The organism is Borborobacter arsenicus (assembly GCF_003934165.1).
Taxonomy (GTDB): Bacteria; Pseudomonadota; Alphaproteobacteria; order Rhizobiales; family Rhizobiaceae; genus Pseudaminobacter; species Pseudaminobacter arsenicus.
The window spans coordinates 56,364-100,781 of sequence record NZ_RKST01000020.1 but is presented as its reverse complement, the minus strand read 5'-3'; the positions used below and the strand labels follow the sequence as shown (position 1 = coordinate 100,781).

The 44,418-nt window shown below is 59.1% G+C and carries 42 protein-coding genes and 3 pseudogenes (1 of these 45 cut by a window edge); 22 read left to right on the top strand and 23 right to left on the bottom strand.

Annotation, left to right across the window (positions count from 1 at the left end; genetic code table 11):
• Nucleotides 1-51 precede the first annotated feature (51 nt).
• From EET67_RS25695 to EET67_RS20415, 5 genes are read right to left on the bottom strand one after another with little or no spacing between them, the layout of a single operon-like run.
• Nucleotides 52-204: a ParB N-terminal domain-containing protein gene (locus EET67_RS25695; protein WP_165899974.1), complete on the bottom strand. Its 153-nt coding sequence runs from the start codon at nt 202-204 to the stop codon at nt 52-54.
• Nucleotides 201-1,019 (bottom strand): recombinase family protein, encoded by an 819-nt coding sequence (locus EET67_RS26530; protein ID WP_342634677.1) that lies wholly within the window; start codon nt 1,017-1,019, stop codon nt 201-203. The genes EET67_RS25695 and EET67_RS26530 overlap by 4 nt, the downstream gene beginning before the upstream one ends.
• A gap of 42 nt (nt 1,020-1,061) precedes the next feature.
• A complete protein-coding gene (locus tag EET67_RS26525) occupies nt 1,062-1,685 on the bottom strand; it encodes a recombinase family protein (protein WP_342634676.1) in 624 nt (207 codons plus the stop codon).
• A 20-nt stretch (nt 1,686-1,705) separates the two neighbouring features.
• Nucleotides 1,706-2,086, bottom strand: coding sequence for a hypothetical protein (locus EET67_RS20420; protein WP_128628059.1), 381 nt, complete (start codon nt 2,084-2,086; stop codon nt 1,706-1,708).
• A gap of 9 nt (nt 2,087-2,095) precedes the next feature.
• Nucleotides 2,096-3,097 carry an SH3 domain-containing protein gene (locus tag EET67_RS20415; RefSeq protein WP_128628058.1) on the bottom strand — a complete coding sequence of 334 codons (1,002 nt, stop codon included), beginning with the start codon at nt 3,095-3,097 and terminating at the stop codon, nt 2,096-2,098.
• 444 nt (nt 3,098-3,541) lie between these two features.
• Between EET67_RS20415 and EET67_RS20410 the strand changes: the two are divergent.
• The 5 genes and pseudogenes from EET67_RS20410 to EET67_RS20390 all read left to right on the top strand — a co-directional run.
• A pseudogene (locus EET67_RS20410) lies at nt 3,542-4,126 on the top strand (DUF1419 domain-containing protein); the annotation flags it as partial.
• A gap of 263 nt (nt 4,127-4,389) precedes the next feature.
• Nucleotides 4,390-4,749 (top strand): hypothetical protein, encoded by a 360-nt coding sequence (locus EET67_RS20405; RefSeq protein WP_128628056.1) that lies wholly within the window; start codon nt 4,390-4,392, stop codon nt 4,747-4,749.
• A gap of 214 nt (nt 4,750-4,963) precedes the next feature.
• Nucleotides 4,964-5,905 (top strand): type 1 periplasmic-binding domain-containing protein, encoded by a 942-nt coding sequence (locus EET67_RS20400; RefSeq protein ID WP_128628055.1) that lies wholly within the window; start codon nt 4,964-4,966, stop codon nt 5,903-5,905.
• Nucleotides 5,906-6,124: 219 nt separating this feature from the next.
• Complete coding sequence (locus EET67_RS20395) at nt 6,125-7,342, top strand: TadE/TadG family type IV pilus assembly protein (protein ID WP_245451091.1); 1,218 nt, start codon at nt 6,125-6,127, stop codon at nt 7,340-7,342.
• A gap of 318 nt (nt 7,343-7,660) precedes the next feature.
• Nucleotides 7,661-8,194, top strand: coding sequence for a hypothetical protein (locus EET67_RS20390; protein ID WP_128628053.1), 534 nt, complete (start codon nt 7,661-7,663; stop codon nt 8,192-8,194).
• Between the two features lie 96 nt (nt 8,195-8,290).
• Here the strand turns inward: EET67_RS20390 and EET67_RS20385 are convergent, their stop codons facing one another.
• The 10 genes from EET67_RS20385 to EET67_RS20340 all read right to left on the bottom strand — a co-directional run bounded on the left by EET67_RS20385 (nt 8,291) and on the right by EET67_RS20340 (nt 16,475).
• Nucleotides 8,291-8,884, bottom strand: a complete 594-nt coding sequence (locus EET67_RS20385; RefSeq protein WP_128628052.1) for a hypothetical protein — start codon at nt 8,882-8,884, stop codon at nt 8,291-8,293.
• Nucleotides 8,885-8,898: 14 nt separating this feature from the next.
• On the bottom strand, nt 8,899-9,471 hold the full coding sequence (locus tag EET67_RS20380) for a L,D-transpeptidase (RefSeq protein ID WP_128628051.1): 573 nt from the start codon (nt 9,469-9,471) through the stop codon (nt 8,899-8,901).
• 79 nt (nt 9,472-9,550) lie between these two features.
• Entirely contained in the window at nt 9,551-10,654 is a 1,104-nt protein-coding gene (locus EET67_RS20375; protein WP_245451089.1) for a CpaE/TadZ family protein, read from the bottom strand.
• Nucleotides 10,655-10,710: 56 nt separating this feature from the next.
• Nucleotides 10,711-11,310 (bottom strand): TadE/TadG family type IV pilus assembly protein, encoded by a 600-nt coding sequence (locus tag EET67_RS20370; RefSeq protein ID WP_245451087.1) that lies wholly within the window; start codon nt 11,308-11,310, stop codon nt 10,711-10,713.
• A gap of 42 nt (nt 11,311-11,352) precedes the next feature.
• Nucleotides 11,353-11,886: a TadE/TadG family type IV pilus assembly protein gene (locus EET67_RS20365; RefSeq protein ID WP_128628048.1), complete on the bottom strand. Its 534-nt coding sequence runs from the start codon at nt 11,884-11,886 to the stop codon at nt 11,353-11,355.
• A 5-nt stretch (nt 11,887-11,891) separates the two neighbouring features.
• Complete coding sequence (locus EET67_RS20360; RefSeq protein WP_128628047.1) at nt 11,892-13,412, bottom strand: TadE/TadG family type IV pilus assembly protein; 1,521 nt, start codon at nt 13,410-13,412, stop codon at nt 11,892-11,894.
• A 91-nt stretch (nt 13,413-13,503) separates the two neighbouring features.
• Entirely contained in the window at nt 13,504-13,794 is a 291-nt protein-coding gene (locus EET67_RS20355; protein ID WP_128628046.1) for a hypothetical protein, read from the bottom strand.
• Nucleotides 13,781-15,181, bottom strand: coding sequence for a type II and III secretion system protein family protein (locus EET67_RS20350; protein ID WP_245451086.1), 1,401 nt, complete (start codon nt 15,179-15,181; stop codon nt 13,781-13,783). The genes EET67_RS20355 and EET67_RS20350 overlap by 14 nt, the downstream gene beginning before the upstream one ends.
• A gap of 126 nt (nt 15,182-15,307) precedes the next feature.
• Nucleotides 15,308-16,222: a Flp pilus assembly protein CpaB gene (gene cpaB, locus EET67_RS20345; protein ID WP_128628044.1), complete on the bottom strand. Its 915-nt coding sequence runs from the start codon at nt 16,220-16,222 to the stop codon at nt 15,308-15,310.
• A gap of 70 nt (nt 16,223-16,292) precedes the next feature.
• Nucleotides 16,293-16,475, bottom strand: a complete 183-nt coding sequence (locus EET67_RS20340) for a Flp family type IVb pilin (RefSeq protein ID WP_128628043.1) — start codon at nt 16,473-16,475, stop codon at nt 16,293-16,295.
• 490 nt (nt 16,476-16,965) lie between these two features.
• Between EET67_RS20340 and EET67_RS20335 the strand changes: the two genes are divergently transcribed.
• The 6 genes from EET67_RS20335 to EET67_RS20310 all read left to right on the top strand — a co-directional run bounded on the left by EET67_RS20335 (nt 16,966) and on the right by EET67_RS20310 (nt 22,496).
• Nucleotides 16,966-17,928 (top strand): phosphatase PAP2 family protein, encoded by a 963-nt coding sequence (locus EET67_RS20335; RefSeq protein ID WP_165899978.1) that lies wholly within the window; start codon nt 16,966-16,968, stop codon nt 17,926-17,928.
• A 124-nt stretch (nt 17,929-18,052) separates the two neighbouring features.
• Complete coding sequence (locus EET67_RS20330; protein WP_128628041.1) at nt 18,053-19,447, top strand: TadA family conjugal transfer-associated ATPase; 1,395 nt, start codon at nt 18,053-18,055, stop codon at nt 19,445-19,447.
• Nucleotides 19,447-20,418, top strand: a complete 972-nt coding sequence (locus EET67_RS20325; protein WP_128628040.1) for a type II secretion system F family protein — start codon at nt 19,447-19,449, stop codon at nt 20,416-20,418. The genes EET67_RS20330 and EET67_RS20325 overlap by 1 nt, the downstream gene beginning before the upstream one ends.
• 1 nt (nt 20,419) lies before the next feature.
• Nucleotides 20,420-21,379 carry a type II secretion system F family protein gene (locus tag EET67_RS20320; protein WP_128628039.1) on the top strand — a complete coding sequence of 320 codons (960 nt, stop codon included), beginning with the start codon at nt 20,420-20,422 and terminating at the stop codon, nt 21,377-21,379.
• Nucleotides 21,380-21,463: 84 nt separating this feature from the next.
• A complete protein-coding gene (locus EET67_RS20315; RefSeq protein ID WP_245451084.1) occupies nt 21,464-21,988 on the top strand; it encodes a tetratricopeptide repeat protein in 525 nt (174 codons plus the stop codon).
• Nucleotide 21,989: 1 nt separating this feature from the next.
• Nucleotides 21,990-22,496 carry a prepilin peptidase gene (locus tag EET67_RS20310; RefSeq protein ID WP_128628038.1) on the top strand — a complete coding sequence of 169 codons (507 nt, stop codon included), beginning with the start codon at nt 21,990-21,992 and terminating at the stop codon, nt 22,494-22,496.
• A 122-nt stretch (nt 22,497-22,618) separates the two neighbouring features.
• Here EET67_RS20310 and EET67_RS20305 read toward each other — a convergent pair whose 3' ends face one another.
• The 6 genes and pseudogenes from EET67_RS20305 to tnpA all read right to left on the bottom strand — a co-directional run bounded on the left by EET67_RS20305 (nt 22,619) and on the right by tnpA (nt 27,038).
• Entirely contained in the window at nt 22,619-23,092 is a 474-nt protein-coding gene (locus EET67_RS20305) for a cytochrome C (RefSeq protein ID WP_128628037.1), read from the bottom strand.
• Nucleotides 23,093-23,672: 580 nt separating this feature from the next.
• Entirely contained in the window at nt 23,673-23,918 is a 246-nt protein-coding gene (locus EET67_RS20300) for a hypothetical protein (protein WP_128628036.1), read from the bottom strand.
• Nucleotides 23,919-25,861: 1,943 nt separating this feature from the next.
• Nucleotides 25,862-25,999, bottom strand: a complete 138-nt coding sequence (locus tag EET67_RS25690) for a hypothetical protein (RefSeq protein ID WP_165899977.1) — start codon at nt 25,997-25,999, stop codon at nt 25,862-25,864.
• 288 nt (nt 26,000-26,287) lie between these two features.
• Nucleotides 26,288-26,425 (bottom strand): annotated as a pseudogene (locus tag EET67_RS26135) (transposase domain-containing protein); the annotation flags it as partial.
• Nucleotides 26,426-26,434: 9 nt separating this feature from the next.
• Nucleotides 26,435-26,584: pseudogene (gene tnpB / locus EET67_RS26130) on the bottom strand (IS66 family insertion sequence element accessory protein TnpB); the annotation flags it as partial.
• Nucleotides 26,565-27,038 carry an IS66-like element accessory protein TnpA gene (tnpA, locus tag EET67_RS20290; RefSeq protein WP_133308883.1) on the bottom strand — a complete coding sequence of 158 codons (474 nt, stop codon included), beginning with the start codon at nt 27,036-27,038 and terminating at the stop codon, nt 26,565-26,567. The pseudogene tnpB and the gene tnpA, both read right to left, overlap by 20 nt.
• A 763-nt stretch (nt 27,039-27,801) precedes the next feature.
• Between tnpA and EET67_RS20285 the strand changes: the two genes are divergently transcribed.
• The 6 genes from EET67_RS20285 (at nt 27,802) to EET67_RS20255 (ending at nt 33,753) form a co-directional block, all read left to right on the top strand.
• Nucleotides 27,802-27,966 (top strand): hypothetical protein, encoded by a 165-nt coding sequence (locus tag EET67_RS20285; RefSeq protein WP_165899976.1) that lies wholly within the window; start codon nt 27,802-27,804, stop codon nt 27,964-27,966.
• A 1,054-nt stretch (nt 27,967-29,020) separates the two neighbouring features.
• The gene (locus EET67_RS20275; protein ID WP_128628031.1) at nt 29,021-30,292 is read left to right on the top strand and encodes an ABC transporter substrate-binding protein; all 1,272 of its coding nucleotides are present in this window, start codon (nt 29,021-29,023) and stop codon (nt 30,290-30,292) included.
• 121 nt (nt 30,293-30,413) lie between these two features.
• The gene (locus tag EET67_RS20270) at nt 30,414-31,286 is read left to right on the top strand and encodes a branched-chain amino acid ABC transporter permease (RefSeq protein ID WP_128628030.1); all 873 of its coding nucleotides are present in this window, start codon (nt 30,414-30,416) and stop codon (nt 31,284-31,286) included.
• A gap of 15 nt (nt 31,287-31,301) precedes the next feature.
• Nucleotides 31,302-32,288 (top strand): branched-chain amino acid ABC transporter permease, encoded by a 987-nt coding sequence (locus EET67_RS20265; RefSeq protein ID WP_128628029.1) that lies wholly within the window; start codon nt 31,302-31,304, stop codon nt 32,286-32,288.
• Nucleotides 32,285-33,043: an ABC transporter ATP-binding protein gene (locus tag EET67_RS20260; RefSeq protein ID WP_165899973.1), complete on the top strand. Its 759-nt coding sequence runs from the start codon at nt 32,285-32,287 to the stop codon at nt 33,041-33,043. Before EET67_RS20265 ends, EET67_RS20260 begins: the two co-directional genes overlap by 4 nt.
• Nucleotides 33,040-33,753 (top strand): ABC transporter ATP-binding protein, encoded by a 714-nt coding sequence (locus EET67_RS20255; protein WP_128628027.1) that lies wholly within the window; start codon nt 33,040-33,042, stop codon nt 33,751-33,753. The genes EET67_RS20260 and EET67_RS20255 overlap by 4 nt, the downstream gene beginning before the upstream one ends.
• 569 nt (nt 33,754-34,322) lie before the next feature.
• Here the strand turns inward: EET67_RS20255 and EET67_RS20245 are convergent.
• Nucleotides 34,323-34,676, bottom strand: a complete 354-nt coding sequence (locus EET67_RS20245) for a pyrroline-5-carboxylate reductase dimerization domain-containing protein (RefSeq protein ID WP_128628025.1) — start codon at nt 34,674-34,676, stop codon at nt 34,323-34,325.
• Nucleotides 34,677-34,946: 270 nt separating this feature from the next.
• Here EET67_RS20245 and EET67_RS20240 point away from each other — a divergent pair, with 270 nt between their 5' ends.
• From EET67_RS20240 to EET67_RS20230, 3 genes are all read left to right on the top strand, one after another.
• The gene (locus tag EET67_RS20240; protein ID WP_128628024.1) at nt 34,947-36,386 is read left to right on the top strand and encodes an FAD-binding oxidoreductase; all 1,440 of its coding nucleotides are present in this window, start codon (nt 34,947-34,949) and stop codon (nt 36,384-36,386) included.
• Nucleotides 36,387-36,920: 534 nt separating this feature from the next.
• Nucleotides 36,921-39,062: a ParB/RepB/Spo0J family partition protein gene (locus EET67_RS20235; protein ID WP_128628023.1), complete on the top strand. Its 2,142-nt coding sequence runs from the start codon at nt 36,921-36,923 to the stop codon at nt 39,060-39,062.
• A gap of 114 nt (nt 39,063-39,176) precedes the next feature.
• Nucleotides 39,177-40,370: a DUF932 domain-containing protein gene (locus tag EET67_RS20230; protein ID WP_128628022.1), complete on the top strand. Its 1,194-nt coding sequence runs from the start codon at nt 39,177-39,179 to the stop codon at nt 40,368-40,370.
• A gap of 177 nt (nt 40,371-40,547) precedes the next feature.
• Here EET67_RS20230 and EET67_RS20225 read toward each other — a convergent pair whose 3' ends face one another.
• Complete coding sequence (locus EET67_RS20225; RefSeq protein WP_165899980.1) at nt 40,548-41,738, bottom strand: DUF1173 domain-containing protein; 1,191 nt, start codon at nt 41,736-41,738, stop codon at nt 40,548-40,550.
• 482 nt (nt 41,739-42,220) lie between these two features.
• Between EET67_RS20225 and EET67_RS20220 the strand changes: the two genes are divergently transcribed.
• Entirely contained in the window at nt 42,221-43,258 is a 1,038-nt protein-coding gene (locus EET67_RS20220) for a DUF7146 domain-containing protein (protein WP_128628020.1), read from the top strand.
• 319 nt (nt 43,259-43,577) lie between these two features.
• A protein-coding gene (locus tag EET67_RS20215) for a DUF2493 domain-containing protein (RefSeq protein WP_128628019.1) crosses the window boundary here: on the top strand, nt 43,578-44,418 show its 5' portion. Its footprint extends 101 nt past the window's final position; only the first 841 of its 942 coding nucleotides appear in the window; the start codon lies at nt 43,578-43,580; the stop codon falls past the right edge of the window.

Genomic DNA, 44,418 nt, shown 5'->3' with positions numbered 1-44,418 from the left:
TGCAACCCCGACCAGCTTCGCCTGATCGGGCGCTCACCGCCGTGCCCTTCATCAACCCAAGCAGGGGGTCCCTTTTACGCGAAAATACGGGGTCCCGATTCCATGGTCATTGACAGCGAATATCTTCTTGTTGCGCGCGCGAGGGTTCAGGACGACGATGCGATCGACGGGGATGCTTTGAATCTCCGGTGCAGTCTGGCTCATGCCGCTCTCCTGATGTTTGAACGTGTGGTGAGGTTCAGGAACGGGTCGAGACTGTCGACCCGGTATGCATCAAGATGAAGACCGTTCTCTTCCTGCATGCGGATGCGGTCCGCGGGAAAATCCAGGTGCGGCAGCAGGTAATAGTCCATAACGGATCGGTTCTCGGCATCCATCCTGATTGCGATCGTGATATCTGGATGAAGACCGGTATCGAAACGCACTTTCCATCGCAGCGAACCTGTTGGGGTTTGCAGGCAACGCGCGACCACGATCGATGTGATGAACTCACCATTGATAACAAGAAGGTCCGTGGCTGGATCGCGTACGACAGATGCGCCGACGCCTTCAATGGGCTGAACTGTTTCGGAGACTAGATCCGCGTGCAGTTCGCGCAGGAACCGGTTGATCTCGACGTAGCGATAGTCCCGCTGGGGGGTATAGCCGATCAGCTTGTAGGCCCGCAGCAGACTCCCGAAACGTGTGCGATAGGCAGAACTCGAAGGTAGATTATCGTGCTCGTCGATCATCAAAGCCGACAGGTGACCGTGCATATCCCGCAATGCTTTCAGACCGTCGAGCATCTCCGCCTCGGTGAAGCGGCGATTTCGTTCCACGATCATCGCAGCGGCACGGAAGAACAGATCGGGCGGAACGATGGCCTCAAACGCCCCAGCGGCACGTACCAGCATGTCAGGAGGATTGCGGACGCGGCGCTTCTTCAGTTTGAAGGAGACGCGGTTGAAGACATTGTTGCCGACGTATTTTTCGTTGGTGAGAATTTGGTGGACCGTGCCTCTCGTCCACGGTCGGCCGATGATTTAATATGGCAGCGATTTCGCGTTCGCTTCGGCCCTCCTTCACATGCGGCGGACGGTTTGGATCTCCTCCATCGGGCCTGGAACCAGGATCACACGATCCGTCTGCAGGCTCTTGTGCTCGCCGGTCCGCAGATCCGCTTTTGGCTGGCGACGTTCGTCGACCAACCTGCAGCGCAGGCCATATCCAGCCATTCCCCCTTGCCGAAATCCCAATGAGATCAGCCGGCATTGACCGGCAAATACCTTCGCCGATAACTCCCGGCTGTACTCACCGGCCATCGCACGCTTCATGCTCTTGATGATGGTAGCAGTGAGGCTGCCGTCGTTCTCAAACTGCTCGGCGCAGTAGTGAACAGCGATACCAGCGCGTGTGCAGATATATTCCAGGTAAGCGGACTCGTCCGCGTTCTGGAACCTGCCCCAGCAACTGACATCATAAACGAGGATAATGCTGAAATCCGCGCAGCCGGACTCAACATCCTCGATCATTCTCTGCAATGCTTCGCGGCCATCGAGCTTAAGGCCACTCTTACCTTCGTCGGCATATGTCTTGACGATGGAAATGCCGCGCTGGGCTGCATGCCGAGCGATGGTGTCCGACTGGTTCTCAGTCGAATATTTCTGATGCTCGGTCGACATCCGGACGTATTGGGCCGCGCGCACAATATTGTGCTCGCCTACGCCTAAAGCCTCGGCTCGCCCGTCACATCGAACAGGGCGAGAATGGCCAGCCCGACGACATGCCTGCCGCGGCCGAAATCCAGCAGCAAGGCTATCCGGTCATTTCCATCCGAGCGCACCCACACGGCAGTAAGCAGCAGTGCTGCCATCGACTCCGGTTCCAGATTCTCGACGGCCTCGCTGCCGATCTCCCTGACGTCGATCGTCTCGTTGCAGGCGGTCCCTGGTACGACGAGTCGAACGAGATCGGCGAAGGTCACGTCCTCCCGGCCTCCGACAGGATCCGCGAGATCGGGACGCAAGGCCGGCTCGGCGAACGCCGGTATCGCGGGCATTGAGACGATTGCCAATCCGGCCAGCGCCGCGCGCAAGGCGACTTTCATGACGGCCCCTCATGGGCATGTCGTCACCTGGCTTGCGCAAATGTCCATGATCCATCCGCGCGGCTTTTCGTTACCACGCCGCCCCTCGACCTCGACCCACGGACCTTCGCAGGCGTACAGGGTATCGAGCTGGAAATCGTCGGTGGTGCTGCTCGATGTGCTTACAGTGAAGGCAACCGGAGCGTCCTTGGACGGCTGCGACAGGAGGGAGGGAGATTCCAACCACACCCGCAGCATGTTGCCGGGTAGCCATCCTTCGCCGGAGAAGGCGATCACCGGGTCCGTGGGCCAGCCGCCATAGAGTTCGGTGATGACCTCGGAAATCCGGAACCAGCCGTCGCGGGAGCCGGTAATCGTCACCTGCGGGAAATAGATTTCCTCTCCGTCGGTATAGGGTCGGGGAATGGTGGCGAGCGCCGCATGTTCCGGCCCCGGTCCCGAGCGGACAGCCAGATCGGCCGGGGCGCCCTTCTTGACCCAGGCGGCAAGATCGCATTGCGTGGTCTCACTGAAGGTAACACTGGAGGCCTTGCCGGTGCAGGTTTCGATCAGCGCCGCCGCGGCCTCCCGCGCGCCGTCGAGCGGGTATTCCTCGGCCCCATCCTCGACAAACACGCTTAACGTGCCGCGCGAGGTCAGGAGATCGGTGAGACGGGCATCGAGCATCGTTCGGCCTTCGAGTATGAGACTGTCGTCCATCTCGATCCGCGCCCCTGTGGTGGCGATCGGCACCGAGATGTCGCCAGCCTCAAGAAGAACCTCAACCTTGACGCCATCGACCGCACTGATCGGCGCGAACGCAAAGACGAACGTAAGCTCGTCGCTACTCTGCGCGCAGGAGAAGGAGAGCGGAGCATGGTTCGTCTCCGGAATGCCGTAGAACAGCGACGCTCCGTCCTCGCTCTTCTGGCCGTGCCATCCGAGGTTTTCTTCAGCGGTGGCCATTGCTGGGAGGCAGCACCACAGCGCCGCAAGCCGCAGCGCGGCACTTAGTCGATCCCTGATCCCCATGTTTACCCTCCTTCCCCATCAAACTCCGCACGGTGGCGACGCGGCACTATAACCCGGCTCTCCAGTCCGACATCTCCACATAGATCGCCGCACGGGCCTCGATGCCGGCCTGGTCATCGGCGTCGAAGCCTGCGAGGCTGCCGGCGTCACCTTCATCGGACCGAAGCCGGAGACGATGCGGCGGCTTGGCAACAAGGTTGCCGCCCGCAACCTGGCCATGGAGGTCGGCGTGCCGGTGGTGCCGGCGACCGAGCCGCTGAGAAGGAAGGAGGACTGCCGCATGCCTCCGGCCGCGTCAAGGGTGAAGCTACGCCCGGTTTTGCCGGCCCTTGACCCGCCCGGTCGGAGAGGCGGCCGCGGGGGAGGGGTCCGGAAGGGCTGAAGATGATGGTGATCCGCAAGGGATGAACCGCGCTCCGGCCCGCAAACGGCCAGGAGCCTCCCATGCCCCTTCATTCCTCGATCCGAAAAATCTACTTCGGTGTTGCCGATCGTCGGCAGATGTTTCGCTTGTTCGACCGCCATGCCCAGCGGCCCAATCGCTTTGAGGGTAACAGCGATCATCTCTATGCTGGCGAGTATTTCGAGATCGGGCGCGTCGAGCATGACTATATGCTTGACGTCCTGTCGCCGCTCTGGATGCGCGGCGAGATGTTCGCCATGCGCGAATTCCTCACCGAAACCGTCACCAGCGTCTTCTATACGCTTCGGATCGACGGCAAGGTCCGCTATTTCCACGCTTATTGCGACCTGACTGACACGCGCTCGCCGGTGGAAATGCGCGACGCCATCGTCGAGCGCGAATCCTGGCCGGTGAAGGCCATTTCCCATGAGGAACGCCTTGAGCACATCTGGAGCGCCACCCATGACGAGTATCGCGGCTATGCCGGTGAGCGCTGGCTTCCGGAGCATTACGGCAAGCGCACGGTCCTGTTCTATGGGCGGCGCGGCGGCACGAAGCTAAAACTCCTGGAAGCGCTCACTGAGGATGAGATTCAGGCCAAGCTGCCGGTGCATCTGCGGTATCTGCTCGAGCGGCATGCGGGGCAAATCACTTCGGTGGGAAAGGTAGGAACTGGTAACGCGGCGGACTTTGTCACCGTTCCCTATCTGAACACCAATCCGGCGTTCAAATCCTCTATCACGACGATGATCAAGGGGGAGCGCAAGCGCCGATCGCGTGAGTTTTCAACCCACATCCGGCCGACTTCTTGCCGGTCGGTTGTTGAATTGGTACGCGGGCTGTTGTAGCTAGAGATAGTGCCCGGTAGGCAGGATGGGGGATAACCAGAATGACGTCAGCGCTTAAAATATTCGCCGTGGCGGCCTTGGTTGCTTTTTGCGCGCCAGTTCAGGCCGCTGATCTCAGTGAAGGCTACAATCAGTGTCGTTTGGCGACTGGATCGGCCCTGCTTAGCCAGACCAGTAACGCGGCACTTAGTGACGATGTCGTCAAGCTGATGAACGAGGCCGTTAGTGTGGCTGACGATAGTCAGTGGATCAATTCACGTCGACCGGCCTTCACCTGGGCATCCGAGGCCAAGGTTGCCTGCGGCAAGGCCTATGGCTATCTCAGGGCCGATTACCGTGATGAGGATTCGATCAACAAGTGTGAGTGCTTCCACTCACGCATGGTCCAGTACATGAACTGACGCTAGGTTCTGACCGTAGATGGGCCGATCTTTTTACGCCCACCGTTTCCTTCTTGGTCTCGGCATCGCGGTTGCGACTCTGCTTGGTGGCTGCCAATCATCCACCGGACCCGAGGCCCTGACGAGCGTCGATTCCAAAGAGGCTAGCAGCTCAGTCGGGTCTTCACCGACCATGGCGATGCAAACATTTGGCGATGGCCCGACGCGGGTGGATATGTTTATCGATGCATCCGTTGCCAATTATGCCGATGACTATCGAGACGGTGCCGCGCTTGCGACGAAGGAACTTGGTGCGGGACAAATCACACTTACTGTGCGCGATCTGCGGGTAGAGACTGCAGAGCCAGCCAGCCAGGTCAAGCAGTCAACCGACGACGGGGCAAAGCTCCTTATCGGGCCGTCATCTCTGGCCAAGGCCTTCGATAGACCAGCCAAGCCGGCCACCCTATTCCTGGAGGGGCAACCGACTGCGTCAACCGTCGCCATCGCCTCTGATGAAATTAGCGGTGCAATAGAAGTCGCCTCTTATGCGGTAGGTGCCGGCCGTTCCAAAATCATGGTCGTATCGACGCGCGTGCTTGCGCCGTCCGAAATGCAGCGCCTGCACACCGGCCTGAAAAATGCCGGTGCGGAACTGATAAACGTCGTCACGGATCCTACATCGGCAGACGGCATGGCCAAGCTGGCCAGGCTTGGGGAGGCGCAAGCAGTTTTGCTGATTGGCGCCGATGCGCCCAAGGTCGCTGCTCCCGCACTGCGTCAGCGCGGTGGGCTTGACCCCAGTGTGCCTTTTCTTGGCACATTCGCCTGGCCGAATACCGCCTATGGCGAGCCGGCGCTGGAAGGCTCCCTGCTTGCCCTCATCGATCAGAATGCCCTGAAGCGGATTTCCGAGCGGTTCCGAACCGCTTATGGACGCTCGTTGTCTCTGGAGGCTGCCTATGGCTTCGACGCGCTGGCAGTCGCTTCGGGGATTGTGCGCGCCAAGGGAAGTGATGGCCTCGACTCTCAGGCCCTGCGCTCAGGTTCGGGCTTCGCAGGGGCAACCGGCGTTTTCCGTTTTGGCGCTGACGGCCGGATCGAGCGGCGCCTGGCCATCTACCGCTTGTCCCGTGGTAAACTGGCGCTTCAGGACGAAGCACCTTCAGGTTTCTGAGCGTAGGCCGTCGTTAGGCCATAGCCTTGGACTGAGCGGTTTAGCGCATGTGCTGTCTATGCAAAATTCTCACGGCCGGCGAACAAAGGGGGAGGACTTGCTGCGCCTTCCGCGGACCTTTGCACGCACTGCTTCGTTAAGAATCTAATAGTTCTCTGCAGCAAGTCTTAAGCTGTCATGTGGTATGTATCGGCACCAGTATTACCGGTGGGGGTATGTATGCTGCGTAAGTTCTGGAGGTGCGAACAGGGCAACTACACCATCATCACGGCAATCGCCCTCGTCCCGATTATGACAGGCATCGCCGGGGTTGTTGACTTTGTCAGTACCTCAAACCAAGCATCAAATCTGCAGAGCGCATTGGATGCGACAGCACTAGCCATCGGCACTGAATATTTTGACGGCATGACAAAGGCCGAACTGGAAGACTTCGGTTACAAGATATTCCAGACGAACCTCAGCCTTCTCGATGAGCAGACTACAGAATTGGCCTATGAAGACACAAGGGGCAAGTTTGACGCAAGCGCATCTGGATCGAATACCGACCATCTGATCACTGTTTCGTCCAGCATCGAGCATCCCGGTTTCATCGGTGCGATGCATTGGGGTGCCTCCCGCACATCCGTCGCCAAGATATCACAGGGCCAGGAAGCCTGCGTCCTGGCACTTAACAGCAAGGCCCCGAGAGCCATCGAAATCCAGGGCTCGACAGATGTCTCAATGGCCGGCTGTGTGATTGCCTCGAATTCCGCCGCCTCGGATGCCTTTTATAAAGGCGGCGCCGCAAAGGTGTCCGCAGCGTGTGCGATTTCGTCTGGCGGGATCGTCGGCATGTCCGATTCAAACGCTCAATTGGATTGTCCAAGCCCGCTTCCCAACCAGTATCCGTCGTTGGATCCGCTATCTGGTGTGGAACCGCCCCCCTATGGATCATGCCAGAACGCTAAGGCGGGCAAGACGCTGACCCCTGGTACATATTGCGACAAGTCGCTCACCGGTACGATTGTGCTCGATCCCGGTGCCTACATTTTCAAAGGTACAAAAATCAGCCTCGGTGGTAACGGTAGCCTCACAGGTGCGGGCGTTACTATATTTCTCATGGAAGACGCCGAACTCAAGATCAACGCCAATCAGGTCATCAATCTTTCACCACCAGAAACCGGCCCTTATGCGGGCATTACAATCTATCAGGCGCGCGGAAACACTTCAGACCTGACACTGAATGGCGGTTCCGGGACGTCGTTGAACGGGTTCATCTACGCACCGGATGCGCGTATTACCTATACGGGCAATTCCGATACGGGCAGCGATGGCTGTATCCGCATTGTCGGAAACACAGTGGCCATGACTGGCAATTCTTCTGTCAAATCGGACTGCGAGGTGGAACTTGGTGGTCGTGAAATGTATGCAGGCCGGACGGTATTGCTAGTCAAATAGTGCCTCGCTGGGGCGGGCCCACCACATAGCAGAATTGGCATCTTGGCTGCCGCCTCTCGGATGGCCAACTGTCACAGTTCAAGCATATCCGTCGACCAGGCTCTCATGGAAGGACCTAAACACACCACCGTCGTACCCGTAGCGAGCCGAATAGCGCCCACCTACATCCCCTACTGATCTCAGGTTATCTTATTGAAAGCGGGCTTTCTGGCGAACAGGTGCAAGAACCTGCGTAGAGCTATCTGAAAAAATCGCGAACCACTGTTAAATGTTGCTTAATCTGCTCTGATTACCCTCTTTCCAGCGGAGGAAGCGGGCATGAATTATCGGGCGGCATCTCTCACCATATTCCCACTTTCCTTCATAGGGTTGCTTTCGCTCGAGCGTCTATCGACTTACCTCGTTGGGTTGTCACCCTCGTCGACGTTTCTTTGGCAGGCCTCACTCGAATTGCGTGCGCTGTTTCGTGACCTGTCCAACAAGTTTGACCTGATAACCGGCCATTCTCTGCTCTTGCAGGCTCTTATGCTGTTCGGCTGCGTGGTGATCATCTGCCTGACGACACAGGTTCGGCGGTGGTCCGCATTCTCCTTCCTGGCCAACCATGTCACGCTGCTCGTGGCGGGGGTGGCTACAATGCTCGCGGCCAACTTTAAGGTCGCCAGTTCCGGCATTACCGACGCAGCAGGATCGATGATCTGGTCCTCGGCGGAACCTTCGATGACTTGGCTGCAGCTCACGGTTCTGGCGACAGGAATATTGAGCTGTATTTGGTGCCACTATCTCGTCGTTTCACACGCTCGGGCGGACCAGGCGCGTCAGCGGGCCCTGCTTGACAAACTGCAGTGCTGATGCCGCAAGAGGGTCCGATTCTGGGTGAATCGACAGATCTTTCTCGATCCTTGGTGTTCACCGGACAGGCAATCGGTACCCGCTTCCTTGAGCGCTCTACTGCGCCCCATGCACCTTGCGGTAGTAGACCTTTCCATCCGGCATGACCTTGCGCTGGTAGGCCGGGCTGATTGCCGGCATCGCCTTGGCCGGGCGCCTTCGTGAGATCGTATCAGCGGTACCGGATGCCGTTAAACTCCCGCCGTCCGGCTCGTTTTCTGCTACCATTGGTCCGGGTTCGGGATCGATTGATGCGTTTTCAAACCCAATCAGTGTATCAGCGAACGAGACCTGCGTGCTCGTTCCAACGGCATCGAGATTCTGACCAATCCGTTCCATGCTGGCATGAAGTTCACCGAATCGACCTTGCAAATCCTGGTTCAACTGGTCGAATTGGCTCTGGAGACCGGTATTCACAAGATCCAGCCTTTCCTTCATGCGCTTTTCGAAGGCAGCCAGTTCTTCAAGTCTTGTCTCGACGACATCCATTTGCTGGCTGGCGCGATATAGATGAATCGCCGCAATCGCGTTTATGACGGTGACGACCATCGCCGAACCGCAGAGCAAGGCAATGATCGGCAGTGTGTTTCGCTTCACCACCGGCTGAGCTTCCAGCTGGCATAACTCGCCATCGACGTCCGGCGTTGGCATGTCCCGTATCATAGTCATTGCACGATCACCTTTGCCCCTAGGGCGACGCGGTTAAACAGGTCGATGATGTCGGTATTGGTGAGGCGAAAGCAACCGGAGGTTCCGTCAAAGCCAACACCGGCTGGATCATTTGTGCCATGAATCCGATAGAGCGTGTCACGCCCCTGACGATGCAGGTAAAGCGCGCGGGCGCCAAGCGGGTTATACGGACCGGGCGGCACGAATTCGGGCAGATCTGGCTGGCGTTTGCGCATGTCCGAAGGCGGCCGCCAGTCAGGCCACTCCTTCTTCAAACCCACAGTCACATGCCCGGTCCATCCGAAGCCCTCTCGGCCGACACTGATTTGGTAGCGCAGTGCTTCACCTTTTCCGGTCACCAGAAACAGGGCTCGCTCATCCTTGCGGACGATGATCGTGCCTGGTAGCTCTTCGGTGACCAGTCCGACTGTGCGACGCAGGCTGGGTCCCATGGCTGGCAAGGGCGGGCGCGCGGACTTGTAGATGCGCTGGACACCACTCTGAGCGAGGGCGGGTAACGAGGGAAGGATGCCCGAGGAAAGCGTAAGGGCGGCGCAGACGGCCAACATACGTACGAGGCACCTGCCGGTGCACCGCGCACCCAGCTTGGCCAATAAGGCAAGCGGTGGCGTTACGAGCCTATGATTGTCAGCGCGCCGGCGCATCGAGGCGCTCGCGAAACATCAGCTTCAGATCTTTGTTGAAGCGGGCCCGTGCATGCACTTCGGAGGGTAGGAGGGCACGGTTAAGGGCATCGCTCAGAAGCGGGATGTCCAGGCTGACTGACTTGATGTGTGGCGCCTTGAACACCTTCTCCAGTTCCCTGCGGCTAAAGTGGTTTCCAAACAGCTTCCGCTTGTGCTTGTTAGCGACCAAAGTGATGTTACTCTTGTTGCCACGAAGCTCGCGTATTTTAGTGTAAAGCCGCTTGGCCTGCCGAAGCGAGGCGATGTTGAGTTCGAAGACAATGAAAATCTCATCGCTCGTCGAGAGCACCGATTTTTGCCAGGGTGTCTCGACATTGGGGAGATCGATGACCACCTCGTCGAACCGATAGGCTGCCAAGTCTAGTAGCTTGTAGACGAAATCCGGTCCCGACAGTTCGAAAGGCAATTCTGGCCGTTCGAACGAATAGATGGTGAAGCCAGGATTACGCGTGAGCTTGATGACGTCCATCAACTCAACATCCAACCGCTCCGGATGGGCAATGATCCCATCCATGTCGAATTCGCTGAATAGGTTGAGATAGACACTGCAATTGGCGCTCTGGAAGTCAAGATCGACGAGACATGTGGCGGAGGCTCGCTCGCTGGACTTGGCGGCGAGATGGTCGGCGGCCGCAAGCGCCATGGTGGTGGCACCGGCGCCACCGCTCGCAGCGATGAAGGTGATTATACGGCTCTTCGCTGCCTCGCTGCCGCTGTCGTGAAAGGTCACGGAGGCAAGCAGGTCCTTGCCGTCGAACGGCCGGTGCAGCCAGTCAGCCGCATTGAGGCGCACGAGATTGCGCATGTGTTCAGACGTGAGTTCGCCAGACAGCGCAATCAACGGAACATCACCCCAGGCGGCGCGCGCCTCCACGATCCGGGGGTCGGCGAGCAGTTCTCCGACACCGACGTCGAGGATCACCAGGCCAGGCCGCGAATCGGCCGGGGGACCTTTCAGGAAGGCTTCGGTGTCGGCGGTCTGGACGTCATAGATCGCAAGTGCTTCCAGCCTGGTTGCCACATCGCGTCGCAACTGCAGGTCCATCGAGTAAAGCCCAATCCGTTTTCGTCGGGTGGGGAGGACGGCGGGTTTGGGAGCGTTCATGCTGGTGGCCCATTTCTCATGTCTTCGCCCGTCACGGTGCTGAGCATGGAAGGCATCACAATGTTGCCAAAGCCCAGCAGGCCGTTGAGGAAGAAGAACTGGAAGTTCACGTTCTGGAGGCTGACGGTGATCGTTGGAACCGTACCGGCCTGCCGGGTTTGATAGCCAAGCCCTGAAGCGGAGTAGCTGATCACCACATTGTTCCGGCGCAGGCCCGGAAAGAAATGGCATATGCCGGGACGTTGGTTCACGCCGGGGGCAGTACAACTGTCATTATCCTGGCGCGGTACGTCCCCCCGGAAGATTCGGCTGAAATTATCTGGGCTAAAATCGCTGCCATTGCTGCAAGAGGGTGCACTGCCGGTATATTTACACTCGAACGGTCCGAAATCGCCCGGAACCATCGGCCTGCCTGGAACGTCGATCGGTCCGGCTTTCGTAACGGCCGTCGCAACCGGATCCGAGATCGACGCCAATCGCGCGCCGACCTGGACGGCCTTCGTGGCGGCGTTCCATTGAAAATAGGCATGCCCCAGATCCACGAAGCCAAGCGTCAGGATGAGCAGCAGCGTGACAGCGAGGGTCATCTCAACCATCGCCGCACCGCTCTCTTCCTTGTGGAATCGCCTTAACATCGGTCAGAACCTGATCAACCGTTCTTCGTGCAGGCCGTTAAGTGTGATCGGACTAAGACCGAGATAGGCCAGCAGCCCGGAGCCCTCGTAGTTGAGCGTACCCGTGGCCTTGACGATGCACACCTGTGCGGTAACCGAACGATATTGTGTCACCCCACCCACCACCGCATCATGGCAATCGGCGGCGTCAGCTATGGCTACATTGACGACGGTCCAACCAGCGACGCGCGGCGGGCGGGAAGCGCCTCCGCCCGTGCTGGTGATATAGCCGTAGAGCGCGATGTTTTCGGCATTGGTCTTGCAGTCGATTGTCAGGCCGAAATCCGAGTACATTTTGGGGTTGCAGCGCGCCGCATAGCGAGCTGCGTCGCGCAAGCCTGCTTCGATCAGCAACTTGTTGTGGATCAGATTACCGAATTCGAAGACCCCCGCCGAGAGAGCAATCATCAGCGGCGTGATAAGAGTCATCTCGACAAGGACCGCTCCGCGATCCTCACCCAGGAAGCGTTTGGCGATGGAAAGCAGCCTTTCGCGCATGGCGCTCACCGATAAAGCTGCGCTTCGTCACGCAGAAAGTTGTCGAGCGTGCCGCGTCCGCCGCGCCCGGTGATGTCGACCAGTTCGACGTAAATATCCTTGTCGATCTTGATCGGCTCGGTAATGAAGAAACTGCCGAATGCGCGCACCGGGATATCGTTCAACCGGCCGCTGAATTTCTGGCCCGATGCCTCAATGGCAGCGCAGTCGATGATTGCGCCGTAAAGAATTCTCCTATCTACGCTTGTTACTGGTTGCTGACTGCACGCTGGTACCCCAGTCTCCGAGTTCAGCGTCGGATCGCCAACGATCTTGTCCTTGATCTCCTGGCGATATACTTCGTATCGCGTTGGCAGATCGTCACCTGTCCCGGAGATTTCCGCAGGGACCGGGCGCGTGACTCCGTCCACCGTGTGGTTTGCCTGCCAATACCTTGTGAAATTCCAATCACCTTCACCCATGCGCTTGTCCATCATCGTACAAGTGCCTGCGATCTGGCAGCTATCGCGTTCGAGGCCCACGCCACGAGCCGGATCGGTTTCCCATGTGATGTCGACCTTGTTGTTCTTGCATTGAACGCTTTTGGCGCCCATTCGGACGTTCTCAGCCGGGCCGTGTGGGGTGCCGAAGTAGGACGCGTTGATCCCAAAGCGGGCATTCAAACCATTTTCGACCGGGCCTGCCATTTGGCCCGGTTCGGTGTTGACCCCCTCCTGGGAGTAGCAGGCGCGAGGCTTAGTGCTTGCCAGCATCCGCTCAAGCTCTTGTGCTCCGTTTCCGTCCGGCGATTCAAGGAAAGCGAAGTTGCCGGGCATATAGGATCCGTTCATTCGCATCAAAATTTGTCGCCGCCGATACTTGCGGGTAGTTGCAGCTTCTTCGAGAGTGATGCCGCCCGTTGTCGCGGGAGTTTCATACGGGTTGCAGATAAAGACAGGAGTGTAATCGCACACGCCCGAGGTGAAGCCGGCCACAGCCTCTGCGCCGATATTCATGCTGTTGCTGGCGCTATCACCGGTGAGGAACGAGGCGGGGAATATCGCTGCGAAACCAGCCGGATTGACCTTGACCTGGATGAAGCGCGTTTCACGCTCGCCCTTGGCGGGGTCCGGATCGGCATAGTTGTTGGCCGATGTGATTGGCAGCCTGTCTTCTGCCGGAAGGCTTTTCAGGAAGCACCAGGAGATACTACCGGCTGAATTGCAGTTCTTGGTGCCGCCTTGTTCGACAGTGGTCAATGTGGTGAAGCCGGCTTCGGAGAAGCGGCTCGTGTTTTCGACCAGCGTTGCTAACGCGTGCTCGGCCCTGGCCCAGGAGCCGGCACTACGATCCAGTTCCGCCGCAGCGGCGAGCGCAAAGCTGTCGGCGGCCTTCTGCAGGTCGTTGTGAAGGTTTCCCGCGCGCGACCAGTCAATCACCAGCAGCGAAAAGCCGATGATGACCGGCAGCATGATCGAGACCAGGATGAGGGCGATGCCGCGCTCGTCGCTTCGAAACTGTCGGAATTTTTCGGAAATCACACGCATCCTTCAAACTCCCTGGGTTCCTCGCCCTCTTCCTTCTTTTCACTCCCGCCGCATCTTTTCGGACCGCAATGGGTGGGTCAGGGGTCGGCCCCTAATCGTCCTTATTGTTTATGTTGATCACAGCCTGCGGCTGCGACTGCGGTGCTGCCTGCTGCGACGTGCGGTAGACGAGCACGGCGTCGGCCGCCCGCTGGCCGTCGGTCGGAATTCGCGTTTCCTCCGAAGCCGGGTTGAAAGGCTTGTCAGTGTGCAGTAGCCGGTTGTGGGCATTGGCGTCGCCAGCCGCGAGCGTGATCGTGTCGTAGTGGTTGAGATAATCTGCGCAGCCGGAGAGCAGGCCGACTACCGCAAGCAGGGGCAGAAGTGAGCTATTTCTTGACATAGACCATCTTGTCCTTGCTGGAGACGTCGAGCATGTGGCCATAGGGGCCGACCACGCCCGTTCCGAGTTCGTAGCCGCGGATCATGTCCTTGGTGACTTCGAGCTGGCCAAGCAGGAAGAGTTCGGGGTCATTGGCGGAGCGGGTCTTGTCGAAGGGCGTCGCCACCTGCTGGCCGGGGGCGGCCGGGCGCACCAGCCGCGGCGTGACCACGACGACAAGCTCTTTCTCTTCCTTTTGCGTGCTCGAATTGCGGAACAGGCTGCCAATGATCGGCACCTGGCCGATCCACGGCACCTGTTCCTGGATCTTGCGGTTGGTGCTGGACAGGAGGCCGCCGACGGCAAAGCTCTGGCCGTCGCGCAGTTCCACGACCGTGGAAAGCTTGCGGTTGGAGAAGATCGGGTCGCCGGTCGCGGTAAAAGCAGTCAGTTCGCTGACCTCGGGCGCAAGCCTGATATTAATCTTGTCACCTTCCAGCACCACCGGGGTGAAGACGAGATTGACGCCGAACTGCTTGTATTCGATGACGACCTCGTCGTCCTCGACACGCCGCACCGGCACCTCGCCACCGGCGTTGAAGCTGGCCGTTTCGCCCGAAAGTGTGGTCAGGTTCGGTTCGGCAAGCGTACGGACGACGCCTTTCTTTTCAAGCGCTTCGATGATCAGGTCCACCTGGATCGAAGTGTCGACAATATTGGCAATCAGCGCTCCCATCGGGCTTGCGTTCGACAGGATGTTGGAAAGCAGGCCAGCGTCGCCGAGTACGACATTGTCCTTGTCGACGGCGCCGACGCCTGTGCCGAATTTTACGTGATCATTGCCGCGCGAACGGAAGGAGACACCAAGATCGCGTCCGGCATTGCGGCTGGCTTCCAGCACACGGACTTCGAGATTGACCTGCTGGCTGTCTTCGACCACGACGGCATTGATGACTTCGGAGCCGTATTGCGCCGCTACGTCGAGAATCTTGGCGAGCGTTGCGCCGTCCGTGACATGGCCGCTGAGCCGCACCTTGCCGTTCACCGAGCCGACATTGATGCGCGCCCTGGGCGCCACCTGGCGGATCGCCGTCTCCATGTCGCCGATGTCGGCACCCACCTCGACCTCGATGACGCCGAGCGAGCGTCGTCCTTCGCCATACATGGTGACGGAGGTCGTTCCGGTAGATCTGCCGATAATATAAAGGGTCCGGTCGGTCATGGGCTGGGCGTCGGCGATCGCCTGATTGCCCACCAATATGTCGCCGAGGGCGCTGTTGACCTCAACAGTCATCGACTGTGACGCCGGCAGGAAGATGCGGTGCACCTTGGACGACGACACGTCGATCTGGCGATCCGCGGCATTGGCCGCCGGAGCCGTCACCAGCATCGCCGCAAATAGCAACATCGCTGCTGCTGCGCGCTTTACGCTTGAAGCCAACATTACCCCCGTATGCCCCTCGTTACCCGCTCACAGGATCAGTTCAAAGTAACTTCTGAACAAAGTGCCGGCAAACATGCCGGCACATGAAGATCAGTGAAGTCTGGGCACGTCATATTCCTGCCGCTTCATGTCGCGGAACACGCCTACTGTAGCATGGGCGGGCGGTTCCGGCTGAACATATTTGACGACTTCCTTAACAATCTCTCGAATTTCCGGCTCTGGTGTCGGCTGTGCAACAGGCTGAGCTGCTGCAACGGGCTGCGCCCCCTCGGGCGTGTCGCCGGTCAGGTCCGCAAGCGTGACGCGCTCGGTCGATTCGCCTTCGGCGGAGGCGACCTGGCGCAGGGCCAGCGACAATTGCCCAGCGCCGGCGGCCAGCGTCAGCTTCTGCGCATCCTTGGTGGAGACTTCCAGCGTTACGGCCTTGACGACGGTCGGGTTTTCCTTGCTCTCGTCGGCAACCTGGTCGACCGCAAGCACCTTCACGCTCTGCAGCAGCACGTCGACAAAGGACTGTTCGCCGCCTTCGGCGTTGCGCACATTACGGGTCAGAAGCACGTCCACCCGGTCTCCCGGCAGCACGAAGCCGGCAACGCCGAGCACATCGTTGACGCGTATGGAAACGGCTCGCATGCCCTCGGTCAGCACCGCCGACAAGGTGGCGCGCTGGCCAGGGCCGGTGATCTTGGTGGCCAGGATGGGTTCATTGGCGCTGATCGCCGTCAGCACCTGGCGCTGGCCTTCGTCGCCAAGCAATTCCTTGCGGGTCTTGAAGGCACCGGCAGGTAGCGCGCCTGCTGGCCAGGCGATCTCACGCAGATTGTCGCTGGACAGTGTGTCGCCGAATTTCAGCGCTGCGGAAGCGACCACGATCGTGTCCTGCGGCACGTCGCTGCCCTTGGCAAGGGCGCTTTTCTGGCCGTCAAGCCAGATATTGGCCAGCACAACGGCGGCAATGCCGAACACACTGGCCAGAACGACCATGATGATGGAATTTACGCGCATGTCTTGCCCCGCCGCCCGCAGTGAAAGTTCTAGGCCCGATGTTGCTTCGGGCCTAGAACAAATTAATGCATCACGGATTTGCAGCCAAAGTTCCTGAGAGGGCGGTCCATTTGGTGCCGACCCAGCCACCAACAATGACCACACTGCCAACCACGGCAACAGTGATGATTCCTAGCAGGATTGTGTATTCGACCATGGCAGCGCCGTCTTCGTCATCGCGGAACTGCCGGGCCATCGCCATGAGCTTCTTCATGCGAGTTACTCCCCATTGAGTTTGCCAACCGACGAGCGAGCCAGGAATGAACCCCATACCCTTGCATCCCCCCGTCGATAATGATCCTAGAGGTTGCCGAAGATCGAAGTCAAAAGGAAATTAACAAACGATTAACCTGATAATACTTTTAGTTGACGCTTCTAATCTCGTTTCACGTCATGTAAATATCTGATTGGTTTGATTTTTTTTGATAATTAACCATTGCACGAGGTTCTCGGTTGGGGAGGTAGAGTCAAGTGAAATAGATATAGCGAGTTATATGGAGGCGTACTCCCGTCACCAATATCATTGGTCAGCCATTTTATATGAATACATCTGTTACGGGTGCTTACGGTCATAAAATATTTATCTTGGAGAGAGATAATATGGGCGGGATATTGCAGAGAAGAGTTACTGTGTTAAGGGTGCAGGTTCTAAGATGAGAGATCCTTGCTTCGCTTTTATAGCTATAGTGTTGTTTGTAATATCTATGTTTTCTGCAGCAAATTTGATTTGGCTGCCGAGCTCAACCGTTAATCTCGACCGTGTTGATTTTGTGGATATGGCAAAAGTCGGCGCGCTTCTTTTGACTTCTTATGCCTCTATAAGGATTGTAGATCGCCGGTTGAGGTTCGACAATTCTCGGATTGCAAGAGCAATCCGAGACGCGTGCAAGCGAGCAAGGCTGCTGATTTTAGGGATGACGCTCTTTGTGCCACTTTTGTACGTCGGCACGGCTTTCATGTATATAGCATCGGCGACGCAGCGTCAGTTTATAGATTCGCATCTCGCGGTTGTAGATGCAATTCTCGGGTTTAACTGGGTGCACTTTCTGGATGCTGTGAATTCGGCTCCCCTTCTCAGTAAGGCTTTGGTGTATACATATCATTCCTTGTCACTGCAGGTGCCATTCGTAGGGTTGTTGCTGGCTGCAGCTTTACGTGCCCAGCAACTGTTTGAGTTTATCGCCCTATTCGCAATCTCGCTGTTTCTAAGTTGTCTCTTGATGGCTGGTCTGCCGGCTGAGGGCGCCTACGCATATTTTCAGCCGCCGGCTGAAGCATTCAGTAACTTCACCGAGAGGGCTGGAAGCTGGCATCTCACTCACCTTAACGCGCTACGGTCAGGTGAGTCATTCCAGTTCTCCGCCAGGATCGTTGAAGGTCTTATAACGTTTCCTTCTTTCCATACCGTGCTTGGCATCATCGTAGTTTATGCGCTACGGGGCTTCCGACTTATCGCAATTTCATTTTTGATTGTGAATGTCCTGATGATCATCGGAACGATGCCGGAAGGTGGGCATCACCTCGTGGATGTTCTTGCCGGGATTGCGGTTACCATCATTTCTATAGCGGTAACCAGAGGTGTTGTCAGGTTGTATCCCCAAACCCGCGACTGGAGTACAGTTGTAGACGAGGCATCTACCAATACCGCCAAGCTATCCAACTCGTGAATTTGTTCACCTTCGGCTGGACTGTGCCATCTTAACCATCGTTGCAAACAATCGAGAGAATGGGCTGAACGCTGCTTGCATGAGTTTGAGTTAGCAAATAGTTTACGCGAAGGGGGCGTGTTTCATGCTGGGACGATTCACCAAGGGCAGTGCGGCCGCGTCGCGCGTCGAACCGGCTGCTCCTTTGCCCATTGTCGAGCCGGTCACGCCTGAAACGCCGGTGGCGGTTGGCTCCGAGAAGGACCAGCGTGAAGACCTGCTGGCAGTGAAGGTGGAGCTGCACCGCCATCTGATCGACCGCTTCAACCTGGCGGTGCTGGAAACCGCCTCGAAGGAACAGATCCTTGATGAAATCCGCCCGGTGGTGCGCGATTTCGTGCGCGGCCGTAGCCTGCCGCTCAATGCACGCGAGCTCGACCAGTTGACCAGCGACACGGCCGACGAGATGCTGGGGCTGGGGCCGATCGAACCCCTGCTCAAGGACGATTCGATCGCCGACATATTGATCAACACCCACAAGCGGGTCTTCATCGAGCGGCGCGGCCAATTGGAAGAAACGCCGATCCGCTTCCGTGACGAGGCGCATCTGCTGCGCATCATCAACAAGATCGTTTCGGCCATCGGCCGTCGTGTCGATGAATCCTATCCAATGGTCGACGCCCGCCTGGAGGATGGCTCACGCGTCAACGTTGCGGTGCGGCCGATCTCGGTCGATGGACCCCTGGTGTCGATCCGCAAGTTCTCGCGCAATCCCTATTCGCTGGAGCGGCTGGTCGCCTTCAATTCGATCCGCCAGCCGATGATCGAGCTGCTCAAGATCGCCGTGCAATCGCGCAAGTCCATCCTGGTTTCGGGCGGCACCGGCAGCGGCAAGACGACGCTGCTCAACGCGCTTTCCAGCTATATTTCGCACAAGGAGCGGCTGATCACCATCGAGGATGCCGCCGAACTGCAATTGCAGCAGCCGCATGTGGGCCGGCTGGAGACGCGGCCGCCCAATGTCGAGGGCAGAGGTGAGGTGCGGCAGCGCGAACTGGTGAAGAATGCGCTGCGCATGCGGCCGGACCGCATCATCGTCGGCGAGGTGCGAGGCGAGGAAGCCTTCGACATGCTGCAGGCCATGAATACCGGCCATGAAGGCTCGATGACGACTATTCACGCCAACACGCCGCGCGACGCGATTTCGCGCCTGGAACAGATGGTCGGCATGGCCGGCATGCCGATGAGCCAGGAATCGATCCGGGCGCAGATCGCAGCCGCCATTGACATCATCGTGCAGACGCAACGTTTGTCCGACGGCGGCAGGCGCGTGATCTCGATTTCGGAGATCACCGGCATGGAAGGCAGCGTTATCCAGCTTCAGGAAATCTACCAGTTCGTGCGGCGCGACGTATCGCCCGAAGGCAAGATCATCGGTGATTTCCGCGCCACCGGGGTCAGGCCGCGCTTCGCGGCCGAGGCGGCGACGCTCGGCTTCCAGTTTTCCAAGGACGCCTTCAACCCGCAGATGGCGCTCTGATGCTGACCGGCCAGACAGTCCTGTATGTGATCTACATTCTGGCGGCAGCGGCGGCGATCCTTGCCATCGAGGCGGCCTATATGTCCTTTTCCGGGCGGCGCGCCAGGGCAGGGGTGATCAATCACCGCCTGAAGCGTCTGACGGAAAACGCGCCGGCCGAACAGACCCTGCAGGGCCTGCTGCGCGAACGGGGCCTGAGCGAGAGTGGCGACTATCTTTTCAATGCGGTGCGGCTCAACCGGCTCTATACCCAGTCGGGCATCAAGGGAAATCCGCTGGCCTTCGCCGCCATGTTCCTCGGCGCCGGTCTGGTCGGCGCCATGGCCATGCGGCTTGTTCTGGGCTTCTCGGCGCTGTCAGCTCTGATATTCTTCCTCGGCGTGGGGCTTGCTTTGCCCTATCTGGCGCTGCGGCGGGCGCGCAACAAGCGCATTGCCCGCTTCGCGGCGCAGCTTCCCGATGCACTCGACATGATCGTGCGCTCGCTGCGAGCCGGGCATCCGACCTCGGTTGCGATCGGACTGGTCGCGCGCGAGATGCCGGACCCGCTCGGCACCGAGTTCGGCATCGTCTCGGACGAGATCACCTTCGGCCTCAGCCTCGAACAGGCAGTGCGCAAGCTTTCGGAGCGAGTCGGCTTCGAGGGGCTCAACCTGCTGTCGGTCTCCTTGTCGATCCAGGCCAAGACCGGTGGCAATCTCACTGAGATCCTGTCCAACCTCTCCAAGGTGCTGCGCGAGCGTCAAAAGCTTAGGCTGAAGATCAGGGCGCTGTCGGCGGAGGGAAGGTGGTCGGCCATCCTGATTTCGGCCTTTCCCGTAATCATGTTCGGCGTCCTGCTGCTGATCTCGCCGAGCTATTACGGCGATGTCTGGGACAACCCGCTGATCACGCCGATTTTCGTGATTTTTGGCGCATGGGCGCTGATCGGCGACTTCATCATGTATCGCATGGTCAATTTCGATTTCTGAGATGGGCGAACTCCTCGGCAGTCTTCAGAATTCCGGCCTGCTCGTTTCAGGGGCGGTCTTCGTTTCGGCTGTCGCGCTGTTTCTGTTCGCCGCACTCTTGCTCATGCCCGCACTCGAAACACGGCGCCGGTTGACCGAGAGCCTGCTTACGGAGGGCATACATAGCCGGCGGTCGCTGGAAGCACAGACGGAACTGACCAGGATCGCCACCCAGCGGCCGGTAGACGCCTATTTCCGTGCCATGGAAAAGGAACGCGGCGAGCCCAACGCACTGGAGGCAAAGCTTTTCCGCGCTGGCTTTCATCAGAAGAGTGCGCCGCTCATCTATACGCTCTCTCGCGTTGGATTCGTGCTTGGCAGCTTCCTGTCGGCTTATGCGGTGCTGAGCGCGATACTGCCGCAGCAACTGCCAGGCTTCGTTGCCTTTGCTGGCGCGGCCGTCTTCGGCCTTGCCTGCATCGTCATTCCAAGCATCCTGCTCGACCGCTTCGAGAATGCCGAGAAGCAGAAATACCGGCGTGGTTTTCCCGATTTCATGGACATGATGATCACCTGCGCCGATGCCGGCATGAGCCTTGAGGCCGCGGTGGAACGAGTGAGCAGTGAGCTTGCCGGTACGCACAAGTCGCTCGGCGTACAGCTTGCTATCATGACGCTGCAGATGCGCGCAGGAAAACCTCTGCGCGATGCGCTGCGCGACCTTTCCGACCGCATCGGCATCGAGGAGGCGCGCTCGCTCGCTGTCCTCTTCCGCCAGTCTGAGGAACTCGGCACCAGCCTGACGGACGCGCTGCGCGTCTATAGCGACGAGATGCGGACACAGCGCATATTGCGCGCCGAGGAGAAAGCGAATGCGCTGCCGGTCAAGATGATGATCCCGCTGGGATTGTGCATCTTTCCTGTGGTTCTGATGATCGTGATGCTGCCGGTGATTATCCGGATGAAGGGCATATTTTTCTAGTTGGAGGGATCTCGCGTGATGTGGGGTATGGGGAACCGAGCGGATCTCCCGGTGGGCGAGATGAAAGGGCCGTGGCGACGGACCATGGCAGGATTGTTGCTTGCGGCGGTTCTGGCTGGGTGTCAGTCGAGCACGTTGACCGACGGTGTCGTGCGCGCCAACGAGCCGGCGCAGGCAGAATTTACCGCCTTTGGCGATACGTTCGAGGGGCTGAAGACGATTTCGGATGTCGAATATTACGCGTCCGATCAGGCGGTTGCGGAAGCCAAGAACCAGTTCCGCCAGGAAAATTACGGCAATGCCGGTGCGCTGTTCTACAAGGCCGTTCAGCTTGCGCCGAATGACGGCGAAGCCTGGCTGGGCCTGGCCGCCTCCTGCGACCGCATCCGGCGCTTCGATCTCTCCGACAAGGCTTATCGGCAGGCCCATCGTTTGATTGGAACGAGTACGGCCTATTATAACAATGTCGGCTATTCTTACCTGTTGCGCGGCAATCTCAAGGAAGCGCGCCAGAATTTCCTCAAAGCCTATGAGCTTGCACCTAACGACCCAACGGTTGCAAACAATCTGGCGCTGCTAGGCTCCAGTGTCACAAATATCGGGCGCTAGAATGCTGATTGCCGCCTCGATACTGGTCAAGGCCGTCCTGTTTGCCTTGTTGCTGCGGGTAGCATGGCGTGACTTCCAGACGCAAAGAATTGCCAACGGAGATGTTCTGGCGCTTGGCCTGCTCGGGATCGCCGGTCTCACGCTAGGGGCGGTGGCAGATAACTCATGGTGGAACTTGACGGTGGGCGCGATCGCTGGCGTGGTAATGTTCGTCGCATTGCTGCCGTTCTGGCTGCTGCGCAAACTGGGAGCGGGTGATGTGAAGCTTCTGGCAGCAGCCCCCCTGGTGACAGGCGGCGACTATCTTTTCGCCTTTGCCCTTCTGCTCCTGGTGTTTGCCGCGCTGACCGCCTTTCTCGTGAAAAATCCCATTTTGCTGCCAGCTCCGGCATTCCGTCACTATCTGGAGCATCTCGAGCGAAAGGGCGTAGTTCCTTTCGGCGTACCAATCTCGGCAAGCTTGATCGGCATATTGTGCCTTGCCAGTTTGGGTCCGAAAGGTTTTTAGCAGGAAGTTCGCCCACCTGGCCAAGCTTAAATAGAGCGGGCCTGGCCAACTTAACTTTGGATGGTGCATGAGTGCGCATCCGCCGCCTCGCGTGAGACGGCAGGAACGCGAGTCGATCAGTGTTACTGTGCCGGCATCTGCGGTGGAGCAAAGACGATGAACGGTGTCTTGGGTGCCTCGCCAGGCTTCACATAGTCCGGCGCTAGAGCGCCAGGTTCACCCAGCGATTTGACATAACGGTAAAAGGACTTCAGTTCGTTGTCGGTCATTGCATGGAGGCCAAACCACGGCATCGGCGGCCGTGTCTTGATCTCGCGGCTGTAGCGAACAAACTCATCCTCACCCATTTTGGACAGGACGATGCGTAAGTTCGCAGGATAGGTCGTGCCCCATGGCCCCTGAAACCCGACCTGACTGCCCCTCAGTGCCTTTTCGGGGTCAACCTGGCCACCACTAGCGGCAAAGCCATCAGTATGGCAATCGTGACAGCCGCCAATAGTGGCGATACGCAACCCTTCCTCAACCGACACATCGTCCGCTGCTATTGCAGCTGACGCAAAAAATACAAGTCCAAACAAAATTCCCGTACGGAACATTTCCTCTCCCCTTCCGCCCTTGCGGCTAAACTTCCCACCCCCTAAACGGCTGTTCCTTCGTTTCTGGAGACCAAAGCCTGGCGGCAAGCCCAAGAAACTTGCTAGACGACTAGATTCGGCCAGGAAGTTGAATCAGTAAATTTCTTGCTTTCTGGTAATAGTCCGACCTGTGCTCAACAGTTCGGCAGTATTGAATGGTATTTCTCTGCCGCCAAGCCATTGGTTCTGACGATCTCGAATACCTGGCCTTCATCCAAAGTTGCCACGAAGCGCACTGGTATGCCTAGGTCGCGCTGTGCGAAGGTAGTAATGATACGATAGCTGCCTTGCTAGGCCGTTTAATAGACATTGCCGTTGATACCGCCGACGTAAACATTTTCGCCATTGTCGAGAAACAACTCTGCAATTGCAGTGAAACGGTCATAAACAGTCCCCTGTCAGGCTGATCGTCCATCACGTTCTTGTTGACGACAACTCTTGCTGAGCAACTGAGTTGCTGAGTGGGCAGCCCAACCAGTATTGTGTGTCTTGCCGGCTGTGTGTGTCCAAATAAACCCCTCACAGGCACTAGCTGCCCACACTATGGATGTGGAAAGCTCCACAAGATCGCTTCCGGGTAGTCGGACTTCGTTTTCGCAGGATCAGGAACGTGCCTTTTCGCCTTCACGACCGAACCCACGGGAGCATTGTCCAGGTTCGGACGGTTAGTTCCGGCGATATTCGATTTGGCCTTTGGGAAAAGGATGTCCATAAGCGTTTCTGCGGCCGCTTGTTGCGACAAGCCGAACATTGACACTGTGGCGATTGCGATAAGCGCGGTTTTCATTTGCACCTTCCATTACTGGACAGGGTAATGTTGACGGTTCTCCTTGGACAAGTTTTCCGAGCGGAAATTTGTTGGAATTCTTTGGACTTTCTAGGGGAAAATACTCGTACTATGCGTTAGGGGCCGAGGAAGCGGATGGCGCGGCATATTGCCGGGAAATTGCGTGTGACTCCCGCGCTCCGTCTCGCGCAAGGATCTGGCCGCTGCTTTTCGCCGCCTCAATCCGGAAACTGCCTTCGATCTCGTCCGCGCCGACAAATGGCCTCAAGGCCGGTTGCGCCTGCGCCAGCTTAGCGTCTGTGAAGTCTGGGCGAAGGTTCTGGTTTTGCGGCGGAGTTCGCCGCAGGAGGGTTCCATGCCATCGATTTCACCATGGCCAAGGCCATCGCGTCGCCTCCGGGGGCAAGGAAGGCGGCGGGTGCACAGGAGATCGGCCGATCGCGGCGGCAGAGCCACCAAAATCCAGGCGCTTTGCGAGGGCCGCGGGAGAGCCATCGCACTCGAAGTGACGCCGGGCCGGCGTGGTTGTCCCAATTGCCATCCCGTTACTGGCAACCTTACCGCCCGCGCAGATCTGTGCAGCCGAATCTGCCTATGATGCCGATCGTCTGCGCAACTTCTTACTTGAACCCGGATCGACACCGGTCATCTCCAACACAACAACCCGACCCGAAAGCACAATCACCCCCTTCGACAGAACCCTCTACACGCGCAGGAGGAGCCTCACTGAGTTCATGTTCTGCGGCCTAAGGACTGGCGGCGCATCACAACCCACTACGACGCCGCAACATATGGTGGTGCTGGTTGAGCGGACCTTAAAGCCATCGCGACGCCATGGACGGCGGTTCTATGGGCTTCAGAACGACTTCCTCAACACAATCAATAAACACTCGACGGAACCTCCCGTCACCTTGGATTTGTTATTAACATTTTGACGACGCTAAGGATTTTTGGCGGTGGCAAGAGCGCCCCGTGTTCAGAACGCATTTCAGTCATTTTACGATGTCGTGAATTTTTTGGAGGAGGTAGGCGTCACCGGACTATAATCATCAGTCCAGCAAGGGAAGCTAACATCAGCGTTACAGTGACGATCATTCCTGTTCTGTAACGTTCCCATAGACTCGGTGCGCGATCCCAGTTGTATCTCATGTATTCGCCCTCCTGACATGAGGAGGTAAAACTAGCTAAAAACAATCATTCTGGTCAAATAGTAGGTGGGCCCAGTCACTTAGCTGCGTCCGACAGAAGCGTGACCGGACCCGTACTTGCTCATCAAATGCGGAAGATGAGAAGCAATCCATTGATTACCTGCTCTGCTAGAGCAGGCAAGTAAAAAAGTTAGCTTCTGCCCTGTAACCAAAGAAGTCCGCGCGGAGCAGGCAAGTTGGGTTCGAAGTCACTGGTAAAGGATTTGAGCAAACCAGCAGCAAGGTAATAACACATGGAACAGATGTATACTCGGCTTTAGGGGAATGATTAATGCGGGTCAGATGGGCTGGCTTGGCGCGCGCCTGGGCAGATTATCAATGAAAACACATGCGGGGGCGGGAGATGTAGCGACGCGCCACAAAAGCCGCGTGAAGCTGCGAGAGCTAATTCACTACGACGAGGGACATCACCGAAATGATCGCTGCTGAAGTTGCCATAGAACAAAAGATCAGAACTTGAATGGGTGTACTACCAACGGCGACGACCGCGGTGATTGCCGCCACAGCCAACAGTATTATCGCCAGGATGGTTCTTGTTCGAGTTGCCTCAGTCAACATGGCGCATTCCTTTCCAACAGGAATGATTTAACTCAACGGCGAAAGGCTTCTTTGCGCATTGTCAAAGAGTGGCAACTCACCTGAAACGAAAGCCCCGGCTGTGGAGCTATCAGGGGGCGCTGGCCGGCAATTAGCGTCCATAACATTGTCATCAAGTTGGGTGGGCGCAATTGGTTCCTACCCTATATCCTGCAGCGCCTCCTGCTGAACCTTTATCTCTCGCTCCCAATCCTCATCGCGCATGCGCTCCCATTCATCCGGAGACAGGGCGGCTTTAAGCACTGCGTCGACTTCCGGCAGGAAAATCATCCACATAGGTTTCTCGTTGAATTGGACGTCCTCTGGGACGTTAGCCATCTGGCATAGTGCTCTGGCGGCTTTTTCGCGTGAGCCCTTTGGAACAATGGCCAGCGGCAAGACATTCTGTGCGTACTTTCTCGGCATCTGCGCCTCTATTCGTTCCTGCCACGATGGTGCAGTTCTGACATTATCGCCACCAATCTGCGGAGTCCTCAGTCGATCTAATGTAAGCGCTCATTTCCATGCACGTTGACGCCGGCCCTTTCGACGGTGGTCGCTTTCAGACGGACGGGTGCAGGCGGATCAGGCTGCGGCGGCTTTAGCGAAGTTGAAGGGTAGCAGATCACTGATATCAGCGTCCTCGTTGCGTTGAGGCAATTCGGTGAGAGCGTGGCGCAACCAGGCTAACGGCTCGACGCGAGAGGCCCGGCAGGTCAGCATCCGGTCGCGGCGGCGATTGCAGAACGCAAAAACCGCCGGAGCAAACGGATCGAGCGCCATCGTCTCCTGGACCAGAACCGCAAGGCTGTTGATGCCGGCCCGGAAGTCGATCGGCTCGCGGTGCAGGTAGACTTTCAGATCAGCGCCCAGCCTGAACATGACCCAACGCTCCGATCATTGCTGCCAACGCGTCCATATCACCGCATTCCAGCGTCAACTTCACGCCGTTCGGCAGTGACGCGCTCACCTTGGTTGGAGAGGAAAAAGGCGCAGCCCCGCTCGATGCCGACCTACGCACTCCATCGCAAGTCCCCGGCACATCCATCGCAACCATGCTGCACTGTCGCAGCAAGGCCCGATCGTAAGTGCTTTCAATCTGAACCGGGATAAACGCCGGGGAGGACGCCGCCGGCAGAGACGGGGTCTCCGTGCGTTTCTTTATCCACTTCCGAAGAAGGTTCGCATTGACCCCATGTTCGAGCGCAAGCTTCGATACCGACACGTCAGGCTCAAGGCAGGCCGCCACAAGACGGTCCTTCGATGCGGGGTCGTATCGGCGTCGCCCGTCCCGACCAACAAGCCTTACCCGCAGTTTCTGATCATCGTCTTCCATCACAAGGTGTCCACCTATTTTGGTGGACACCTCATGCATCAGAGCACTCAACAGCAAAAGGTGCCGGGAAATTCGCGCTTACGATCTAATTCCTTCCTCGCAAATCACAATCGCATCTACAGCCGGTGCGATGAACTCGAGGCGCTCTTCTGCCCTTCCGCTCTTCCAGATTCCATGGGTCGTTGATTAAGCTGCAATTAACTACGATGCCCCATGCTGAAGATGGTGGAGAGTATCGAGTACCATCCCCCCCTGACCAGGTGGCTCAGGCAACAGGCCCGCTCCGGTTCACCGGGGCGGGCTGATTGTTTATGCCTCGCAGACAGGGCTGCGTCGCGGGGGTCTTCATCTTCCTAATCGAGATCGCCTGGGCACCGGCGTCGCCACTCTTCGCTCTGTAAGCCCCGTCCGCTCGTCAGGTCATCACTGCCAGAAGCGCAATCCCGATTATCGCTATTCCGGTCACCCAGACCAACACGCCGTTCATCATCTTGTTTCGTCCAGTGTGAGCGAGCCCGGCGGCGTGAATAATCGAAAGGGATCAGCCGACTGGGCTTGGTTGCCCAGCTTGCGGTGGGCACCCGTTAAATTCGCCACGGCCATAGAGGTTCCGCAACGGGCGGTCCGGCCGCCTTGGGGGTAGGGAGGGGAGCGACCTGACCCCGGCCGCCCGGTTGGATCAATGGCAGCAGGCCGCTTCATGCCCAATCGCACCGATAATGCAAGGCGGGCTCGGCGCCCGCAATTTGGATATGGATCGTATGTGACCGAACCTTCTGCCCAGTCCGGCAACGGCGGGCGGTCCTTCGCACCACAAGAAACCAATCGTTGGCTCACCTGTATTGCCATCAGGAGAGCCGAAATGATCGACGCGTCCCAGTTCGAGTGCGCGGGGCTGCCCGTCTTTACCTTGAAAAAGATCAACTGACTTGTTCGGAATGTTCGCCACGCTGCTCATAAAACGAACGGACCTTAGTACCTTTATGGCCGTTTCGTATGGTCCCTGCCACGGTTTCATCTTTATGATCTTGCGCGCGGCCCTTTGCCTAGTTGTCTTAGCTGTTCTGCCGCTCGGTCCATCGGGGTGAGGGTAGGTTCTTCTCCTAGCCTTGGCTTAAGTTTCGAGCATCGCTCATGCATTTCGGCTAATGCTTCCACCCACACCGCTACTTGCGTCGGGATTGCATCGAAACCGAGCAGCCATCCAATAACTGTCGTCTCATCACATTCCAAGGCTTCCGCCAAAGTGGCGCTCGACCAGCGGATAGACCTCAGGTGATTGCGGAGAAGGGCAGATGTCATGTAGCGATCTAATCGGTCTTCTTATTTTATCGCAATAGTCCTACCAGTCAGGCTGCAGGACAAATAACCGATCTCCATAGGCGTGTTTCGTCGTCTTCAGGAACAAAGCTATTGGCCTGCTGCCGGTTTTTCGGACACGCAGTTAAGCTAGCATAGCTTGCTCCTCGAACTCGACCGGCTGAGATAACCCAGCGTCCTACGGACCGGCATAGCGACCTGATCGCAACAACGCGGAAGTCCAAACCGAGACGGCGGACAACGACTCCACACAGAATTGAAGGACTGCGACGGAGTGCTGGGGCCCCAGGTATTGGCGATACCAGGATTGAAGAACCGGCGCCAGGTACCGGAACCACCCCGATCGTGCCGCCAGGCCAGATTCCAGAACAATTGCCGGACTAGTATGAATGCTGTGGGCTTACTGCCGGCGTATCGGGTCCGCGCTTTTGCATAATGCCAAATGATTTTTCATTGCTATGAATACTTCCGCACAATAGGCTGCCCTTGAATTGCCGAGGGCGGAGGCTCGATCGAGGAGAAATCATTCAGGAAAGGATCATTCCGCGCCAGTCGCAGTCGTTCCCTTGGCCGACGCGTTTGCCTGTACACTGCATATATGGTCGTATGATGAGCTAAGAAACTGACGTTACAGCCATGACACGCAAGGGAGGAATTGCAAGATGGCTCTGACATATCGTTCTTTTTCGCGTCGCAGATTCCTGGGCGGTAGCGCCGTTGCCGTCACCGCAGGGGCGCTGGGCATGCCCTTCGTACACACCGCGCGGGCGCAAGCCGCAACCTTCAAGGCGGGCGTAATCACTTCGCTGTCCGGCGAGAATATTCTCGGCGGCAACCTGACCAAGCGTGGCTACGATCTATGGGCCGACACCGTCAACGAAAAGGGCGGCGTCGAGGTGGCCGGCGAGCGCTTCAAGGTCGAGATGTTCTATGGCGACGACCAGAGCAATCCTGCTACCGGTGCCGATGCCGCCGAACGGTTGATCGTGCAGAACGAAGTCGATGTGTTGTTCGGCCCCTATACCAGCGGCTCGACCATCGCCGTGCAGCCGATCTGTCAGAAATATCAGGTGCCGATGATCTCCGGCTCGGCGGAGTCGCCGAACGTCTGGAAGGCCAAGCCGGAGTTCAATTTCGGTATCATTCCCTCTGTTGATACCACGTCGGGATTGTCACTGGGCGTACTGGCCAAACTGTCCAACCCGGCGGCAAAGACCGTCGCGGTAATTGGCGTCAATGAGCCATTCTCGAAGGAAACGGGCGAGGGGTTCCGTGACGGCGTCGAGGCGGCCGGCCTCGAACTGGTCGCCTATGAACTGGTGCCGCCGGAGGGCGATCTCACTCCCGTCATCTCCAAGATCGCGGCGCTTAATCCCGACGTCGTCGCCGTCGGCGGCCATGAGGAGCCGCTCATCAATGTCGTGAAGACGTCGAAGTCACTCAATTTCCGGCCGAAGGCGCTCATCATGCATTACGGCGTCACCAATCCCGCCTTCGCCGAGGCGCTGGGCGCGGATGCCGATGGCACCACCGGCGTTGCCGTTTGGCTGCCGACGGTGCCCTACAAGGACGACGTGTTCGGAACCGCTCAGGAATTCACAGCGATGGCACAGAAGAAGTCCGGCGTAGAGCCGGACTATACCGAGGCCGGTTGTGCAGCCAGCGGTCTCGTGCTCGGTGATGCGCTCAAGCGGCTGGGCAAGAAGCCGGCGCTCACGCCCGAGGACCGGGTGGCGCTGAAGGACGCCATCGCTGAAACCGACATCCAGACCTTCTACGGGCCGATCAAGTTCGAGAAGGAGGGCAACCATTACCACGACAACATCCAGCCCGTGCCCGTGTTGATCCAGATCCAGGGCGGCAAGACTGTGGCGGTAGGTCCGAAGGAGGCGGCTGCTGCGCCATTCACCTACCCCCTGCCAGCCTGGAAATAACCGATGAAGGTCGCGCGAGAGAGCGTCGCGCGCGGCCTGCCCCGCGGCGCGGTGGGCGGCCCGATGCCGCGCACCGCCTGACGCAGGTTTTCCCGCCACCCGGCAGACAGATGGCTTCACATTGGACCTCTTTCTCCAGACATTGCTGAACGGACTTCTGATAGGCGGCGTCATCGCCACTTTCACCATTGCCTTCCAGCTCACCTTCGGCGTGCTGCATGTCATCGACTTCGCGGTGGGAGGCTGGGTCGTATTGGGTGGCTATCTCGGCTACTACATCGTCGCTGGTCTCGGTCTCGATGGCTTCGTCGCCATACCGGTGGCTTTTGTTCTGTTTGGCGCGATCGGCTATCTGATCGGGCCGATCCTCTACAATGTCCGCAACAGCCGTACCGCGCGACCCGAACTCATGGCGCTTGCGCTGACTTTCGGGCTGTTTACCCTGCTGCGCGGCGGGATGCTCACTGCATGGGGCTTCAATACGCGCACGGTGGCGACAGCGCTGAGCGGTGAGAGCCTCATGGTCGGCCCGGTCACCGTGCCGCTGATCCGCGTGGCAGCGGCGCTCTTTGCCGTGATGATCGCTGGCGGGTTGTTCGTGTTCCTCTACCGGACCCGTTATGGCCTTGCCATCCGCGCCACCGCAGAGAACCGGCACAACGCTGCCCTGATGGGAGTCAATATCCGTCGCCTCAGTGCCAATGTGTATGGCCTCTATGCCGGCATCACCGCCATGGCAGGGGTGCTGATGGGCGCGATTTATTCGGTCAACCCAGAATCCGGTCTGCGCTACACGCTGTTTGCCTTCTTTGTCGCCGTGCTGGCCGGACTGGGCTCGGTCGGGGGCGCGGTGGTGGCGGCGCTGCTGCTGGGCGTCGTCGAGGCCTATGTCGCCACCTATGTCGGCTCAAGCTATTCGCTGCTGGCCATATTCGCCACCCTGTTCCTGGTTCTGCTGATATCCCCGCGCGGGATCCTGCGGCGAGGCCTCTGATATGGTGGGGCATCGATGAAAGCGCGCTGGCTGGACATCCTTTTCCTCGGCGCACTCCTCTTCGTGCTGGTTCTGCTGCCGCTCCTGGTCAACAACTACTGGTTGCGCATCGCCACCGGCGCGCTGATGTGGGCGGGCCTTGCCTGCTCATGGAACATGCTGGGCGGCTATGCTGGCTACATCAATTTCGGGCATTCCGCGTTTTTCGGCCTCGGTGCCTATGTGACGGCGCTGATGATGGTCGATCCGCTCGGCCTGCCGTTCGCGGCCACCATTCCCGCCGGCATCGCAGTGACGGCCGCCTGCGCAGTCATCATCGGCGCACCAACGCTCAGGTTGCGCGGCGCCTACTTTGCCATCGCCACCTGGGCGTTCGCAGAGGTGCTGATCCAGTTCGCGACTGTCATGGAGTTCACCGGCGGCATCGGCGGGCTCAGCCTGCCGCCTTTCCTCAATGAACGCTTCTTCTACTTCGCCATGCTCATGGCCGCGGCGCTGACCTATCTCGTGACCTGGGCGCTGTTTGAGCACTCGCGGTTCGGGCTGAAGGTGAAGGCGCTGCGCGACCACGAGCCTGCTGCCGAGGCGATGGGGATCAACACCTCGCTGGTCAAGCTGCAGACCTTCGTGCTGAGTGCAGTCACGGCGTCCGTGTTTGGCGCGATCTTCGCCTACTGGGTCACCTTCATCAATCCCAAGAGCGTGTTCGGCGGCGATATCACCGACCAGATGGTTGTCATGGTGCTGCTGGGCGGCCTCGGCACGCTTTGGGGCCCGGCCATCGGCGGCGTGGCGCTGTTTGTGGTCAATCGCCTGATATGGATGTATTGGGGCGACACTGCCTTTTACATCGCCATCCTCGGCGCGGCCATCGTGCTGGTTGTGCTGTTCCTGCCCAACGGCATCGCCGGTCTATTTGCCAAGCGCGGACGCGGTTCCGTCAGCGTGCTCGGCAAGGCGGTAGAAAAACTGGTCGGCGCCGGCGAGGGAGATCGCAAGTGAGTACCTCGACCCAGCCATTGACCCAAAAACCGGATGCCGCTGTCGATCCCATCCTCGTCGTGCGCGGCCTCCACAAACATTTCGGCGGCATCAAGGCTGCTGACGGCGTCGACCTCGAGGTCGGCCGGTGCGAGATCGCCGGCCTGATCGGCCCCAATGGCTCTGGCAAGTCGACCTTGTTCAGTCTCGTGTCGGGGACCGTGGCCCCCGACAAAGGGGAGGTCCGTTTCGACGGCCGCGATATCGCCGGCCAGAACGCTTACAAGGTTGCACGGTTGGGCCTTGCGCGCACCTTCCAGATCCCCGCCCTGTTCGACAATATGACGGTAACGGAAAACCTGCTCGCGGCGGCTGCAGAGGGCCACTGGCCGGGCGCGCACGAGAGGGCGGCCGAGACGCTGGCGCTACTCAAGCTGGAGCACGTCGCTGACAATCGCGCCTCTGATCTCTCGGGCGGCCAGCAGAAGCTCCTGGAGTTCGGTCGTGTTATCATGCGGCAAGCCTCGCTCATCCTGCTCGACGAGGTGACGGCCGGCGTGCATCCCAACATCCGCAAGATCATCCTTGAGGCGATCGCAAAGCTACGCGAGCGCGGCGTATCCTTCCTCATCATCGAGCACGACATGGAGATGGTGCGCAGCGTATGCGACCGCATCATCGTCATGGATTCGGGCAGGGTGGTGACAAGCGGTCCCTTCGAGGAGATAGTGCGCAACTCCGAAGTCATGAAGACCTACCTGGGACGGCCGCAATGAGCGCGCTCGTCGCCGATAACGTCGTCACGGGCTACGGCAAGCAGAAGATCGTTCGCGGCGTATCGCTGGCTGCCGAGGCAGGCAAGATCACCTGCATCTTCGGGCCGAATGGCTGCGGCAAGTCCACCCTGCTCAAGGCCATCGCCGGCGCGCTGCCGGTCTGGAGCGGCACAACCCGGCTTAACGACGTCACACTGAGTAACCTTCCGGTCCACGAAGTGGTCCGGCAAGGCCTGGTATTGATGCCGCAAGGCGGCGGCGTGTTCCCGCGCCTGACGGTGATGGAGAACCTGCGCATGGGCGGATACGCCATTGCAGACCGGCAACTCGTGGAGCGGCGTATCGAGGCGCTGATCGACCAGTACCCATCGCTGGCACGGCGCCGGCGCACGGCGGCGGGGTCGCTGTCCGGCGGCGAACAGGCCATGCTGTCGCTGGCACGCGCCCTGGTTTCAGAACCGCGCTTCATCCTGCTCGACGAGCCCTCGGCCGGCCTGTCGCCGGCCATGGTCAATGAAACGCTGGAGCGCATCACCACGCTTACCGTGCAGGGCATCGGCATCTTGATGGTCGAGCAGAACATCCGTGAGGCCATGCCCTTGGCCGACAGGCTCTACATCCTCGCCGCCGGTGAGAAGCGCTTCGAGGGCAGCCCGCAGGATGTGCGAGACGACCGCCAGGTCATGGATATTTATATGGGTGGAGCATAAACGCCTACTGGGCCGGCCAGTCGGTAATTCCAGCGGCCAATGCGCATCGTCGTGGGTCTGGAACGAAGCGCTTGAGAGTTATCGCTTCATTCCTCGTACCCTCTTCGATTTGCATTCTTCGGATTTTGCGCTTTCAGGAATGATATTTTTTTGATCCGGCCGTCTGTGTTCGCCGCCTGCAATTGATCTGGCGCTCCCTCGTTTCGCCTTGCAATCACTTGGTGTCACCTCAGGCGGTAAGCCTGGCCAGCCCTATCAGTTTTGTTTTTATCTGCACGGAACCCTTTCAGGCCCGGCGAATTGCTTCATGTGCTCCACGAAAAGGGAAAAGGTGTCGTATGAAAGGAATCGTGCTTTGGCTGATGGGTGTACCGCTCATCGTGATCATCCTGCTTTATCTCTTCGTATTTTAAGGATGATGACGTGATGCGCAGGAATCGAGAGAGAACGAACCTGTCGATGGAGTTCCTTTGGCTTTTGTTTCTGCCGAGATTCCACCAGCCGGCAACGGCGTCATCGAGTTAGCCTGAGTAACCCATTGTGTCTGGAGCAATCTATCATTTCATCTTTCAGGCAGGAACTGGACGCGGGATAACCTTAGCCGGAGACGGCTCCCATGGCGGCTGCCTTGGTGGCTGCAGCTCTAGGCCCGAGGCGACGGCTTCGTTGAAGCCGCGGTCCAGCATAGCCTGCAAGGCTGCGGTAGTCGTACCGCGGTAGTCGACATCTCCTGAACGATCTCGCTGGTCTTGCTTGGCAAACAGCTGGTTTGCGCCGGCAACCACACCTTTGGCTGCGCGCTCAGCAAAGGCATACGGGAGCCCTTGGGTGATGGTGCGGGCAATCAGCGCTTCCGACAACAAGGTTGGGAATGCCGCCCCCGAACGGTCGCGGTTGCGATCGGGCTGCGTAATGCTCGACATGACGATGTGCCGGAGGTCTATCGCGGCAATCGCCCGCCGTTAAGAGGAGGCAAGCGCTGCGCGTTGACATTAAACGCATGAAAGAGAGCAAGGACTACGCCGGGCCGGTTTTGACAGGGCGCGCAAATTTGTCCGTAAAACATGCGCGGCCGCTCGGTTGGAGCAAAGCATCTTTTGGATTGCTTCCGCCTTTTTGCTTGTCAATCTGGCTGAAGCGGCGCACCGTGGACGCGGCGGTGGGCAGGCCCAAGCTCCTGGGAGGAACGGGTCATGCTCGACACAAACATCGTCAATCTGGACACTGGAATAACCACAGTCAACGCCGAGGAGATCGAGGCTCTCGCAGCAAGACTGCGCGGAAGAGTCCTTGAACCCAGCGATGTTTCGTATGACGAGGCGCGCTCGGTCTGGAACGCTATGATCGATCGGCGGCCTGGCCTTATCTTACGATGTGCTGGCGCCTCTGACGTCGTCCATGCAGTGCGCTTTGCACGGGAGCACAGCCTGCTCTTGTCGGTGCGCGGCGGCGGTCACAACATTGCCGGCAACGCCGTCTGCGACGGCGGTCTGTTGATTGACCTGTCCCAGATGCGTTCGGTGCGCGTCGATCGCTCAATCCAAAGGGCATGGGTCGAGCCAGGAGCACTCTTGGCAGACGTGGACAAGGAAACCCAGGCTTTTGGATTGGCTGTTCCAACGGGGATCAACTCGACAACCGGTGCCGCGGGCCTGACTCTCGGTGGAGGCTTCGGATGGCTCGCGCGTAAGTACGGCCTGACGATCGACAACTTGATGACTGCAGACGTGGTTACTGCAGACGGCGAACTGCTGCGTACCAGCCTGACAGAAAATTCGGATCTATTCTGGGCGATCCGCGGCGGCGGCGGCAACTTCGGTGTTGTAACGACCTTTGAATTCCAGCTTCACCAACTGGGCCCGCAGGTGCTTGCCGGTCTCGTCGTCCATCCATTTGCCGAGGCTTCAACAGTATTGAGGAAATACCGCGAGGCGCTCGAAAGCGCAGCTGACGAACTCACCTGCTGGGTGGTCATGCGGCAGGCCCCGCCACTGCCTTTCCTTCCATCCGAATGGCACGGCAAGGAAGTCCTCGTCCTTGCAATGTGCTACTGTGGCGACCTTGAAGAGGGGGAGAAAGCAACTGCACACCTGCGCTCGATCGGCGTCCCGATCGCTGACGTGGTCGGTCCCACTCCGTTCACAGCCTGGCAGCAAGCATTCGACCCTCTTCTCGCACCGGGTGCCAGGAACTATTGGAAGAGCCATGATTTCACCGAGCTGTCGGACGAGACTATCGATGTCCTGATCGATGCCGTCCATCGCTTGCCGGGGCCCGAATGCGAGGTGTTCATCGGACATGTCGGTGGTGCTGCCGGCCGCATCGCAAACGATGCGACGGCCTTTCCGCAGCGGAGTTCGCACTACGTCATGAATGTCCACGCCCGTTGGCGCGAAATCCGTATGGACCGGCCCTGCATCGACTGGGCGCGCGATCTGTTTGAGGCAGCAAGGCCCTATGCCGCAGGAACCGCATATATCAACTTCATGCCCGAGGACGAGATTGAACGTGTGGAGGCAGCATACGGTTCTAATTTTCAGCGCCTGATGGAGCTGAAGCGGAAGTACGATCCGCTGAACCTGTTCAGGATGAACCAGAATATTAGGCCCATTGCGGAAATCCGGGCTGCTTAGGATACAGCCGTACCCCGCAGAGCAAGAGCTTTGGCAAGCCGCACGCAGGTGAAGGCAGCACCGTCACCGGCACGCAGCCGTCCGGTAACGTCGGTATTGTGCCGCGATTCCAGAACACCCCGGATCGCGCCGGGACTCAACGCAGCATGCAGTAGTCCGGCCCCCAGCTTTTGGCCTGATGGTTGCCCACATGCCTGCGCGACGGCGGCAAGGCCGGCCCGGCTGCCCATTGCGCAACGAGATCCTCAACTCGAACCAGACAGGGCATTACTAGCGTGTCAGCGCGATCGGATGATCCGTGGATCATCCCAATCCCTGCCCACTCGATTGGTGACGCGAACGGCCAATCTGCCCGCCACGCTCCGCCGTATTGTCATCGCCGAAGCCACTGCGTGTCGCTGCCGCCGCTGCTGGTGCCAGTCCAGAACGGTGAGGGGCGTTGGTCTGGCGGAGTGGAAGAGGGGGGAGGGGGCGTTCGTGGCGGGTTGAAAGGTTCGGAGAGAGGCTCCGGCCGGCCCGCCACGGAGAACCGACATGGCAAAAGCCATTCAGAAAATCACCCTGAACCAAGCGGAGAACATTTCCTTCGACAAGATCGAACTGTCGCAGAAGAATGTCCGGCGCATCAAGAACGGCGTCACAATCGAGCAACTTGCCGAGGACATTGCTCTTCGGGGACTGCTGCAAAGCCTGAACGTTCGTCCTATTCGCGATGTGGATGGGGAAGAAACCGGTCGCTTTGACGCTCCGGCAGGCGGCCGCCGCTACAAGGCGCTCGAGTTGCTCATCAGGCAAAAGCGTATGGTCAAGACAGCGCCCACGCCCTGCATCGTCAATCGCGCCGAAACAACGTCGGCCGAAGAAGATTCGCTTGCGGAGAACACCCAGCGTGAGCAATTGCATCCGCTGGATCAGTTCAGAGCTTTCAAGACCCTGAGTGATCAGGGGTTGGACGTGGCCGAAGTCGCTGCACGCTTCTTCGTCACGCCGACCTTCGTCAAGCAGCGTCTGAAGCTGGCGGCCGTGTCGCCGAAGCTGCTCGACCTCTATGAAGAGAATGAGATCAGGATCGACCAGCTTGAGGCGCTCGCGGTCTCAGACGACCATGTTCGTCAGGAGCAGGTGTGGGACACGGTCTCCCGGTCGCATGTGCGGGAGGCCTATTATATCCGCCGGCTGCTCACCGAAACCGCCGTACGTGCCAATGATCGTCGCGCTGTCTATGTCGGCATCAACGCCTATGAGGCTGCCGGCGGTGTCGTCATGCGAGACCTGTTCGAGCAGGATCAGGGCGGGTGGCTCCAGGATCCGGCGCTGCTCGAACAGCTCGTTTTCGAGAAGCTGATGGCCGATGCAGAGACACTGAAGGCTGAGGAAGGCTGGAAGTGGGTCGATGCCGCAATTGACTTCCCGTATGGCCATGCCTCTGGGCTGCGCCGTTTCTACGGCAAGCAGGCCGAACTTGATGCCGAAGAGCTTGCACACTACCACGAGGTGAAGGCGCAGCACGATCAACTCGACGCTGAATATGCCGAGGCGGAGGACTATTCCGAGGAAACCGAAGCGCGGCTCGAAGAACTTAGCAATGAGTTGGATCAGTTCAACGACCGACCTTATATCTTCGACCCTGAAGAGGTTGCTCACGGTGGCGCGTTTATCTCCCTCGGTGCCGGAGGCGAATTGAAGGTCGAGCGCGGCTTCGTGTTGCCCGAGGATGAGCCTATCGTCGAGACCGACGACAGCGGTGCAAGCGACAGCGACCACGATAACAAGGGCGATGAAGCAGTTTCGGCGGCCGGTGGCGTCTCGGTCAACGGAAAGCCTGTCGACAGCGAGCAGCGGGAAGACGAGGATGACGAGATTTGCCCGCTCGCCGATCGCGTCATCGAGGACCTGACCGCAACGCGCACCATCGCGCTCAGGAACGCACTTGCCAACGATCCGGCGATGGCATTCGTCGCCGCACTGCATGCGTTCGTCCTGAAGGCCTTCTATGCTCACAGCTCGAACTCCTGTCTGGAGATCACGATGCAGACCACGACGTTCAGCCAGACCCAGGGATTGGGCGACACGGTCTGGGCAAAGGAGATCGAACAGCGCCATGAGGCGTGGGGTCACGATCTCCCGAACACTGCAGTGGATCTTTGGGACTGTCTGACCGCGCTCGACGAAGCCAGCCGGCAAGCACTGTTCGCACATTGCGTGTCGCTGTCACTCAATGCTGTGATCCAGCCATGGAACCGGCGTCATGCGGCAATCGCGCATGCCGAGCAACTGGTGCAGACAATCGGGTTCGATATGGTGGAGGCAGGTTGGACGCCGACGGTCGACACCTACCTTGGACGCGTGACCAAGGCGCATATCTTGCAAGCAGTCCGCGAAGCGAAGGGCGAGCAGGCGGCGCAATACATCGACCATCTCAAGAAGCCAGACATGGCGCGCGAGGCGGCTCGGCTACTCGAAGGCAGCGGATGGCTCCCTGAGCCGCTGCGGCGGGCTGTCGATGAAGCTCCTGCAGAGGGCTGTGACAACGCTATCGATGGGGCTGTTGAAGATGACACAAAAAAAGACGCCAACGTCGAGCCAGCTTCATTCCAGGCCGAGGACGTCGAAGGGGAGAACGTTGCTGCTCCCCAGGGTCTTGATGAGCATCGTGACCTCGACGCTGCGGAATAAATGACGACTGACGCTCAACCAGGGCCCGGCCCAGCGCCGGGTCATCTTTTATCCCACCAGCCCGGTTGCCGCACGAGCGGCCAACCGGGCTCTTTCGTTTCAGGAGACTTTATCATGAACACCATGCTTTCCAGTTCGCAGCGGCCCGTATCCTCTGGCTTCAAGGTCGATATCTCGCGCGGCGAGTGTATGGGCCGTGTCTCGTCCGAATGGTTCTCCCGTCCCGACGACGAGCGTTATCTGTCGCTCTCCGAGTTGCATCATGCCGTGAAATCCCGGGCCGATCGCTCGCGCGCCCGTACCGTGGAAAGCTCAGCGATCCGTGTGGAAGCCACGCGGGACAATGCCGAGCACCTCGCCCTAATCGTGCCGGGCAAGCGCGAGGCCCTCGCGCCAACGCACTGGAGCTACGGACAGCTCTGCAGCTTGGTCGGCGCTCCTTCAACCTACATGCGCCAGTTGCCCGCGCCGCTCGCGACTATCAATCTTCAGCACGGCCTTCTCAATCAGCGCGCCGAACTGGTGAAGACGCTGGAGATGGATGATGGCCGCGTCGAACTGCGGGCAGTGACCGGTCCCGAATACGGGCGTATCTGGGACTATGAGCTTGTGAGTGCTGTAATGAGCATTGCCGGTAATGGGACGGGCGACACGATTTGGAAGGTGCCGGGCGTTCTCGACTGGTCGACCATGACCCACAACCCCTTCGTCGACATCACCAGGGACACGACGACACTTTATGCCAGCGACCGCGATGTCTTTTTGTTTCTCGTCGACGACACGCACCCGATTGAGGCCGGCCGCCTCCCGAACGGCGAGCCGGATCTCTACTTCCGCGGGTTCTATGCGTGGAACTCCGAGGTGGGGTCGAAGACCCTCGGCATCGCGAGCTTCTATCTTCGTGCCGTGTGTTGCAACCGCAACCTCTGGGGTGTCGAGAATTTCGAGGAGATCACCATCCGGCATTCGAAGTTTGCGGCACAGCGTTTTGCCCATGAGGCAGCACCTGCGCTGGCGAACTTTGCCAATTCCTCTCCCGTGCCCTTCATCGCGGGTATCCGAGCGGCCCGCGAACGTATCGTCGCCCGCAACGATGAAGATCGTGACTCCTTCCTGCGACGCCGCGGTTTCTCCAAGGCCGAAACCGGGAAGATCATTGAGACCGTTTTGCAGGAGGAGGGTCGGCCTCCAGAATCCATTTTCGATTTCGTACAGGGCATGACCGCCCATGCCCGTACCAAGGCACATCAAGACACAAGGCTTGAACTGGAAGGCAAGGCGAAGAAGCTGCTTGAAAGCGCACCCTGAGCGCCGGGTCCGGTTATTCCGATCCGATGCCGTCGCAAGGCTTCTCACCGGGCGGCGGCATTTTCCAGTCCGTCAAAGATGTTGCGACGGTGATCTGCGCGAGATGGTTGATCACCTTCGGTCAACCGATCCGGATGCCAATGCCTAACCAGGCAAGGACACCTCCAGTTCCCGATATCAGGGGAGTCTCGGCATTTCCCCGTCTCCAACCCTCCAGATCCACGGCGTTATTTCAGGCCTCGCTGCTATCATCTCCGCGATGGCGTGCTCGTAGTCGTTGCCGGCTGCTGCAGGAACGATGAACATTGCGACAGGTGCAGGCTTTTGTTCCGGTAGTGTCACCGACACGATAGGCTGATCGCGTGATAGGTTGAAGCGTAATCCCTTGACGCTCTTGCGCTTGAGGACACTCAACCTTTCCAACAGCCGCAATTCGTCGACGGTCTCAAATGGAAGCCAGTGCTCGTTGACGATCATCAAGGCAATCTCCTCGACCGAGGCGATGCCGGCTGTCGAAATGCCAAACGTGGCGATGACGATCAGGTGGAAGGACTGGTTCGAACGCCAAAGCTCCAATTCGGCTTCGTAGCCTGTGGCCAAGTGTCGCCACGTGCCGTCCTCAGCCATCAGCGGAAACGGCAGATGCCGCACCACGACCTTGTGACCCTCCCGCGCAGAGGCGAATTCCTTGACCTCCGCAACGATCAGCATCAGCCTGCGGGGTCCCTGGCCCATCACCTGGACGCCCTTGAGTGCAGCCGCGCGCCTGGCGGTGATGCCGTCCTTGTCCTCGGGACGAAAAACTTCTGGGACGAACAGCATGTCGTTCAAGGAGCCGCCGCTCGCGGTCATTTGCGAAGCGGCATTGAGAAGGCTGTTTCGCACTCGGCCCCAGCCACGTTTGCCCGTCCAGGTGGAACGCCATTCCGTCAGCTCTCCAGCCTCCCACAGATAATGAAGCAAGGCCCGCAGCGACAGCTTCTTCGCTTCGCTGTGGATGCTCGGCCCCGACGGCTCATCAGGTGCGCCAGGCAATGCCCGCGGCCCCCTTTTGGTCAAGGGAAAGTCCAGCTTCAGCTCAGCTTTTCCCGTAGCGTCGATCTGGATCGCAGTGCCGATCAGCGGCCCGAGGCCGGAAAGCTCGTAAGGCGGTTCATAAGACGGGCAGGTAGGATCGTGATCGCGCCCTGACAGCGGCATGCGCTTGACCAGATATTGCCCCTCCAAGCGTGCGATATACATTGGAGCGGGCGGCTCCTTGCACATGCATAACGGTCGAAGCCGTTGCTCGTAGGCATGCTGAAGAAGCGGCCTCAATTCCGGAGAGTTCTCGCTTAACGTCCGGCTGCCGATCCTGAATTGTCGCACCTCTTTCCTCCCTGTCTTCCGACCGAGGGCGCACATTCCGCCAATCTTACCGAGAGGGCATAGCACGCATGACGTGAATCATGTCATCAGAAATGAGGAAAAATAGTTGTAGATCGCTGTGACAGCTGCGAGGCTTAGAGTGAGAGAAGGGCCGGGATGAGGTGGCCTGGCGTGTTTGGAGAGCGTTCGGCGAGGTACCCCCATTTACGCTCTCGACAGGGCTCCCCCGATGAATGTGATCTCTTCCTCAGTCGCGAGCGCGGCGGCCGTTCCTCTCGTATTCTGTGACCGGTCTAGCCACTCCCTTCAGGATGCCAATGGCCCTCCTACCGCTCTTCGACTGGGCCTAACCGATTTGCACACGAGCATGACGAACATGTCCTGAGGTCCCGATGGGGCAGCTCGCAGCGCCGACATCATGGCCGTCGCTATCATGCTTGAGCCCACTGACGGAACCAGCCTGCTATAACGGAGGTACTTTCATGCTCACCGCCTCGGAACTGGCGGATCGTCTCGCGTGCGATGCCGAGGCGGTCTGCCGACATTATCTCTCTGCCGGCCGGCGCGCCGGCAATTACTGGGTCGCCGGCGATGTCGCCAACAGCGAGGGTCGCTCGCTCTATGTGCATCTGGTCGGTCCCCGCAAGGGCAGGTGGACGGATGCAGCGACCGGCCAGTATGGTGACCTGCTGGATCTTGTGCGGGAGACCTGCGGCCTTGTCGATTTCCGCGATATCGCCGATGAAGCCCGGCGTTTCCTGAGCGAATGTCAGCCCGAGTCCGCGCCGCCCCGCAAGGGCGACGCCCTGGATTATCCGCCGGCCGGCAGACCAGCCGCCGAACGGGCAAGACGCCTGCTGCGCATGACGCAGCCTCTGGCCGGTACGCTTGCTGACAGCTATTTGCGGCGGCGCGCCATTTTGCAGGCGTCGTTGCACCCGTCGCTACGCTTTCATCCGTCTTGCTACTACCGCGATCTCGTGACCGGGCGCACAACGAACTATCCCGCCCTGATCGCAGCCGTCACTGATCCAGTTGGAGCGATCACCGGCGTGCATCGTACATGGCTCGACCCGGATGGCGACGGCAAGGCGAACGTCGATACTCCCCGTCGTGCACTCGGTGGCCTGCTCGGCAATGCCGTGCGCTTTCACTTTCCTGTTCACGGGCCCGTGCCGGTCATGGCCGCCGGCGAAGGCCTTGAAAGCATGCTGTCGCTTGTCGTTGCAATGCCGGGCATGCCGATGGTCTCCGCGCTGACCGCAAATCATCTTGCTGCTTTCCATCTCCCAGGCGGCTGCCTGCGCCTCTACATTGCAGCCGACGCCGATGCAGCCGGCCGACACGGTATCGAAGCACTGAGCCGTCGCGCGCAGGCGCTCGGGATCCTACCACTCGTCCTTACCCCCGAACTTGGCGACTTCAACGATGACTTGCGCCGGCTCGGGCCGGACCGCGTCAAGGCTCATCTCAGGCCGCAACTCGCGCCGGAAGATACGCTGACCTTTCTGGCTGCGTGATAGCAGGCAGAGGAAAGCGAAGCGGGTACGCTGCAGCGTGGTAGGGGAGGCAGGTCCCAGCCACCGTCCTGTTGAGCGCTCCTGCGGGCCTGCCGGAAGGCGCCCTTACCATTCGGCCGGCGGGCCTCCAGCAGCCGAAGGCAGGTTTTTTCCCCGCGCCGGCAAAGCCAGCGCTCCTCGCGCAGCAAAAAGCCTGCCTTCGGCCGCCCGGCGCTGCGCTGGGCCGCGGCGCTGAGCGCCGCGGTTCCGGCCCGCCTGCGCATGGCAGGGACCGCCGTCAGGCCGCGAGAGGCGCGGCCCCAACAGGAAGGAGATCATCATGAACCTTTCGCTTCCCCTCGACGATGCCTTCGAGCCCGACCACGTGTCTTCCCCCACCGACCGCATCATCTACGAGATGCAGCTTTACGGCCATCGCCCCTTCCAGGGCGAACCCGACCGACGGCCGCTGCCCGAGGAGTCGGCCGTCCAGTCAGCGCTGACCACAATTTTTGACGTCCTGTTCGAGATGCTGGGTGACACGAGACTGGAGCCTGATCTTGAAGACTTGCTGTGGTCGACAGTCAATCTGTTCCACCGTGCTGGCGAGCGCATACAGCGCGAGTTGCAGCGCAACGAGGACGCGCAGCGCACCGGCCAGCAGGAGCAGGACGGAAGTGAGGTGAAGAGCGTCGAGCTCGAGCGCCTGGTCGCAGAGGGCATCACGCTTCTGGAGCGGCGCAATGCCTTCGAGTTTATGCGCGACCATGCGGCCGACCTGTTTGAGGCGCAGACCGGAACGGCATGGCGGCCGCGTACCGGATCCAAGGTCAATCACGCCAACATGACGGCGGCCGTGATCGACTCCAGAGATTTTCTGTCTGCCCGCCGCCGCGCCGAGACCGAGGTGCTCATTCCCACGGGCACCAAGATCGCCTTCGGTGGCGGCATCGACTACAATGATCACGAAGCGATCTGGAACGCGCTCGATCGCGCACGGACCAAGTTCCCCGATATGGTCCTGCTGCACGGCGGTTCTCCGAAAGGTGCGGAGCGCATCGCTGCCTGCTGGGCGCAAGCCCGCAAAGTCACGCAGATTGCCTTCAAGCCCGACTGGACGAAGCACGCCAAGGCGGCTCCGTTCCGCCGCAATGACGACCTGCTCTCGGTCATGCCGAGCG

Bases quoted from the DNA above. Each gene is read 5' to 3' on its own strand.
- EET67_RS25695 (WP_165899974.1), bottom strand. From the start codon at position 204: ATGAGCCAGACTGCACCGGAGATTCAAAGCATCCCCGTCGATCGCATC.
- EET67_RS20420 (WP_128628059.1), bottom strand. From the start codon at position 2,086: ATGAAAGTCGCCTTGCGCGCGGCGCTGGCCGGATTGGCAATCGTCTCA.
- EET67_RS20415 (WP_128628058.1), bottom strand. From the start codon at position 3,097: ATGGGGATCAGGGATCGACTAAGTGCCGCGCTGCGGCTTGCGGCGCTG.
- EET67_RS20405 (WP_128628056.1), top strand. From the start codon at position 4,390: ATGACGTCAGCGCTTAAAATATTCGCCGTGGCGGCCTTGGTTGCTTTT.
- EET67_RS20400 (WP_128628055.1), top strand. From the start codon at position 4,964: ATGTTTATCGATGCATCCGTTGCCAATTATGCCGATGACTATCGAGAC.
- EET67_RS20395 (WP_245451091.1), top strand. From the start codon at position 6,125: ATGCTGCGTAAGTTCTGGAGGTGCGAACAGGGCAACTACACCATCATC.
- EET67_RS20390 (WP_128628053.1), top strand. From the start codon at position 7,661: ATGAATTATCGGGCGGCATCTCTCACCATATTCCCACTTTCCTTCATA.
- EET67_RS20385 (WP_128628052.1), bottom strand. From the start codon at position 8,884: ATGCCAACGCCGGACGTCGATGGCGAGTTATGCCAGCTGGAAGCTCAG.
- EET67_RS20380 (WP_128628051.1), bottom strand. From the start codon at position 9,471: ATGTTGGCCGTCTGCGCCGCCCTTACGCTTTCCTCGGGCATCCTTCCC.
- EET67_RS20375 (WP_245451089.1), bottom strand. From the start codon at position 10,654: ATGGACCTGCAGTTGCGACGCGATGTGGCAACCAGGCTGGAAGCACTT.
- EET67_RS20370 (WP_245451087.1), bottom strand. From the start codon at position 11,310: ATGGTTGAGATGACCCTCGCTGTCACGCTGCTGCTCATCCTGACGCTT.
- EET67_RS20365 (WP_128628048.1), bottom strand. From the start codon at position 11,886: ATGCGCGAAAGGCTGCTTTCCATCGCCAAACGCTTCCTGGGTGAGGAT.
- EET67_RS20360 (WP_128628047.1), bottom strand. From the start codon at position 13,412: ATGCGTGTGATTTCCGAAAAATTCCGACAGTTTCGAAGCGACGAGCGC.
- EET67_RS20355 (WP_128628046.1), bottom strand. From the start codon at position 13,794: ATGTCAAGAAATAGCTCACTTCTGCCCCTGCTTGCGGTAGTCGGCCTG.
- EET67_RS20350 (WP_245451086.1), bottom strand. From the start codon at position 15,181: ATGTTGCTATTTGCGGCGATGCTGGTGACGGCTCCGGCGGCCAATGCC.
- cpaB (WP_128628044.1), bottom strand. From the start codon at position 16,222: ATGCGCGTAAATTCCATCATCATGGTCGTTCTGGCCAGTGTGTTCGGC.
- EET67_RS20340 (WP_128628043.1), bottom strand. From the start codon at position 16,475: ATGAAGAAGCTCATGGCGATGGCCCGGCAGTTCCGCGATGACGAAGAC.
- EET67_RS20335 (WP_165899978.1), top strand. From the start codon at position 16,966: ATGTTTTCTGCAGCAAATTTGATTTGGCTGCCGAGCTCAACCGTTAAT.
- EET67_RS20330 (WP_128628041.1), top strand. From the start codon at position 18,053: ATGCTGGGACGATTCACCAAGGGCAGTGCGGCCGCGTCGCGCGTCGAA.
- EET67_RS20325 (WP_128628040.1), top strand. From the start codon at position 19,447: ATGCTGACCGGCCAGACAGTCCTGTATGTGATCTACATTCTGGCGGCA.
- EET67_RS20320 (WP_128628039.1), top strand. From the start codon at position 20,420: ATGGGCGAACTCCTCGGCAGTCTTCAGAATTCCGGCCTGCTCGTTTCA.
- EET67_RS20315 (WP_245451084.1), top strand. From the start codon at position 21,464: ATGGCAGGATTGTTGCTTGCGGCGGTTCTGGCTGGGTGTCAGTCGAGC.
- EET67_RS20310 (WP_128628038.1), top strand. From the start codon at position 21,990: ATGCTGATTGCCGCCTCGATACTGGTCAAGGCCGTCCTGTTTGCCTTG.
- EET67_RS20305 (WP_128628037.1), bottom strand. From the start codon at position 23,092: ATGTTCCGTACGGGAATTTTGTTTGGACTTGTATTTTTTGCGTCAGCT.
- EET67_RS20300 (WP_128628036.1), bottom strand. From the start codon at position 23,918: ATGAAAACCGCGCTTATCGCAATCGCCACAGTGTCAATGTTCGGCTTG.
- EET67_RS25690 (WP_165899977.1), bottom strand. From the start codon at position 25,999: ATGTGGATGATTTTCCTGCCGGAAGTCGACGCAGTGCTTAAAGCCGCC.
- tnpA (WP_133308883.1), bottom strand. From the start codon at position 27,038: ATGGAAGACGATGATCAGAAACTGCGGGTAAGGCTTGTTGGTCGGGAC.
- EET67_RS20275 (WP_128628031.1), top strand. From the start codon at position 29,021: ATGGCTCTGACATATCGTTCTTTTTCGCGTCGCAGATTCCTGGGCGGT.
- EET67_RS20265 (WP_128628029.1), top strand. From the start codon at position 31,302: ATGAAAGCGCGCTGGCTGGACATCCTTTTCCTCGGCGCACTCCTCTTC.
- EET67_RS20255 (WP_128628027.1), top strand. From the start codon at position 33,040: ATGAGCGCGCTCGTCGCCGATAACGTCGTCACGGGCTACGGCAAGCAG.
- EET67_RS20245 (WP_128628025.1), bottom strand. From the start codon at position 34,676: ATGTCGAGCATTACGCAGCCCGATCGCAACCGCGACCGTTCGGGGGCG.
- EET67_RS20240 (WP_128628024.1), top strand. From the start codon at position 34,947: ATGCTCGACACAAACATCGTCAATCTGGACACTGGAATAACCACAGTC.
- EET67_RS20235 (WP_128628023.1), top strand. From the start codon at position 36,921: ATGGCAAAAGCCATTCAGAAAATCACCCTGAACCAAGCGGAGAACATT.
- EET67_RS20230 (WP_128628022.1), top strand. From the start codon at position 39,177: ATGAACACCATGCTTTCCAGTTCGCAGCGGCCCGTATCCTCTGGCTTC.
- EET67_RS20220 (WP_128628020.1), top strand. From the start codon at position 42,221: ATGCTCACCGCCTCGGAACTGGCGGATCGTCTCGCGTGCGATGCCGAG.